Origin of the sequence: Streptosporangium sp. NPDC049644 (genome assembly GCF_040675205.1) — a bacterium.
Lineage (GTDB): Bacteria > Actinomycetota > Actinomycetes > Streptosporangiales > Streptosporangiaceae > Streptosporangium > Streptosporangium fukuiense.
In genome coordinates this window covers 1-57,474 of the sequence record NZ_JBFAOJ010000038.1, presented here as the reverse complement: position 1 = coordinate 57,474, position 57,474 = coordinate 1, and the positions used below count along the sequence as shown (strand labels likewise).

Sequence of the window (57,474 nt, the reverse complement as noted above, 5' to 3'; positions counted from 1 at the left end):
TGAGCGCGGCGTTGCGGGTCGAGGCCGTATCGGTCTCCTTCGGGGGCGTCCACGCGCTCACCGACGTCTCCTTCGAGGTGCCGGCGGGCCAGGTCTGCGGGGTGATCGGGCCCAACGGGGCGGGTAAGACCACGCTGTTCGACGTGATCTCCGGACTGCGCCGGCCGACCTCGGGTTCCGTCTCGGTGATGGGCCGCGAGAGCACGGGGACTTCGGCGGTGCGGCGGGCGCGTGCCGGGCTGCGCCGTACCTTCCAGCGGACCCAGGTGTTCGGCCGGCTGACCGTGGCGGACAACGTGCTGGCCGCGATGGAGTGGAGAGGCGGGGGAGGCGGGCTCCCGGCCGACCTGGTCGGCTGGCGGGGACGCCGGAGGCTGGAGCGGGCACGCGGGGAGCGGGTGGACGAGGTGCTGGAGCTCTGCGGGCTGAACGGGCTGCGCGACGCCTACGCGGCGGCACTGCCCGCCGGGGCGCGACGCCTGGTCGAGCTGGCCCGTGCCCTCGCGGACGCGCCGTCCCTGCTGCTGCTCGACGAGCCCACGTCCGGTCTCGACGCCGACCAGACCGCTCGTATCGAGGAGGTCATCGGGGCGTTGGAGACGACGATCCTGCTGGTCGAACATGACATGGGATTCGTGATGGGCACCTGCGACCGTCTCGTCGTCCTCGACCTCGGCCACGTCATCGCCTCGGGCGCCCCCGCCGAGATCCGCGAGGATCCCGTGGTCCGTGCCGCCTACCTCGGCTGACGGTGAGGATGTGGATGAACGTCCGACCGAGCGCCGGCCTCGGCCGGGAGGTGTTCGTCCGTACTCGCCGGGCGCGGCGCGGGTGGGATTCCGGGGCGATCGGGGGCCGCGCGCCGCATACGGATTCGGCACTCGCCGTTGTGGGCATATACTCACCCATACCTTGATCGCTTACCGGCGCGGGGCCGTCCCGCCCCTTTGCGCGCCGGGAGGTTTCCAGCACGTCGTCGGACGTTTTCGGCGATCTACCAGTGGCTTCCAAGTACTCCCCAAGTGCTCCCCGTCATGCTCTCGCCTCGGGAAGCAAGTTTTGGGGAGAGTACGAAGATGTGGGGAAGAATCAGCGCCGTCGCGGGCCTGGTGCTGGCGAGCACGCTGGCACTGCCGGGTACAGCGGTGGCCAAACCCAAAGAGGTCGACGTCCCCGTCGGGACGTGGCTGGCCGCCAGGACGCACCCGTCCGTCCAGCTGACCTCGGTGTCCTACACGGCGGACGTGGCCGTGCCGACGCCCGAGGCGAACCTGGAGGCGATCAGGACCCTGACCCAGCAGGGGATCAACGCCGTGCAGAGCGGCAAGATCTCCTCCGACGAGAACAGCATCTACCGCTGGGTCGTGCAGCAGATGGCCAAGGACCCGGGCCGCTACTTCTCGCCCGGCGGGCAGGAGCGGGTCGTCGAGGCGACGGCGGGCGGGCTGTGCACCGGCTGGTGGGTCACGCCGGACGGCTACATGGTGACCGCGGCGCACTGTGTCGGCCAGGAGGACGCCGAGCTGGCCCAGACCTTCGCGGCCCAGGCGCTCACGAAGATCAATGAGAAGGACGCCGCGGACCTGGTCGCCAGCCTCGGCGACATCGCCTCCGACGAGGAGATCCTCCGGACCGCGACGAAGATCTTCCAGATCTGGAACGCGGACAACATCAAGATCCGCAATGTCCAGAGCTCGCTCTCGCTGCTGCAGAGCCTGCCGGGCGGCGGCGTCGACAAGACCACCAAGACGGTGCCGATCGAGCTGGTCGCCAAGGGCACGGTCTACCCGGGCAAGGACGTCGCGATCCTCAAGGCCAACGGGCAGAACAACCTGCCGACCGTGCCGCTGGGCGAGGACTCGGACGTGCGCGTCGGCGACACCCTCTACATCAGCGGGTTCCCCGGCACCGTGACGCAGACCTCGATCTTCAACCTTGAGTCCAAGCTCGACCCGGCGTTCACCGAGGGCCCCTACAACGCCAGCCGCCAGACCCCCGAGGGGGTGCCGTACATCCAGACCCAGGCGCCCTCCTACCCGGGCAACTCCGGCGGTCCGGTGTTCAGCAAGGACGGTAAGGTCATCGGCATCCTGGTCGGCGGCCTGATCCAGCAGGACGGCGGTTCCACCGAGGGTGAGAGCTTCGTGCTGCCGGTCAGCATCGTCAAGGAGAAGCTGAACGAGAAGAACATCAAGCCGGCCGAGTCGACGACCACGAAGGCCTACAACGAGGCGCTCGACCTGTTCTTCCAGAACAAGTACTCCGACGCGCTGCCCAAGTTCCGCGAGGTGCAGGCACTGCAGCCGAACCACCCGTACGTCGCCAAGTACATCAGCGACTCCCAGCAGGCCATCACCGCGGGCAAGGACGAGAGCGGCACCCCGATCCTGCCGTGGCTGCTCTGGGGCGGCGGTGGCCTGGTCGCCGCGTTCGTGATCGGCACGATCGTCGCGGTCGCCAGGGGCAAGCGCCGTAGCGGGGGACCGGCCTCCTTCCCGCCCGCTCCGTACGGGGGGCAGCCCGGCTACCCGGCGCAGTTGCCGGGCGGCCAGCCGCAGTACGGCCAGCCGCAGTACGGCCAGCAGGGGCAGCCGTACGGTGCGCCGCAGCAGTACCAGCAGCGGCCGCCCTACCCGCTCCCGGCGGGGCAGGGAGAGACCCGGGCGGTCCGCCCGCAGTCGCCGTACGGCCAGCCACAGCCCCAGCAGGGGGCTCAGGGACCCGGGGCGAACACCCGGATCGCGGGTCTGGAGGCGGAGCTGGAGCAGCTGCGCCGGAACATGGGGCAGCGCCCGCCCGAGCAGCGCTGAGCACGTCCGCCCGGGTGGAGCCGCATCCCTGGGGGGTGCCGGCGGCGCTCGCCCGGGCGGAATCGGTGTCACCTGCCCGAACGCGCCGGACGGTCGTCCGGACAACGGCGTCCGGACAACGGCGTCCAGGCGGCGTTCGGACGGGTGACGCCGGGCGATCACTCGAACACAGCCCTTCGGGCGAGGGGCGGAGTTCGGGTGCCGAGGCCCGGAGCGGACCACCGCTCCGGGCCTTTCGCGGTACGGCCCGCTGTACGCCTACCCAAGCGTGCGCTAGGTTGGTGTAGTGGATCTGGACTTCACCCCCGCGGAGCGGGAATTCCGGGCCGAGGTGCGGGACTGGCTGGCCAGGCATGTCCCGGCAGCCCCGCTGCCCTCGATGGACACGAGGGAGGGCTTCGAGGCGCATCGCGAGTGGGAGCGCCTGCTCGCGGCCGACAGGCTGTCGGTGGTCTCCTGGCCCGTCGAGTACGGCGGGCGGGGGGCGAGCCTGGTCGAGTGGCTGATCTTCGAGGAGGAGTACTGGGCGGCGGGCGCCCCCGGCAGGGTCGGCCAGAACGGCATCTTCCTGCTGGCCCCCACGATCTTCTCGTACGGCACGGCGGAGCAGCGGGAGCGTTTCCTGCCCCCGATGGCCAGGGCCGACGAGGTCTGGGCGCAGGCCTGGTCCGAGCCCGAGGCGGGCAGTGACCTGGCCGCCCTGCGGTCCCGCGCGGAGCGGGTGGAGGGCGGCTGGCGGCTGTACGGGCAGAAGACCTGGAGCTCCCGGGCCTGCTACGCGGGCTGGGGCTTCGGCCTGTTCCGGACCGACCCCGCCTCGGCCAGGCACCGGGGCCTGACCTACTTCATGTTCCCGCTGGCCGACGTCACCGTACGGCCCATCGCCCAGCTCGACGGCGAGCACGGGTTCGCCGAACTGTTCTTCGACGGCGTCGAGGTCCCCGACGACCTGGTGCTCGGCGCCCCCGGTGAGGGCTGGCGGATCGCGATGGCGACCACCTCCTCGGAGCGGGGCCTCACCCTGCGCAGCCCCGGCCGGTTCACGGCCACGGCCGACCGGCTGGTCCGGCTGGCCCGCTCGGGTGGCGTCGATCCCGCCCTGGCCGATCAGGTCGCCCGCGCCTGGCTGGACGCCGAGGCCTACCGCCTGCACACCTTCGGCACCGCCCGCCGTCTGGCGGCCGGGGAGGAGATCGGCTCCGCCTCCAGCATGGGCAAGGTCTTCTGGTCCGAACTGGACGTGCGCATGCACACCCTCGCCCTGCGGCTACTCGGCGAGCGCGGCCTTCTGGACGGCGCCGCCCCCGAGGCCGAGGACGGCGGGCGCTGGCTGGACGGCTTCCTGTTCTCCCTGGCCGGACCGATCTACGCGGGCACCAACGAGATCCAGCGCAACATCATCGCCGAACGCGTCCTGGGGCTTCCACGATGAACTTCGCCTTCACCGATGACCAGCTCGCACTGGCCGCCACGGTCAGGGAGGTACTCGCCGCGCACTGCCCGGCTCGGGCCGCGCGGACGGAGCGGACCCCCGCCTGGTCACGGCTCGCCGAGATCGGACTGTTCGGGCTGCTGGTCCCCGAGGAACACGACGGCCTCGGGCTGGGACTCCTCGACGCGGTGCTCGCCTTCGAGGAGACGGGCAGGGTCGCGCTCCCCGGCCCGGTGGCCGAGACGGCGGTGGCGGCCCCCGTGCTGCTGGCCGGCGACCCGGTGCTGGGCAAGCTCGCCGCGGGCTCGCTGCGGGTGAGCGTGCGCATCGGCGACCAGGTCTACTCTCCCGACGCGGACCTGGCGGACCTGCTGGTCGTCGAGCGCGACGGTGTTCCGTACGCGGTGACGCCGGGGCGGGCGCGGCTCACGCCCCAGCCGGGGGTCGATCGGAGCAGAAGGCTGTTCGCGGTGGACTTCGACGCGGAATCCGGTGTGGGGTCCGACGGTGTGACCCGGCTCACGGCCCCGGTGGCCCCCGCGGTCCGCGCGGTCACCGTGGCGGTCGCCGCCCAGCTGGTCGGGGCGGCCAGGCATCTGCTGGAGACGAGCGTCGGCCACGCGCTGACCCGCAGGCAGTTCGGTGTCCGGATCGGGGCCTTCCAGGCGGTCAAGCACCTGCTCGCCGACGTGGCGGTGGCCGTCGAGTTCGCCGCGCCGCTGGTCTACGCCGCGGCCTTCGCGGTGGACAGGGAGTTGCCGACCGCCGGCCGGGACGTCGCCGCGGCCAAGGCCGCCGCGGGAGAGGCCGCCGAACTGGCCGCCAGGACCGCGCTTCAGGTACACGGCGCGATCGGCTACACCGAGGAGCTCGACCTGCACCTGTGGCTCGCCCGGGTGTGGTCCCTCTCCGCCGCCTACGGCGGCACCGCCCTGCACCGGTCCCGGCTGAGAGCCGAGATCCTCGGTTCCGCCGGACCGGTGAGGTGGCCGTGAGCCGGGAGGTCCCGGCCGGTCATGGGCGGGGCCGGCCGCCGTGGGAGGCGTCGTGAGGTTCGGGGTCCCGCTGGGGCTGATCCATCCGGACGCGTGGCGGGACGTCGCGGTCGCCGCCGACGAACTGGGGTTCGAGTCGGTCTGGCTGCCCGAGCACCTGGTGTTCACCACCGACCTGTCGCTGGCCGTCTATCCGGGAACCGACAGGCCGGGCATCTCCCCGGCCACCCCGCTCTTCGACGCCCCCGCCTACCTGTGCTGGCTGGCCGGGCTGACCTCGCGGGTACGGCTCGGCACCGCCGTGCACCTCTACGCGCTGCGGCATCCCTTCGCCTCCGCCCGCGCCTTCGCCACCCTGGACAGGGTCTCGGGAGGGCGGGCGATCTGCGGGGTCGGCGCCGGTTGGTACGAGGGGGAGTGGCTGGCGGCCGGGGTGGACTTCGCGACCCGGGGCCCGCGCCTGGACGAGGCGATCGAGGTGACCCGGCGGCTCTGGTCCGAGCCGGTCGTCGCGCACTCGGGACGCTTCTACCACTTCCCCGAGGTCGCGTTCGAGCCCAAACCGGTCCAGGAGCGGCTGCCGATCCTCGCCGGGGGCGAGTCGGGCGCGGCCCTGCGGCGGGCCGCCCGGCTCTGCGACGGCTGGATCAGCATGCCGCACTCCCTGGAGACGATCCGCCCGCAGCTCGACAGGCTCGCCGCGCTCCGCGACGACCGCCCCTTCTCGGTCACCGCGCACGCCTACGAGCTCGGCGGTCCCGCCGAGATCCCGCGCTGGGAGAGGCTCGGCGTGGACCGCATGATCGTCCGCCCCTGGCGACGCAGCCGCGACGCCGTGGCCGCGCTGGCCGCCTTCGCCGCCGACCATTTCTAGACCCGTCGGGTCCCTAGGCCGGCACCCCTGTCCTGCGGCGGCGTCCCCGGTAGCCGCTGTGCACCAGGACGTCGCCTGGTTCGGCGGGTGAGGTGAGGGGACCGGCCAGGGTGGCGGGACCGCTCTGGCCGGTCCGGGCGCCTCGGGTCACGGGGAGGGAGGCGGAGACGGTGGCCGTTCTCGGGCCGGTGGCCAGGTGCGCGGGCATGGTGGAGCGGGCGGGACGGGCGGAGTGGGCCGGGGTGGCCGGGATGGTGGTGGTGATCACGGAGTCGGCCCGGCGGTGGCGGCGGCCCCGCAGCGGGGCGTCCTGCACGAAGGTGGACGACTCCACCACGGGCCGCTCGCGCGACCGACGCCTGCCCCGGTAGGGCGCGCTGGAACGGCCGGCGGTGCCGGTCCGGGCGGGGGTACCGGTCCGCCCCGAGGCGCGGCGGCGGCCCGGAGCCCTGCGGGACGGGGTGACCGGCGCGGTGCGCCCGGCGGCAGGCGCGAGCCGTACCCTCGACTGCTTGGCCCTGGCGTGCGCGATGATCGCCGCCGCGGCGAGCAGCACCGGCGCGAGCACGGCGGGGCTGCCGAGCTCCGGGGGATGCACGGTGAGGTCACGGACGGTGGCGGTCGGCGAGACGGCGAGCGCGCTGGTGTCGGCGGTGGCGGGCTTGGCGTGCTTGCCCGGCGAGGTACGGGGCCGGGCCTGACCGGGCGTTCCGGCGGCCGCCCGGTCACCGTCCGAGGTGTTCGCGGTGCCGCTCTGCCGCGACGCGGCGGCCCCGTCGCCGTTCCCCGAGACGGTCCTGCCGTCGTTTCCCGAGGCGGTCTCGCCGCGGCTCCCCGAGGTGGACTCCCGGCCGTTTCCGGCGATCGGCCCGGTGGCGTGCCCGGGGGTCTGCCCGGTCTTGCCGGGGCCCGCGGACGCCGGGGTCTTTCTCGCGGGGACGGGGGCGGGGACCAGGTCGAGCAGGTCGGGCCCCGGATCGATCGCCACCAGGTTTCCCCCGCCCCCGCCGCTCGCGGTGGCGGCGGCGGCGGCGGGATCGAGAACCATCTGCTTCTCGGTGGCCTCCCGGTCCAGCCGGGCCTTGATCTTCTCCGGGTACCCGTAGCCGACGACCTTGCCGGTGTCGCGCTCCTTGCGCTTGGCGATCCCACCGTCGATGTTGCCCTCGATCGTGTGGATCCTGTTCCCCTCGACCCGGGTGACGATCCCCACGTGGTCGATGCCGTCGATCCTCTTCGAACCGTTCCAGTCGAAGAAGACGATGGCTCCGGGCTTGGGAGTGGTGCCCCAGGCGTCCTGCTGGCGGAACCACCGGGCGTGGTAGACGGTGTAGGCGAACTGGCCGATCCACTCCTCGTAGCCCAGCTTGGCGGCCGCCCAGGAGAGGTACATGTCGCACCAGGGGGCGGCGGTGTAGTCGGCGTCGAACTCGACGGTCCTGCCGTACCAGTCGCCGAACTTGGTGTAGCCGCCGCTCTTCTCGGAGTATCCGAGCTGGCTCTCCAGCAGCTTGATGAACTTCTGCATCTCAGGGGTCATATGAGGTTTCAGGGGCCCCCGGCGGCCATGCGGGCATGGTCGCTCCGCCTTGCGACCTGGCTGCCGGGAGACGGGGTTGAGCGACGGCGTGTTCACGCGAGCCTCCCGAGGGACGGGCGAGACGCGTGCGGCGGCACCACTGGCCGGTTGTCTTCCGTGACGAGGGAGGTTACCCGGCCCCAAGGATAGGTCACGACAGTCCAAAGCGCGTGCAAAGTCACTCGACGTCGTATACCTAGACAAAGAGCGACGTCGGGGGGCTTTCATGCGATCTTTCGCGGGTAGACCATCTGGCGAAAAGATCTACAGGGCGTCCGCAACCGGCGCTGGGAGCGCCTGTCTCCGTGCGGATCGACCCTGTTGACCATCCTCCCTGCCGAGGGCCGACCTCTTTACCATCGGCGAAATGGGTATGGATATGGGTATTTATCCCGATATGACGGGATTGGTGCTGAGGGATGCTCGTCACATCGAAGGCTCAACTGCAACCAATGAAGGATCAAAGGTACGAGCCATGTGTCAGCATCAGCCGCGATGTCCTCTCGCAAGCGCCCCCGATCACGAAGCCGCGTCCCTCGTGGCCTTCCACCCCGAGCAGGGGTGGGGTCTGCTCTGCAACGGCGTCGTGGTCTTCGATGACACCGGGGCGCTCCTGCCGGACGGGCGGAGCACCCCCGTCCACGACATGCCCGCTCACCGCGTTCCGATGAGGCAGGCGGCATGAGTCCGGTCCGCGTTCCCACCGGCCAGGGACCGGGGACGCCACTCCAGCAGGTCACCCAGCCGTGGCCGGTCGCCTTCGGCGACGACCACGTGTGCGGGCCGCACCCGGTCGAGGTGGCGCCCATGGCCCCCCTCCCCGAGGGGCCGGACGCGAAGGAGACGTCGTTCTCCTTCACGCCCGAGTCGTCGTCCGTGCCCCGGGCACGCCGGATGACCCGCGCCTGCCTGGCGGACTGGGGCCTGCGGGAGGAGCACAGCACGGTCGCCGAGCTGCTCGTCAGCGAGCTGGTCACCAACGCGTTGCACCACTCGCGGGGGACCATCAGGCTCGCCCTCTCCTTCGAGGACGGCCTGCTGCGCTGCGAGGTCGAGGACGCGGACACGGACCCCTCCCCGATCCGGGTGTACCAGGCGCGCGAGGACGACGAGCGGGGCCGCGGGCTGTACCTGATCGACCTGCTCTCCTGCTGCTGGGGTAGCGACCGCACCTGTGACGGCAAGGCCGTCTGGTTCGAGCTCCCCGCGCACGCCGCCGAGCGCTGACCGCGCCCGCCATACGCGCCGGTCGCCCCCGCCGGGAGCCGAACCCACGTACCACCTCCGAAGAGCGGAGGCCGAGTCCCCCGACTCGCCCTCCGCCCTCCGCCGGAGCCGACGAGATCGCCGCACTCGTCGGCTCCGGCGTCCCCCTCCGCCCGTCAGGTGCCGGGGGGATGGCTTCCGTCCGTGTCGCGGTTGCGCTCGCCGATCCAGACGGCGATCTGGGCCCGGGAGTGGAAGCCCAGTTTGGTCATGATGTGTTCGATGTGCCCCTCCGCGGTGCGCTGGGCGATCGTCAACGAGGCCGCGATCTCCTTGTTGCTCAGTCCCCGGGCGACGAGCTGGGCGATCTCGGTCTCCCTGCGGGTCAGCGGGGACGGCGACGGCGACGGCTCGGCCCTGCCGGGATGCCTGCCGGGGCGGTTGCCCTCGTCCAGGGCGAAGGCCAGCGCCTCGTCGCAGGGCAGCTTCGCGCCCCGCCTGACGGTCGTGTCGAAGGCGGCTTTCCCGAGGGCCTCACGCGTACGTGCCTCGCACTCGTCGTGGTAGTGCATGAGGTGTCCGAACCCGGACATCGGTGCCCCGACCGCCTGCCAGATCGGCTCCAGGATCCCCAGCAGTACGGCCGCCCGCCGGTGGTCTCCCTCCGCGGCGGCGATCCAGGCCAGCACCTCCAGGTTGACGCCGATGCCCAGCAGATCGTCGAGCGAGCGGTTGAACCTCAGGCTCTCCTTCTCCAGCTCGATCGCGCGCCGGGCGTCGCCCCGGGACCAGACCCCGATGCCGAGCGCCATCATCGCGTAGGCCCGGTGCCAGCCCTCCCCGTGGGCTTCGCAGAGCGCGAGGCACTCCTCGCCCGCGGAGACGGAACTCTCCCAGTCGCCCAGGAAGGAGTGGGCGAGGCAGAGCCGGATGAGCGTCAGGGCCAGGCCCGTCGGGTCGTCGTCGGCCCGGTGACGCGCCGCCGCCTCCCGGTAGAGCTCGATCGCGGCGCCGATGTCCCCCCGGGACATGGCGATCATCCCCGAGTAGAGCGCGACATAGCCCAGGATCGGCTCGTGTCCGGGCCGGTCTCCCAGCGCCCGGGCCTCCTCCAGCATCGCCGCAGCGGCGGTGACGTCGGCCTGGATGATGGCCAGCCAGCTGTCGGACCACAGCGCCCGGCCCCGGATCTCGTCGGGCCCGGTGACGGCCGGCAGGCTCCGGTCCAGCCAGTGGCGTCCCTCGCTGAGATAGTGGCTCGTGATCCAGTGGTAGAGCAGGTCGGTGGCCATGCCCAGGGCGGTGTGGATCCCCTCGGGGTCGGTGAAGCAGTACTCCAGCGCGGTGCGCAGGTTGGCGTGTTCGAGGTTCAACCTGCCGAACCAGGCCACCTGGAACGGGCCGAACCGCTGCGCGTACGCCTCCGCGGACAGCCGCCGGTAGTGGTCGCGGTGCAGCCGCCGGAGCGCGGTCTCCTGTCCCAGGTCCACGAGCCGCTCCCGGCCGTACTGCCGGATCGTCTCCAGCAGCCGGTAGCGGGTCACCGACGGGGTGGCGGGGGAATCCTCCTTGATCAGGACGGACTTGCCCACCAGCCCGATCACCAGGTCGATCACCTCCTCGCGATCGATGCCGTCCCCCGAGCAGACCGCCTCGGCCGCCTCGAGGTCCAGGCCGTCGGCGAACACCGAGACGCGCGCCCACAGCAGCTGCTCCTTCTCCGTGCAGAGGGCGTAGCTCCAGTCGATCAGCGCGCGCAGTGTCTGCTGGCGGGGCAGCGTGGTGGGCGAACCACCGGTGAGCAGCCGGAACCGGTCGTCCAGCCTGGCCAGCAACTCCTCGGGAGAGAGCGCGCGCAACCGCGCGGCCGCCAGCTCGATCGCCAGCGGGATGCCGTCCAGCCTGCGGCAGATCTGCTCCACGGCGGGCCGGTTGGTCTCGGTGACCGTGAAATCCGGTAGGACGGCGCAGGCCCGCTCGGCGAACAGCCGTACCGCCTCGGACTGCGTGGCGGGCTCGGCGGGCAGTCTCGGACGGTCGGAGTCGGGTGCCGGCGGCGGCAACGGCAGCGTCGGCACGGCCAGTGTCTGCTCGGCGGCGATGCCCAGCGCCTGCCGGCTGGTGGTGAGGATCCGCAGGGCGGGGGCCGAGTGCACCAGGATCTCCACCAGCACGGCGCAGTCCCGCAGGAGGTGCTCGCAGTTGTCGAGGATCAGCAGCGCGTGCTTCTTCCTGAGGTGCTCGACGACCATCTCCACCGGAGGGCGGGGCGAGGTGTCCCTGATCGACAGGGCCTCGCCCACCGACGTGCCGAGCAGTTCGGGGTCCTTCAGCCCGGCGAGCTCGACCAGCCACACCCCGTCGGGAAAGGCCCGCTGGACGTCGGCCGCGACGCGCAGGGCCAGCCGGGTCTTGCCGACGCCGCCGGGGCCGGTGAGGGTCACCACGCGGGCTCTGGACAGCAGGCGCTTGACCTCGGCCACCTCATGCCGACGTCCTACGAAACTGGTCACCTCGGGTGGCAGCCCCGGTGTCCGCCACCGTTTCGGGGTGGCCGGTGCCACCTCATCCATCAGCGCCTCACGCCGGCCTCGGCAGGTGAACCGTCACAGGTTCGGGTCCGGCCGGCACCATCCACATTATGCGCAGGGGGGTTCGCCCCTGTACGCGCCGTGACCGTGGCCGGGTGGGCGCCGGTGGATCAGTAGCCCGCGCCGGTCAGCAGGCCGCCGTCCACCGTGAACTCGCTACCGGTGCAGTAGCTCGCCCGGTCCGAGGAGAGGAAGGCCACCACGTGGGACACCTCGACAGGCTTGGCGAAACGCTTGATGACCATGGACTTCATGAACGCCTCCGCGTCCACCCTGGCGATGATCTCCGGATCCAGCACCATGGAGGTGTTGATCGCGCCCGGGTGCACGGAGTTCACCCGGATCTTGAACTGGGCGAGCTCGCGGGCCGCGGCCTTGGTCACCCCGCGTACGCCGAACTTGGAGGCGGAGTAGGCGGACATGCCCTCGGCGCCGATGAAGCCCTCGACCGAGGAGATGTTCACGATCGAGCCCCGGCCGGCGGCCCTCATCGGCTCGATGACGGACTTGATCCCGAGCCAGGTGCCCTTGAGGTTGACGTCGAGGACGCGCTCGAACTCCTCCAGCGCCATATCCTCGATCCGACGAAATTTCAGGATTCCGGCATTGTTGACCAGGACATCGAGTTTGCCGTAGGTGTCGACGGCGGCGCCGACCGCGCGCTCCCAGTCCTCGGGGCTGGTCACGTCCTGGTGGACGAAGAGCGCCCCGGTCTCCTCCGCGAGCGCCTTGCCCTCCTCGTCGAGCACGTCGCCGAAGACGACCCGCGCCCCCTCCTGCAGGAACAGCCGTACATGGGATTCGCCCATGCCCCTGGCGCCACCGGTGACCAGCGCGACCTTGCCGTCCAGAAGACCCATGTCAAGCTCCTCGGATGAAACGTGCGGCGGCGGCGACGGCCACGGCGGCCGCCTCCATCGAGCGGTAGACGGGGATTCCCGCGCCGGCGGCGATCGCGCGGACCTCGTCCTCGACCCCGGGCGGCGCGCACTCGCCGTTCCTGGTGACCAGGGTGATCCTGGTTCCCGGCAGGTCCCGCTGCGCCCGGGCGAGGTTGTGCGCGTACGCGTGGAGCGGGTCGGCGGAGGTTCCGAAGGTGAAGAAGCTCTGCACGTTCACGTGCGCCACGACGTCGGGGTACGGCCGGCGCGCCACGATCGCCCCGATGACCTCCCTGACCAGTTCCGGCCGGCCTCGCGGACCCACCGGGACCTCCAGCGGATTGGCCGGAGAGGTGCCGGCGGCCCCCGCGCCCAGGGCCTTCAGCACCTCCCGCGTCTCGTCGGGCAGCGCCGCCAGCGCCAGCCCCGCCGCGTCGAGGACGTCCGCCGCCAGCACGCTCGCCCCGCCGCTCGGGCCGATCACCAGGACGGCGGGAAGGCCGTCCCCGTCGCGGCCCGTCCGCGGCCCCCGCGCGGCCCCCGGAGGGGGCGGCCCCGCGCCGGGGGGGATGATCCTGGAGGCGTGGGACTGGAAGAAGGACAGGGCGCCGATCAGGTCGTCCTGGCTGCCGACCAGGACGGCGCCGGTCTGGTCGGCCAGGGCCCGCCAGACGCGGCCGTCACCGACCATGCCGCCGGTGTGCGAGGCGGCCGCCCTGCGCCCCTGGCCGCTCCGGCCGCCCACCAGCAGGACGACCGGGAGCCGTCCGCGTACGGCCATCAGGGCCTCGAAGAGGGCGTGGCCGTCCCGGGGGTCCTCCAGGTACATGCCGACGACCGAGGTGTGCTCGTCACCGCCGAGCCAGCCGAGCAACTCGGCGGGGGTCACGTCGGCGGAGTTGCCGACCGTGGCCACGCGGCTGAACGCCAGCCCGCGCCGCTCGCCCACCCTGACCACCTCTCCGGCCAGGCCGCCGCTCTGCGAGATCAGCGCCACGTGACCCGGAGGTCCCGGCTCGCCGCCGATGAAGGTCTGCCCGCCGCGCGGGCTGTAGACGCCCATGCAGTTCGGCCCGAGCAGCCGGGCCCCCGCCTCCCGTGCCGCCCTGACCAGGTCGGTCTCCAGCCCGGCGGCTCCGGCCTCGCCGAACCCGCCGCTCATCACCTGGACGAACGAGACGCCCTTCGCATGGCGTACGACCTCCGCGCAGCGGTCGGCCGGTACGGCGACCAGCGCGTAGTCGGCGTCCGCCTCCGCGAGGGACGGCACCGTGGGCACACCGTTGATCTCGTCCGCCTCCGGGTGTACCGCGACCAGCGGCACGCCGGTGGCCTTGTAGAACTCCAGGAACATGTTCCCGAAGTTCGGCCTGCTCGCGGACGCGCCCACCACGGCCACCGCCCTGGGCTCGAACAGCGCGGTGAAGTCCTGCCCGGACCCGTTCCGTCCCGGGGTTCCCGGCCCCGGCCCGGTGGGCTCCGCCGTGCCGGGAAGGTAGCGCGCGTCCACCGCGACCACGCCCTCCTCGGTGGCGATCACCGGGTTGAGTTCGAACTCGCCGAGATCCAGCCGTTCCCACAGCCCTCCGGACCCGCCGATCGCGAGCAGCAGCCCGACCAGGGCCTCCGAGTCCACGGCGGGCCGGCCGCGGTGGCCGTGCAGCAGCGGCGCGCCGCGCAGCGAGGCGAGCATCCGCCGGGCGTCGGCCTCGGAGGCGGGGCAGAGGCAGAGCGCGGTGTCGCGCATGACCTCGGTCCACACGCCACCGAGCCCGGCGAGCAGGACGGGGCCGAAACCCGGGTCGCGCACCACGCCGACGATCAGCTCGACCCCGGGCGCGGCCTGCTCCTCCACCAGGAACCCGTCGGGCGTGATGCCTCGCGAGACGAGTCCGGCCAGCATCTCGCCGGCGGCGGACTCCGCCTCGGCCGGTCCGGACAGCCCCAGCCGTACCGCCCCCGCGTCCGACTTGTGCACCAGGCCGGGGCCGTGGGCCTTGAGCACCAGGGGCGGCGTCAGTCCCCGGGCCGCCGTGGCGACCTCGGCGGGGGAGGTGGCCGTGGCGCCTCGGGGCACCGCCACCCCCCACTCCCGCAGCAGGGCCTTGACCTCGTGCTCCGCGAACCGCGCCGGGGCGGGCTCCGTGGATACCGCGGGTACGCCGGACATCTCGGGCGGCCCGCCGGTGGCTGCGGTCACGCCTCGTCCATCCGGCTCTGGTACCTCTCCCGGATCTCCCGCCTCAGCAGCTTGCCGGGTCCGCCGGAGGCGTCCTGGAAGTGCGGGAGTTCGGCGGCGACGACGACGTGGTCGGGGCGCTGGTGCGCGGGCAGTGTCTCGGCCAGGGCGAGGGCGATCTTGGCCGGGTCGGCCGGATGGCCCGCCCTGGCCACCACGGCGAGCAGGACCCGCTGCTCGACCGCCTCCTGTCCCTCGGCCTGGGCGGGCACGCCGACCGCCCCGGCCTCCGCCACGCCGTCCAGCGCGACCGCGGCCTCCTCGATCACCGAGGGCTGGGACCAGACGCCGCCCTTGAACACGGACTCCTCGCGGCGGCCGAGCACCGTGAGGTTTCCGTCCTCCGACAGGACGCCCAGGTCGCCGCCGACGTACCACTCGCCGCGCAGCACCTCGGCGGTCTTCTCCGGCAGGCCGTCGTACCCGGTCATCCGGTGCGGCCCGGCGAGGTTGATCTCACCGACCTCGCCGGCCGGCCGGGCGCCCGAGGGGCCGGTGATCCGCACGGCGTTGCCGGTCCGCGCCCTGCCCGAGGAGCCGAGCGGCGTGCTGCCGTCGTCGACCCGGCCGAAGCAGGTGTAGGGGGCCTCCGTCTGGCCGTAGTAGCAGTAGACGCCGGTGTCGGGCAGCCGCTCTTTCATCCTGGCCAGCAGGGCCGCGGGGAGCGGCTCGCCGCCCAGCATGATGACCCGCAGGGACGACAGATCGGCGCCCGCGTGGTCGTCGGAGCCCAGCAGCGCCGCGTAGAAGGAGGGGATCTGCGAGACGTGGGTGACCTTCTCCCGGGGGACCACCCTCAGGAAGTTCGCCGGTCCCCAGTCCTGTTCGAGCACCAGCCGCATGCCCGCGTAGAGCGCCGGGCCGACGAGGGCGGGGAAGCCGATGCCCCAGATGATCGCCCCGGTGCCGAGCACCGAGTCCTCGGTGCGCGGCACGTCGAGCCAGATCTGCGCGGTGGCCAGCGACGAGGCGTGCGTGTGGACCACCGCCTTGGGCAGCCCCGTCGTCCCGGAGGTGTAGTAGAGCGCCAGCGGATCGTCCCAGCAGCCGCCGAGGGCGGGCTCGTCCTCGGCGGCGTCCGAGGTGAGCGCGTCCAGGTCCACGGCGTTCTCGCCGGGGCCGCCGACCCTGATCCAGCGGGTGATCTCCGGCAGCCGGGGGCGGATCTCCGCGACGGCTGCCTCCACCGTGGAGTCGTACACGAACGCGGTGGCGCCGGAGTGCGCGACGACCGCGGCCAGGGTGTCGGCGGGCCAGTACGGGTTGAGCGCCGCGGTGACGGCGCCGAGCTTCGCCGCGGCCAGGTAGACCTCGGCCACGTGCAGGGTCTCGTTGAGCAGCGCGGCCACCCGCTGCCCGGGGGCGACTCCGGCCTCCGCCAGCGCGTGGGCGCGCCTGTTGACGAGCCGGTCGAGTTCCGCGTAGGTGAAGCTCTGCTCACCGCAGTAGGTCAGCGCGACCCGGTCGGGGGTGCGCATGGCGTTGGCGGTGAGGATGGCGTGGGCGTAGTTGCCGTACGGGGTGCCTGCCGGGGTCGGGCGCGCCATCTCTGGCCTCCGTTCGGAGCGAGGGATCAGTGTGAGGAGTAGAGGACGAAGACGTTTCCTGACGGGTCGCGCAGTACGGCTCTGATCTCGTGCGGCCCGGCCTCCGGCTCCCGTACGAGCTCGGCCCCGGCCCCCGTCAGCTCGCCGGCGGTCCGTGCGACGTCGTCCACCCGGTACGAGGGCGCGGTGACCTCGCCCGCCACCCGCTCCTCGGCCGCGACCAGCGCGACCGTGGCGCCCCCGCCGTCCAGGGCGGCGAACCGGTCGCCGTCGCGGAACCTGACCGCCAGCCCGAGCGTCCCCGAGTAGAAGGCGATCGCCGTCTCCAGGTCGTCCACGGGGATCAGGACGTTGCCGAGCTTGCTCACGCGGGCCTCCACTGGGGCAGGTCGTCGACGAAGGTCACGCGCACCGGCATGCCGATCCGCACCAGGTCCGGCGGGCACTCCACGACCTGTCCGAACGCCCGTACCCCTTCGGGAAGGTCGATCCAGGCCAGCACGTACGGCTCCCGCCCCCGGAACTCGGGCACGAACGAGCGGTGCACGACCGTGAAGGTGTGCACCGTGCCGTCGCCGGAGACGGGTTCGTAGGGAAGGTCGGTGCCGCCGCAGCCGGGGCACTCGGGGGCGGGCAGGTGCACCCGCCGGGCGCAGGCGGCGCAGCGTTGGACGACCAGCTCGCCGCGACGGCAGGCGTCCCAGTAGGCGAGCGTGTCGCCGGTCATCGATCCGGTCATCGATCGCCAAGCTAGCGCACGCTTGGTTACCTCACAAGATGCCGTCCACGCCGGTTCGCTCGGGGCCGGGCCCGTCCACGGTGGGCCGCTCGGAGTCCTGCGGTCTCTCCGGGGCAGGGTCCGGGGTCGCGCTGGAGGTGGGAGCACAGGAGGGCAGATCGATCCGGACGGTCCGGGAGGGCATGTCGCCCGCGGGGACCGTAGCGACCGTCACCAGCCGGGTGACGCGCTCCCCGCAGCGGGGCAGCTCGGCGAACTCCCCCCTCACCTCCCGCGTGTACTCGGTGGCGCCGGACAGCTCCAGTTCCCGGGTGCCGCTGGTCACCGCGCCGTCGAGCCGCTGGGCGAACCCGAGCCGCACGGTCACCGGCGCGGTGCCCGAGGTCCTGACCAGGAAGCCGACGGTGGTGCCGTCGAAGGCGGTGATGGAGACCGAGGGCGGCGAACACGGCTCGCCGTGGACCTCCTGGGTGCGGACGGCGGTCCCGCCCGAGGAGCGGGGCGAGGTTTCGGCCGTGACCCGGCGGTAGAGGGTCTGCCCGCAGGCCGGAACCGCGAAGGCGTGCGGGACGGTGTGCGAGTAGGCGGCGGACCCGCCGAGGACGGAGGTGCGCGGGGGCGCCTGGACGAGCCGGTCGCGCTCCGGCCCCTCGGCGAACGTGACGGTCACCGCGACGTCCGCCGCGGTGGAGGCGCGGAAGGCGACCGTGGTGCCGTTCGCGTCGATTCCCGCGATCCGCAGCCCGCTGACCGTGTGCGCGGGCTCCGGCGGCGTCACCGTCACGGTCGGCGCGGGTGTCGGGGGGCGCGTGGCGGTGGGCGTCGGCGGCCTCGGCGTGGGTGTCGGTGTGGGGGCCGGTGTGGCTTTCGGTGTGTGCTTCGGTGTGGGTTTCGGCCGGGAGGTGGAGGGCGCGGGGTCCGTGGTCCGGCTCGGCATCGGCGAGGGGAATGTGACGGGGGCCGTGTTCTCCGCGGGGGGCACGGGCCGCCCGACGGCGGCGCTTCGCGAGGGGCTCGGCCCGACGGACGGCTCCGGCGGCTCCGGCGCCCTGCTCCGTCCCGCCGAGGTCTCCTCGGTGACCACCGAACTGGGCGGCGGGGTGAAGATCGTGTCGGCGGAGAGCCGGTCATGCGGCCGGTTGGCCGCGACCACACCGGCGGCCATCGCCACGGTGACCACCCCGAGCCCGGCCAGCGTCCTGGGACCCAGCCGGGGACGGCGCACCCGCCCCATCCGGCCGAGCACGGTCCGGGCCACCGAGGAACTCGCCCCCGGCGCGGGCTTGGCCAGCGGGAACGCCAGTGCCAGCAGCGTGGCGAGTTCGGCCAGGTGCCGCCGTCCGCGCTGCTCCCACTCCGGCCCGTACGCCGACAGCGCCGCGGCCTCCAGCTCCTCCAGGAACGCCCGCGCGCTCTGCGGCCGGTCGTCCGGGTTCTTGGCCATGCCCCGCATGACCAGGGCGCGGACCGAGCCGGGCACCTCCGTCACCGGGATCGGCGCGGTCAGGTGCCCGTGCATCAGCGCCGCGCGGTGATCCGCCAGGTACGGCCTGCGCCCGGTGAGGCACTCGAAGAAGACGCAGGTGGCCGCGTAGACGTCGGTCGCGGCACTCGCCGCGGCCCCCTCCCACTGCTCGGGAGCCATGTAGGCGGGGGTGCCGGCGGTGATGCCGGTCTCCCCGACATGGGCGGCGATGCCGAAGTCCGCCAGCTTGCTGCCGCCGTCGGCCTGGACCAGCACGTTCTCCGGCTTGTAGTCGCGGTGCACGACCCCGGCCGCGTGCGCGAAGGCCAGGCCGAGCAGCGAGCCCTTGAGCACGGTCAGCGCCGCCTCCGGGCTGGTGCTGCCGTGCTCGGCCAGGATCCGCCTGAGCGCGACCCCGTCGACCAACTCCATCACGATCGCGGCTTCGAGCACGTCCTCGTAGTACTCGTACAGCTGGACCACGTTCGGGTCCTGCAGCTCCACCATGACGCGCGCCTCCGCACGGAAGCGCGCCAGGAAGCGGTGGTCGTCCTTGAGCGTCGCGTTGAGATATTTGATGGCCACGTAGGCGCCGGTGGCGGCGTACGTGGCCAGCACCACGCGCCCGCCCCCGCCGACGCCGAGTTCCCGAATCTCGCGGTATCCCGGAACCATCCAGCTCCCTTCCGAGTGCCGTCGACTTGTTCGACGGTCTCACCCATGGGGTTGGTTGTCACGGTTGGTCAACTTTTGCGAAGGGTAACGATCGGGATCGTGCTCGGTGGTCGATCCGGTCGCGTGTTAGGCTCCGATCGTTAACCAAGCAAGCGCTCGGGTTAGTGGAGGTCGCATGGCCGTCGATCTGGGCGCGCTCGCCGCGCCGGACCGCAGCGCGGTGCTGGTGATGGAGATGCAGCGCGGCGTCGCCGGAGATCTCGCGAGGTTCCCGGACCTGGTGGAGGTGTGCGCCCGGCGCGACGTGGTGGCCAACGCCGCCGCGGTCCTGGCCGCGGCCCGCGCGGCCGGGGTACCGGTGATCCACTGCACCGCGGCCTTCCGTGCCGACCGCGCCGGGTCGCACACCGCGAACAGCCCCTTCATCGCGGCCCTGCTCAAGGACCCCGCGCACATGCTGGAGGGCAGCGGGGCTGTCGAGGTGCTGCCCGGCCTGCGCGACCCCGGCGACCTGGAGTCGCGCCGCCACCACGGTTTCTCGCCCTTCACCGGGACGTCGCTGGACATGACCCTGCGCTCGCTCGGCGTCTCGACGGTCGTCGCCGTGGGGTTCTCCCTCAACCTCGGCATCCCCGGGCTCGCCCTGGAGGCGGTCAACCTCGGCTACCGGGTGGCGGTGGTGACCGACGCCGTGGCGGGAGTCCCCGACGACTACGCGCAGGCGGTGCTGAGGCATACCGTGAGCCTGCTCGCCGCGCGGGTGCGGGCCGCCGACATCGTGGAGGTCTGGAAGTGATCGACGGCCTGAGGCTGGACGGACGCACGGCGGTGGTGACCGGGGGAGCCGGGGCGATCGGCGCCGCGGTCTGCCGCGACCTCGCCGCGCTCGGGGCCGGGGTCGTGGTGGCCGACGTGGACGAGTCCGGCGCCGCGGCGGTCGCCGACGAGCTGAACAGCGAGTCGATCGGCCTGGGCCCCGGGGCCGGGGTGCCGAGGGGGCCGAGGGCCCCGGCCACGGCCCTGCGGGTCGACCTGGCGGACCCGGCGTCCATCGAGGACTTCTGCGGGCGGGCCGGGCCGGTGGACATCCTGGTCAACAACGCCGGGGTGTCGATCGTCGAGCCGTTCGTCACCGGCGACCCCGAAGGCTGGGAGCTGATGTGGCGGGTCAACCTGCGCGCCCCGATGCTGCTCACTCGCCTCCTGCTGCCCGGGATGATCGAGCGCGGCTGGGGCCGCCTGGTCTTCGTCTCCTCGGACGGGGCGCGGGCCGGCTCCGGCGGCGAGGGCGCGTACGCCGCGACCAAGGCGGGACTGTTCGGCCTGGCCAAGACCATGGCGAGGGAGGCGGCCCGGGGGAACGTCACCTCCAACGTGGTCTGCCCGGGGCCCACCGACACCCCGATGCTCCGCCGCGTGGACGCGGAGAGGCCGGGACTGGTCGACAGGATCGCCAGGGGCATCCCGCTGCGCCGTCTGGGCGCCCCCGAGGACGTCGCCGGGATGGTCGCCTACCTCTGCACCGACAGGGCCGCCTACGTCACGGGCCAGACCCTGTCGGTCAGCGGTGGCGTCACGATGCATTGACACCCCGGACGAGGGGCCGGCGACGGCATCCGGGAACCGGTCCCGCCGACCGGCGGGGACGTCGCGACCCGGCCCTCCCGCCGGGGGCGCCGGAGTCCTCCCCGGTGGCGTCCCCGCGGGGTTCAGCGCGTGGGGCGCCCCTGGGGGAGCGACTCGTAGACGGCCTCGGCCAGGCGGTAGGCGCGGAGGCTGCCGGAGACGGCGCCCGCCATCCTGTTCATCGTGTACGCCATGCCCAGGCCGTGCTCGGCGTCGCCGAGGCCCAGCGACCCGCCGAGACCGGTGTGGCCGAAGGCGGTCTCCGCGCCGCCGGCGGGGGTGAGGAAGGTCATCGCCGGACGCATGTAGCCCAGCCCGAAGGAGCTGTCGATGAACATCACCCTGTCCGGGCCGTGCACCCTCCTGCGCGTCGCGTCGCGCAGGGTCTCCGGGCCCACGATCCGCCCGGCCACCAGGTCGCGGTAGAACCCGGCCAGTCCCCGGGCGCTGGTGACGGCGCCCATCGCGGGCCAGCCGGCCCGCAGGACGACCGGATTGTTGGCGCCGCCGGGCAGCCGGTGGATCGGCGGGTTGCCCAGCGCCCGGTTCATCAGGCTGTTCCTGTCGAGCGAGGCCCTGGCCATCTCGTAGACCGGGTCCCCGGGTCCGTGTCCCGGCAGTTCCGCCGCCGTGGAGACCGTCGCGGGACCGCCTGCCGCACCGTCACCGGCCCGCCCGTCCGCCGAGGCCCGCGCGGTGCCGGTGACCTGTCCGGCCTGATCCGCCGCGCCCGCCGGCGCGGATTCGGCGGATGCCGGGGTGGAGGGCCTCGCGCGCTCCCGGGCGGACAGCCGGGCCGCCCGTTCGACCGCGTCGTCATCGGCGCCAACCTGGAGCTCCAGATCGAGCGGCCCGGAGATCTCCGCGGCCACCAGCTCGCCCACGGAGCCGCCCGACACCCTGCGGACCACCTCGCCGACCAGGAACCCGTACGTCAGCGCGTGGTAGCCGTGCGCGGTGCCCGGCTCCCAGATCGGCGCCTGGCCGGCCAACCGGTCGGCGATGGCGGCCTGGTCGCCGAACTCCTCCACCGGGACCTGCTCCTCGATCACGGGCAGCCCCGCCTGGTGGGTGAGCAGGTGCTCGACGGTGACGCGCTCCTTGCCGTGCCGCGCGAACTCCGGCCAGACGTCCGCGACCGGGGCGGCGAGGTCGAGCAGCCCGCGCTCGGCCAGCAGCAGCGCGACCGTCGCGGTCACCGCCTTGGTGCACGAGTACGCCAGCACGGGGGTGTCACGCTCCCAGGGCCGCCCGCTGTGGCGGTCGGCGACCCCGCCCCACAGGTCCACGACGGGTTCGCCGTCCAGGAAGACCGCGAACGCCGCGCCCAGTTCCTCGCCGCCGGCGAAGTGCGCGTCGAACACCTCCCGCACCCGGGAGAACCGGGGATCGCAGTGCCCGTACGTGTCCGCCCGACCTTCGATCACACCGTCCGCAGTCATCGTCCGTCCCCGCATCTTTAGAAAGTGAGCACTTGCTTGGTAGCCGAGCCTAACAACTGGGGCCGATTCGGCCCAGGAGACCAGCGTGGCACCCTCAACCTACTGACCCCCGGCACGGTCCTGGCCGCCCTCGCCTCCGCCGTCACCGGCCAGGTGATCAGCCTGGCCATGCCCATCAGGGGCGCCACCTCCTCGCCCGCCCCCACGACGGTCCCGCACCTGCGGGGCCGCCCGCTGCCGCAGCACTTCATGTCCGTGGACGGCGGCGACTACGCGGCCGGCACCCGCCCGATCGGGGCCGGGCTGCGGATGGCCGACGACGCCCTGATGGTCACCCAGCACGGCACCACGACCCATATGGACGCACTCTGCCACATGTGGGCGGGGGAGGAGCTCTACAACGGGCACCCCGCCGCCAGGGTCAGGTCCTACGGGGCCACCCGCTGCGGCATCGAGACCGCGGGCGGGGTCGTCGCCCGGGGGGTGCTCTTCGACGTCCCCCGCCATCTCGGCCTTGACCACCTGCCGGTGGACTTCCGCGTCTCCGGCGACCTGCTGGCGGAGATCCACGACGATGTGCGCCCCGGCGACGTGGCAGTGGTCCGCACCGGATGGCCATTGGTCTGGGAGGGCTCGCCGCAGGACTACTGGGCGGGCCAGCCGGGCCTGTCCGCGGACGGCGGCAGGTGGCTCGCCGCCCGCGACGTCGCCGTGGTCGCCTCGGACAACGCCGCCATCGGGGGCCTCAACGCCCGCCAGCTCGCCGACGAGGACCTGGCGGACGATCTGCACCTGATCCTGCTCTGGCGGCACGGCATCCACCTGGCCGAGATGCTCTCGCTGGAGGAACTGGGTGCGGCCTGCGCCGGCCGCGGCGGCGGGGAGTTCGTCTTCGTCGCGGCCCCGCTGAGGATCGAGGGGGGCACGGGAAGCCCGATCAACCCGCTGGCGATCCTCTGAGAGGGCCGTTTCCCGGGCGCCGGGACATTTGTCGTCGAGCATTCCGTACTGATGGATCTGCCCGGTCCGGCCGGCCCTTGACAGCGTGGAGGGCATGACAGGAAAACTGACGGCCGCCCTGGTGGCGGCGGTCCTGCTCTCGGCGTGCGGGGGCGCACCGAGGGCGGGGACGCCGGAGAAGGACGGCGGGAACGGCGGGAACGGCGGGAACGGCGGGAACACGGTACGGACCGATGCCGGAGCCGTGCGGGGTACGGTGACCGCCGAACACCGGATCTTCCAGGGCATCCCCTACGCGGCCCCGCCGGTCGGCGAACTGAGGTGGAGCTCTCCACGGCCGGTCGCCCCCTGGCCGGGAACCAGGGACGCCACCCGGCCGGGCGGCAGGTGCCCCCAGGTCGGGAGCGACTACGCGAAGGTCGCCGGCTCCGACGAGGACTGCCTGTTCCTCAACGTGACGGCGCCGCGCACCCCGGCCGCCTCGGGCGAGGGCAGGCCGGTCATGGTGTGGATCCACGGGGACGGGGCCCTGGGCTCGGGAGACCTCACCGACGTGCGGGCCATGGTCACCAGGGGGGACGTGGTGGTCGTCACGATCAACTACCGGCTCGGGGTGTTCGGCGGGTTCGGCTACCCGGGGCTCGCGGGTTCCGGCACCTACGGGCTGCAGGACCAGCAGGCGGCCCTGCGCTGGGTACGCCGCAACGCCGCCGCGTTCGGCGGGGACCCGGGGAACGTGACGGTGTTCGGCGTCTCGTGGGGCGCGCTGAGCATCGGCGGGCACCTGACCTCGCCGGGGGCCGAGGGACTGTTCGACCGGGCCGTCCTGCAGAGCGGCGAGGGGATGATGGACATGCTCGCCGGGAGCATGGGCGAGGGCGTGCCCGGCTACCCGGCCTATGCCTGGCGCACCGCCGGAGAGGTCGAGGAGATGGGCGGGTACGTGGCCCCGATGCTCGGCTGCGAGGACCTCCGGTGTCTGCGCGCCCTGCCGGTGGAGCGGATCCTCAAGGTCCCGCAGATCATGAACATGTTCCAGAGCTACGCGTACGGGAACGAGACGCTGCCCCAGTTGCCGTCCGCGGAACTGCGGGCGGGCCGCGGGCACCCAGTCCCGGTGATCTCCGGGGCGACCCGCGACGAGCATCGGCTCTTCGTCGGCATGCGGTACGACCTGGCGGGCAGGCCGATCACCGCCAGGGGCTACGGCAGGTTGCTGCGCACCGCCTTCGGCGCGGACGCGGCGCGGGTGGCCGCGGAGTACCCGCCCGCCGGGTACGGCTCGCCGTCGCTGGCCTGGGCCGCCGTGATCACCGACAGGATGTGGGCTCGCGCGACCTTCGAGCAGAACAGGCTGCTCAGCCGGAAGGCCCCCCTCTACGCCTACCGGTTCGCCGACCGGCGGGCCCCGATGTTCCTGCCGCTGAGGACGGACTTCCCCTTCGGCGCCTTTCACGCGGCCGACCTGCCGTACCTGTTCACCGAGCGGAACGTCACGCTGACCCCGGCGCAGCGGGGGCTGTCCGGCCAGATGATCTCCTACTGGACCAACTTCGCCCGCACCGGTGATCCCAACGGCGCGGGACTGCCCCGCTGGGAGCGTTTCGACGGCGCCGCGCGCGTCCCGTACACCCAGTCACTGGAGCCGGGCGCGGTGCGGCCCGTCGACTACGCCGCCGGCCACAACCTCGCCTTCTGGCCGTCACCGTCCTGGCCGGATCAGGCCGGGAGGGCGGCGGGCGGAGCGGTGTCTTCGGGACGGTTCCACGGGTCCGTGCCGGACGTGGCGATTCCCCGTGCGACCTGGGAAACTCTCCTCGCGCCCGGCGCGGGTGCGGCGCGCCCCCGCCGGGCAGGAGTGTGCTCGATGGGCATTGTCCGCGAGTGGCTAGAGTAGTAGTTGTACTAACATTTGAAATTACTTCCCCGGGGGAGAAGCATGAGCCGTCCACAGCGGGGGACCCTCCGTGATGTGCGGAAGGGCAACCGGTCCGTGGTCCTGTGGACGTTGTATTTCGCCAACGAGCTGAGCAGGCACGACCTGGCCCAGGCCACCGGTCTCAGCGCCGCGACGGTCAGCAACGTGATCGGCGGCCTCATCGCGGACGGCATCGTGGTCGAGACCGGTTCCGTCGACTCCGACGGCGGGCGGCCGCGGATCATGCTCAGGGTCGACCCCTCGTACGGGTACGTGGTCGGGGTGGGGGTCGGGGAGACCCGCGTCCGCGTCGAGCTGTACGACCTGGCGATGCGGGAGCGGGCGAGGAAGGAGTTCGCCCTCGACCCGGGCCACCACGAGCCCGCCGTGGTGGCCCGTCACATCCTCGACGGGCTGGAGGCGGTCCTGTCGGAGGCGGGGGCGGACGAGTCCGAGGTGCTCGGCATGGGGCTGGGCGTCCCGGGTGTCGCCGAGCAGGGGCCGGACCTGCTCATCCACGCCCGCGCGTTCGGCTGGGACGGCGTACCGCTGGGCGCGCTGCTGCGCGAGGGCACCTCGATCCCGGTCTTCGCCGACAACGGGGTCAAGACCACCGGCCAGGCCGAGCTCTGGTTCGGGGCGGGCAAGGGCGCCCAGCACCTGGTCATGACCTTCATCGGCACCGGCGCCGGGGCGAGCGTCATCAACGGCGGCGTCACCTACCGGGGAACGGCGAACGGCGCGGGGGAGTGGGGCCATACGAAGATCGTCCTCGATGGGCGCCCCTGCCGCTGCGGCAGCCGGGGCTGCCTGGAGGCGTACGTCGGCGCCGAGGCGATCCTCGCCGGCGCGGGCAGGGAGCTGGGGGACGACGACGAGGAGAGCGTCTTCGCCGCGCTTCTCGCCGACCCGCTGGCCAGGCCCGCGTTCGAGGAGGCCGTCCGCTGTCTCGGGGCGGGGCTGGCCGACCTCATCAACCTGTTCAATCCCGAGCGCGTCATCCTCGGCGGCTGGGCCGGGTCCCTGCTCGGGCGGGAGTTCCTCGCCGAGATCCGTGCCGCCGCCGCCAGGTACGCCCTGCCCCTGCCCTTCTCGCAGGCGTCGATCGAGCTGGGCCGGCTCGGCCCCGAGGCGGTCGCCCTGGGCGCGGCCACCCTGGTCGTCGAGGACTTCCTGCTGCGCAGCCACGCGGTGCGTCCCGCGGGGCGGGACGAGACCCCGGCGCGGGCGGCCGGGCCCGCGCACGGCTGACCGGTCTCCGCGCCGGGTGCCGCGACCGTCGCCCCCGCCCCGCCCGGTACTCTTCCGGCGGCGATCACCGGTCCGCGGACCTGCGGCACCCACCGGGTGCGAGCCCGCCCGGCGACCGCCGCCCGGCGCGGTGTCCCCGGGGTTCCCCGGGCCTTTCCCGGGGACGGAGGCGCGGGGAACCCCGGGGACACCGCCTCAGATCCCGTTCCTGCCGATGACACCGCTGTACCACAGGGCGCTGTCCTTGGGGATGCGGCGTTGGGTGTCGTAGTCGACGCGGACCAGCCCGAACCGCTTCTCGTAGCCGTACGCCCACTCGAAGTTGTCCATCAGCGACCAGGCCAGGTAACCGCGCAGATCGGCTCCCTCGCCGATCGCCCGGTGGGCGGCGAGCAGATGGGTGCGCAGGTAGTCGACGCGCTCGGCGTCGGCCACCCGGCCGTCCTCGGCGGAGTCGTGGTAGGCCGCCCCGTTCTCGGTGATCATCAGCGGGGTGGCGGGATAGTCCCGCGCCAGCCGCACGAGGAGCTTGCGCAGGCCGTCGGCCTCGACGGGCCAGCCCATGGCGGTCACCGGCAGGCCGGGGTCGAGGTGTTCGACGCCCTCGGTGCCGGGGAAGCGGTCCGAGGAGGGCGTGCCCACCTTCGCCGCGACGAGGGTCGGCGCGTAGTAGTTGACTCCCAGCAGGTCGATCGGGGCGCCGATCAGCTCCTCGTCGCCGTCGGCGATGTGCTCCAGAGTGGTGAAGCGGGTCATGTGCTCCAGCATGTCGGCGGGGTAGCGGCCGTTGAGGATCGGGTCGAGGAAGATCCGGTTGTGCAGGCCGTCGACGAGCCCGGCCGCCGCGACATCGTGCCGGTCCTGCGGGTCGCGGGGGGACACCGGGGTGAGGTTGACCGTGATCGAGACCTCTCGGGCTCCCGCCGCGCGCAGGGCGCGGGCCGCCAGACCGTGACCGAGCAGCAGGTGGTGCGCCGCGTGGAAGGCCGCGTCCGGCTCGGTCCTGCCGGGCGCCTGATCGCCGGTGGCGTACCCGAGGAAGGCCGAGCACCACGGCTCGTTGAGCGTGGTCCAGGTCCTGACCCGGTCTCCGAGCCGGTCGTACACCGCTCCGGCGTACTCGGCGAAGTGGTGGGCGGTCTCCCGCACGGTCCAGCCACCCCGGTCCTCCAGGCACTGTGGCAGGTCCCAGTGGTACAGGGTGGTCATGGGCGCGATGCCGGCGGCCAGCAGGGTGTCCGTCAGCCGGTCGTAGAAGTCGAGGCCGAGGGGGTTGACCGGCCCCGTGCCGTCGGGCCTGATCCGGGGCCAGGAGACGGAGAAGCGGTAGGTGTCGATGCCGAGGTCCCGCATGAGGGCCACGTCGTCGGCGTAGCGGTGGTAGTGGTCGCAGGCGATGTCGCCGGTCTGCCCGAGGTGCACCCGGCCGGGGGTCCTGGCGAAGGTGTCCCAGATGGAGGGGGTGCGGCCGTCCTCCGCGGCGGCGCCCTCGATCTGGTAGGCCGCGGTGGCGACCCCCCAGCGGAAACCCGGGGGGAACAGGGCCAGGCCGGTGCCGGTCCGGTCGTCGGTCTGGGTCATCCTCTGACTGCTCCTTGCGTGGTCACGCGGATGGGGCGCCTGTCGGGCGGCGTCGGGTCGGCGGTCGACGGCAGGGGCGCCGTTCCACCCTCCCGTGCTCCGTGGGCACCCGAGGGGAGTGGCGGCCGCTCGACTTCGAGTCTTAATTCATAATGAAATTTAAGTGGAAAAGCTCCGTTCGCGTCAAGCTGGAGTCGCCGAGTCGTGCCGGAACGGCCGATGAGAGCCGGCTCCGGGGAGCCGGCTCTCGTCGCGGACCGCGCGGGACCGTCAGGTGCCGGGGTAGCCGCCCCCGCCGTGGGCGGCGTCGAGGGCGTCGTAGTCGGGGGTGAAGCCCTTCTTGGGAATGGCCGCCACGAAGTCCACCTGCCGTGGCTTCTTGTACGAGGCGAGGCCGCCCCGCGCATGCTCGACGAGCTCCTCGGCGGAGGCGGTGGCCCCGTCCCGGAGGACCACGACGGCCTTCACCGCCTGCCGCCACCGCTCGTCGGGGACGCCGATGACCGCGGCGTCGGCGACGGCGGGATGGGTTCTCAGCACCCGCTCGACCTCGGCCGGGTAGATGTTCTCGTTGCCGGACTTGATCATGCGGAGCCGGGGGCCGATGAAGGTGATCGTGCCGTCGGCCTCGCGGCGGCCGAGGTCGCCGGTGTGGTGCCAGCCCCCGCGGCTCTTCGCCTCGTTGAGTTCAGGTCTGTTGAAATATCCGGAAAAAAGGGACTTGCCGCGGGCGCAGATCTCGCCCACCTCTCCCGCGGGCACCTCGTCGCCGTCAGGGGCGAGGATGCGCACCTGGACCAGCGGTGACGGTCGTCCGGCGAACCCCGCGGCACCCGGGGCGAGACCCAGGAAGGTCAGCATCCCGGCCACCTCCGTCTGCCCGTAGCCGCCCATCTTCGACCGGCACCAGGGGGAGTCGTCCACGCTCGTCATGGCGTCCCACTCGGCCGAGTGGGAGACGAAGCGGAGCGACGTCAGGTCGTACTTGCCGCCCTCGTTGGCCTTCACCACCGCGTCGATCATCTGTCCGAACAGGAACGCCTGGGTGACCTTCTCCGCGTCGACGAGGCGGCAGACCTCCTCGGCGTCGAAAGCCGGCGTGAACACGTTCGTCCCGCCGATCTGGAGGGTGGCCAGGCAGAACATCATCGTGCCCACGTGGAACAGCGGGCCGCTGTTCAGGAAGGTGAAGCCCGGCTCCATCTGCCGCACCACCAGCAGCGAGGTGCTGTGCGCGACCAGGGCGGCGCTGCTGAGCAGCGCCGCGTTGGGGCGGCCGTCGAAGGCGGCGGTGTAGAGCGCGAGCACCGGCGCAGTGTCGTCGTCGGCGCCGCCGGCGAACCCGTCCGGCACGGCGTCCGGGGACCCACCGGCCAGGAACGCCTCGTAGCCCGCCCCCGCGAGGATCCAGTCCTCGCCGCTCAGCGGGGCGGCGACCTCGGACTCCTCCCAGACGACGACCTTCGGAGCGAGGTCGGAAAGGATGAAGGAGAGCTCTTCGGCCGACTGCCGCCAGTTGGCCGGACAGAGGATCGCGCCGAGCCTGGACGAGGCGAGCAGCAGTTCGAGCACCGCGTGGTCGTTCCTGCCCAGCCAGAGCACCCGCTCCCCGGCCGTCACGCCCCGCGCGGCCAGCGCGCCCGCCAGGCGGGTGACCCGCGCGTCCAGTTCGGGATAGGTGAGCCGCAGCTCGCCGTCCACCACCGCGGTCACCCCGGGGCGGCTGCGGGCGTGTTCGGCGAGGACGTCGGACAGGGTCAACTGGTGGATCATCGCGCCTCCTGGTGGGGGTGGCGTACGGCCCGCGACCTCCCGCCTCGGCCGGTGCGAGCCGTACGGGGACGGATCATTCGAAGGCCGGCATGACCTCGGCGGCGAAGAACCGCATGACCTTCTTCATCTTCTCCAGCGGCATCGGCCTGGTGCTGCCGAAGTCGCAGAGCAGGTTGGCGAATCCGGCGTCCCGCAGCAGCCGGATCTGGCCGATCACCCGCTCGGGGTCGCCGATGACCTCCAGCTGCTCCCAGCGGAAGTCGTTGGAGACCGAGCCGCCCTTGAGGTAGCGGTCCTGGTAGTACTCGAAGCCCTGTGCGGCCTTGCCGGTCCTGGGGTCGATCGGGGCGCTCTTCTCGTTGAAGATCCGGCTCCGGTCGAACCCCGCCTCGAACCTGGCCTGGTCCTCGCGGGCCGCCTCCGCCGTGGCGGCGACGTAGACGCTGCGCGCGACCACCAGCTCGTGCCCGGTCACGTCGTGCCCGGCCAGTTCCGCGGTCGTCCGCCAGGTCTCCGCCGCCTTGACCACCTTGCGGAACGGCGCCGCCGGGTCGGCCAGGATGGGCAGGCCGCGCTCGGCGTACATGGTCACGGTCTCCGGGGACACGGCGGCCACATGGATCGGCGGGGACGGGGTCTGGAGCGGCCGGGGGACGAGTTCGACCTCGGTGCCGGTCCGGTAGAACTTGCCCTCGTGCCGGAAGGCGGGGCTGCCCCAGAGGCCGAGGACGACCTCCAGCGCCTCGTTGAACCGGTCGCGGGCCTCGGCCAGGTCGATGCCGAAGCCCTCGAACTCGAAGCTCTGGTAGCCGCGCCCGATGCCCAGCTCCAGCCGCCCGCCGGAGAGCACGTCCACCATGGCCGCCTCCTCGGCGACGTGGATCGGGTTGTGCAGCGGCAGCACCACGATGCCGGTGCCCAGCCGGAGCCGCTCGGTGCGCGCGGCCATGTTGGCCAGCATGGTGAACAGGTTCGGGACCACTCCGTAGTCGCGGAAGTGGTGCTCGGCCAGCCGTACGCCGTGGAAGCCCAGCTCCTCGGCCAGCTCGACCAGTTCGAGATGGTAGTCGTAGACATCCTTGAAGCTCTGGCCGTCGAACCGGTGGAAGAGATGGAAGGTCGAGAACTTCATCGGCTTGTCCCCTGGCGGTCGTCTCCGTCTGTCCCGTTCCGCGGTCTCGGTCGCGGCAGGCCGCGCGAAACCAAGCGCTCGCTTGGGAAGCGTACCAGTTCTCCGCCTCCGGGGAAGTGCCGCGCCCGTCAGGAAACGACGGCCACGGGGTCGGGTAGTTTTCCGGGGTGACTGTCCTTCTGCCCGGTGTGGCGCTCACCGACCACGTGTTCACCGTTCCCCTCGACCACGCCGACCCCGGCGGCGAGACGATCGAGGTCTTCGCCCGGGAGGCGGTGGACCCGGCCAGACGGCGGGAGGACCTGCCGTGGCTGCTCTTCCTGCAGGGCGGTCCCGGCGGCAAGTCGCCGCGCCCGACCGCCGCGGAGGGGTGGCTGGGGCAGGCGCTGAAAACCCACCGCGTCCTCCTGCTCGACCAGCGGGGGACCGGCCGCAGCACCCCCGTCACCGCGAAGACGGTGCGCGGCACGGACGCCGAGCTCGCCGCCCGCCTCGGGCACTTCCGCGCCGACTCGATCGTGGCCGACGCCGAGCTGATCCGGCGCGAGCTCGCCGGTGACCGGCCGTGGGAGACCCTCGGCCAGAGCTACGGCGGCTTCATCACGCTGACCTACCTCTCGCTGGCCCCCGAGGGCCTGGCGACCTGCTACGTGACCGGCGGCCTGGCCGGGCTCGACGCCACCGCCGACGACGTCTACTCCCGCACCTACCCGCGGGTCCTGGACAAGGTGCGCCGCTACTTCGCCCGTTACCCGCAGGACTCGGGCCGCCTGGACGCGATAGCCGCCCACCTGCGCCTGCACGAGGTCTCGCTCCCCGACGGCGACGTGCTGACCGTACGCCGCCTGCAGACCCTCGGCATGTGCCTGGGGATGAGCGACGGCGCCGAATACCTGCACTGGTTGCTGGAGGAGGCCTGGACCGGCGGCAGGCTCTCCGACCTCTTCCGGTACGAGGTCATGATGGCCACCGGTTTCGTCGGCAACCCGCTCTACGCGGTCCTGCACGAGTCGATCTACGCCCAGGGCGCCGCCACGGACTGGGCCGCGCACCGGCTGCTGCCTGAGGAGTTCCACGAGGACGCGGGACCGACGCTTCCCACCGGGGAGATGATCTACCCCTGGATGTTCGACGAGATCGCCGCGCTCCGCCCCTTCAGGGGCGCCGCCGAGATCCTCGCCACCGTCTCCGGCTGGCCCGCCCTCTACGACCCGGCCCGGCTGGCCGCCAACCGGGTCCCGGTGGTCGCCGCCGTCTACTACGACGACATGTACGTCGACGAGGGGCTGTCCATGCGCACCGCGCGCGCGGTGGGAAACGTGCGGACCTGGGTGACCAACGAGTGGGAGCACGACGGCGTCCGGGTCTCCGGCGGCAAGGTCCTCGCCCGCCTGATGGACATCGCGGGCGGCGTCCACGGCTCCTGAAGCCCGGCGACCCCGGCGCCCGGCGGCGCCGGATCAGACCGGGACGGACGTCTCGGTGACGGGGAGGCGCACCTGGAAGCGGGTGTCGCCGGGCTTCGACTCCACGCGCAGGTCGCCGCCGTGACGACCGGCGACGATGCGGAAGGAGATGTCCAGGCCGAGCCCGGTGCCCTCGCCCACCGACTTCGTGGTGAAGAACGGCTCGAAGATCCGTTCGCGCAGGGCCTCGGGGACGCCGGGGCCGGTGTCGCAGATCTCGATCAGCGCGATCGTGTCGTGTTCGAGGCGGGTGCGGACGGTCAGGACACCGCTGCCGGTCATCGCGTCCAGCGCGTTGTGGATCAGGTTGGTCCACACCTGGTTGAGTTCCCCCGCGTAGGCGGGGATGGGCGGCAGCCCGGGGTCGTAGTCGGTGGCGATGGTGATCCCCGGCGGGATCTTGCCGCGGAACATGGTGAGGGTGCTGTCGAGCAGCTCCCGCACGTCCACCGTCTGGTACGGCGCCCGGTCCATCTGGGAGTACTGCTTGGCGGAGGCGATCAGCGAGGAGATCCGCTCGGTCGCGTCCGTCACCTCGTTCAGCATCTGGGAGATCTCGGTGGCCTCCGACAGCCAGTGCATCGCCGCGTCCAGGTGCCGGTCGCCGATCGCCTCGCGGACGGCGTCGAGCCTGCCGACCTCGAACCCGGCCGCCACCAGCGCCGGCGCGATCTCCCAGGCGTCCGAGACCCCGGCCTCCTCCAGGGCCTCGGACAGCTCGTCCTCGGCGTCGGAGGTCTCCAGCGGCGAGCGGGGCGGCGCCTTCGAGGTGCTGTCGGCGCACGCCTCCTGCAGGTCGACCAACTCGCGCAGCCGCTCGGGCTCGATGCCCTCCTCCGCCAGTGCGGCCAGCCGCCTGCGCGAACTCCGTACCTTTACCCGCAGGTCGTCCACGGCCCGTACCGCCGCCGCGGCCGGGTTGTTGAGCTCGTGGGTGAGCCCGGCGGTGATCGTGCCGAGCGCGGTCAGCCGCTGCCGCCGGTCGATCAGCTCCCGCTGCGCCAGCCCGCCCAGGCGGGCCCCGTCCAGCAGATGCACCGCCATCGGGAACCACTCGGCCATGATCATGCCGTACTTCCTGGCCGGGAGCATGAACATGCGGGTCGGTTTGGTGGCGCGCAGCGAGTGGGCGTAGGTGGCCGGGGCGCGGTCGCCCAGGTAGGCCAGGACCGCGCCGGCGTAGACGCCGGGCTGCGAGGTCGGGGTCATCGTGACCGGTCCGGCGGGGGTCTCGGTGATCATCATCACCTCGCCGTCGATGAGCACGGCGAAGCAGTCGGCCGGATCACCCTGCCTGACGATCGGCTCGCCCGCCCCGTACTCCTCCTCGGTCCCGTGTTCGGCGAGCCAGCGGAGCTTGTCCTCGTCGAGCCTCTCGAAGAGGAACAGCCCGCGGAGCACATCCGTGTCGATCATGTGACCTCCTTGCCGATCAGGTCTTCTCCAGGTAGCGGTGGACGAGGGCCACGGCCATCGCGCCCTCGCCGACCGCGGAGGCGACCCGCTTGATCGAGTCGGCCCGGACGTCGCCGGCGGCGAACACCCCGGGAACGTTCGTCTCCAGGTGGTACGGCTCCCGCCGGAGCGGCCAGTTGCGCGGCCTGCTCTCGTCGGCGGTCAGGTCGGGGCCGGTCAGCACGAAGCCCCTGGCGTCGCGCTCGACGGTCTCGCCGAGCCAGTCGGTGAACGGCTCGGCGCCGATGAAGACGAACAGCCACTCGGCCCCGACCGTGCGCTCGCCGTCCGGGCCCTTCAGCGTGATCCGCTCCAGGTGCCCCTCGCCCTCGGCGCCGACCACCTCGGTCTCGGTGAGCACCTCGATGTTCGGGATCTGCGAGATCTGCTCGATCAGGTAGTGCGACATGGTCCGTTCCAGCCCGTCGCCCCTGACGACCAGGTGGACCTTGCTGGCGTACCCCGACAGGTAGACCGCGCCCTGCCCGGCGGAGTTGGCGGCGCCGACGATGTAGACCTCGCGGTCGGCGCACTCGGGTGCCTCGGTCACGGCCGCGCCGTAGTAGCAGCCGGAGCCGATGAAGTCGTCGAGGCCGGGGGCGTCGAGCCGCCGGTAGGAGACGCCGGTGGCCAGGATGACGGTGTGCGCCGCGATCGTGCCGCCGTCGGCGAAGCCGACCACCCGGGCCCGTCCCTTGACCTCAAGGCTGGTGACCGTGCGGGCGGTGAGCAGCTCGGCGCCGAATTTCAGGGCCTGGCGCCTGGCCCGGTCGGCGAGTTGCGCGCCGGAGACGCCGTCGGGAAAGCCCAGGTAGTTCTCGATCCTGGAGCTCTGGCCCGCCTGCCCGCCCGAGGCGTGCTGCTCGACCATCACCGTGCGCAGTCCCTCGGAGGCGCCGTAGACCGCGGCGCCCAGCCCGCCGGGGCCGCCCCCGATCACGATCAGGTCGTAGAAGTCGGTGGCCGGCGCGGTGGACAGCCCGACGGCCTGGGCCAGCTCGGACAGGCTCGGCGCGCTGAGTTTCGCGCCGTCGCCGGTGACGACCAGCGGCACCCTGGCCGGACCCGTGCCGGCCTTCTCCCCGGCCGCCGCGAGCAACTCGGCGCCCTCGGGGGAGTCGTCCAGCATCCAGCGGTAGGGCACCTGGTTGCGCGACAGGAAGTCCCTGACCTCGTACGAGGGAGCCGACCAGCGCGCGCCCACCACCCGCAGGTCGTCGGACTCGCGCCGGTCGGTGCGCTGCCAGGCGTCGAGTTGGGCGTCCAGCACCGGGTAGAACTTCTCCTCCGGCGGATCCCACGGCTTGAGCAGGTAGTGGTCGAGGTCGACCACGTTGATCGCCTGGATCGCGGCCTCGGTGTCGGCGTAGGCGGTCAGCAGCACGCGGCGGGCGTACGGATACAGGTCCATGGCCTGTTCCAGGAACTCCACGCCGTTCATCTGGGGCATCCGGTAGTCGGCGAGAATCGCCGCGACGTCGTCGCCGCGGAGTCGAAGTTCGCGGACGCTCTCGATGCCCTGGGCAGCGGTGTCGGCCCGGACGATCCGGTAGGAATGGCCATAGCGGCGCCGCAGGTCGCGCGCGACGGAGCGGGATACCCCCGGATCGTCGTCGACCGTCATGATGACCGGTTTATCCATCTGCTGTCTTCCCCCAAGATAGCGGCCCTCGATATGGGGATAATCCCTCCGAAGGATGTCATATTCGTGTTAAAGCAACCGTCCATCGGGCGTGGAATCGGGAGCGCCGGGCATCCCGGCGGCGTGTAGCAGCGCGGTGGCGCAGCCGTGTCCGGTGAGGAAGCGCCTGAGCTCGGGGTCGCCGGCACAGAGCTCGCGCATGTTCTCGTGACCGATCCGGTCGGCGATGATCTGCAGGGCGATGTCCTGCCTGACGTACTGGACGGCCATCGCGACGACGGCCGGGTCCTCGGTGTAGACGCCCCACACGGTGCCGCCGGAGAAGCCGCCGACCAGGGTCTCCCGCCGGTCGCCGGTGACGACCAGCAGCCGGTGGTCCTGGCCGGCCTGCCCCTCCTGCTCCTCGGCGGTCGCGCACGGGGAGGGGAAACGGTGCTCGTAGAAGCCGCCGACCGGTTTCCGCGCCGATCCGAAGTGCACCACCGCGGTCTCGACCCCGCGCTCGACGGCCCGCCCGACCAGCGGGGAGAGCCGCGCCATCTCCTCGGGCCAGATCGACAGGAACAGGTCGGTGCGCGCCTCGGCCACCACGTCCTCGGCCCGCGCGAGCAGTGCCTCCGAGCCTTTGAGGCTGTGGATCAGGTGGGCCCTGGGGGACGCCACGATCACGGGCAGCGAGACCTCCAGCGACTCGATCGAGTCGTCGAACTCCCGGCGCATGCGTTCCAGCAGGGAGCGCGGCGGCAGCGGCAGGTAGTCGACGGTGTCGTCGGCGCCGCGCAACTCGTAGGCCGCGCTCTTGGCCACCAGCTTGCCCAGGGTCGCGTAGACCATGCTGCGTGGCACGCCTGAGCGCTTGGCGACCTCGTAGCCGTTGAGAGGCTTGCCGGCACCGACCAGGGTGACGTATGCCTTGGCCTCGTAGCCCGACATCCCCAAACGCTGTAATTGCTCCACTACGTCCTGCATCGCAGTTATGGTACGGCGCAAGCTACCCCTTTAGCGCTGTCCTAAAGCAGCTGTTTCGTGGGATTTTCGTCACGCACCCGGGTTGGCGGCCATCGGGTTTACCCGGCCGGTGAATCGCCTCCCCGTTTGTGGTTCCCGCGTTCGAGACGGTCACGGGTCTCGGCAGGGCGGGACGAGAGGCCGTTTCCGCCGGGCGTGGGGGTGCGGAGCCGGGGGACAGGCCGACCCGAGGGGCGGTATGCCGACATTTTGCTTTTATTTGGGGTTTGATATTTCGGTCCACCGGCGCCGGCCACCGTGCGGTCGCCGCCGGGGAAAGCGGAAGGCCGCGGACGCCCCCGGCAGGACGTTCGCGGCCTTCGCGTTCTTCGGTCGGGATCAGACCTGCTCGGCCTTCTCCAGAGCGGAACAGCATGTGTTCACGATGAGGCGGGTCACCAGGTAAGGGTCGACGTTGGCGTTCGGACGCCGGTCCTCGATGTAGCCCTTCTTCTCCACCTCGACCTGCCAGGGGATGCGGACCGAGGCGCCGCGGTCGGAGACGCCGTAGCTGAACTCGTTCCAGGGGGCGGTCTCGTGGAGGCCGGTGAGCCGGTCCTCGATGCCGGCGCCGTAGTACTTGACGTGCTCCAGGGCGTTCGCCGCGAGGGCCTCGCAGGCGGTGATGATCGGGTCGTAGCCCTCGCGCATTGCCTTGGTGGAGAAGTTGGTGTGCGCGCCCGCGCCGTTCCAGTCACCCTTCACCGGCTTGGCGTCCAAGGTGGCGGCGATGTTGAAGTCCTCGGCGGTGCGGTAGAGCAGCCAGCGGGCGATCCACATGTGGTCGGAGACCTCCAGGGGGCCGGCCGGGCCGATCTGGAACTCCCACTGTCCGGGCATGACCTCGGCGTTGATGCCGGAGATGGCCAGGCCCGCCTCGATGCAGTAGTCGAGGTGCTTCTCGACGATCTCGCGGCCGAAGACCTCGTCGGCGCCGACGCCGCAGTAGTAACCACCCTGCGGAGCGGGGAAACCGCCGAGCGGGAAGCCGAGCGGACGACCCTCCTTGAAGAAGGTGTACTCCTGCTCGATACCGAACCACGACTCCTGGGCGGCGTACCTCTCCGCGACCTCGGCGAGGGCCGCGCGGGTGTTGCTGGCGTGCGGGGTCATGTCGGGGTTGAGCACCTCGCACAGCACCAGCACGTTGCCGCCGCCGCGGATCGGGTCCGGGCAGGTGAACACCGGCTTGAGCACGCGGTCCGAGGAGGAGCCGTCGGCCTGGTTGGTGCTGGATCCGTCGAAGCCCCAGATCGGGAGTTCGGCACCGTCCGCCATGACCTTGGTCTTTGAGCGGAGCTTGGCGGTCGGCTCGGTACCGTCGATCCAGATGTATTCGGCCTTGAAGGTCATCGGCGGAGTCCTTGAGGGTGGAGGTGTCTGCTGCCACCAAAGACTCGCAAGTCGCGATTTCGCAGCTGTTGCCCGTATGTGAACAGGGTGTTACCCGGCTTCATCCGGGCAGGCAGCGGCCGCCCCGAAAACCGCACATGCCGGTCTCTGCCCCTGTGAGCTGCCCTTTTGCCGGACGATCGGCGCGATGTGGCCGTCCACCGCGCGGGAGACGGCGTGCCGCGGAACGGCGGGCGGAGGTCGAGGGCGGCCGGTCCTTCGCCCCCCCGGCCGGTCCGTCGCCCGGTTAACCGAGCAAGCGCTTGCCTAAGAGCGGGGGCCGCGTTACCGTGACGGGCGATGGCCGAGATCCGCCCGCGTCCACGACGTCCCGGCGGTCCACGGACGTCGTCCGCCGGGACGGATCGCGCCCCGTCTCGGCGGGCGACCCGATCTGTCAGGAGTCGGATGCGAGGTAGGGCGGCCGTCGCGGGCCTCGGGATGACGGCCCTGACGCGGGCCTCGGGCAGGACCGAGCTGGAACTCGCCGTCGAGGCGTCCCGCGCCGCGCTGGCCGACGCCGGCCTGGCGGCCGGGCAGGTCGACGCGGTCCTCAGCTACCACATGAACGACTCGGTCCCCGTGGTCGGTGTCGCGAGGGCACTGGGGATCGAAAGGCTGGGCTGGCACAACGACATCTCCGGCGGCGGCACCCAGGCGGCGTCCATCCTCGGCGACGCGGCGATGCTCATCGCCTGCGGCGTCGCGAGCAGCGTGCTGGTCTACCGGGCGCTGAACGGCCGTTCGGGCAGGCGCATGAACACCGTCTCCACCGGCCCGCAGGAGCGCTTCACGATCCCGTACGGCATGGCGGGGCCGATCCCGATGTTCGCCCTGGCGGCGCAGCGCTATCTGCACGAGACCGGCCTGGGAGAGGAGCATCTGCACGCGGTCGTCGCCCAGTCGCGCGACAACGCCGCGGCCAACCCGCGTGCCCTGCGGCGCGATCCGCTCTCACTGGAGGAGTACCTGGCCAGGCCGTACGTCTGCGCACCGCTGCGGACCGTCGACTGCTGCCAGGAGACGGACGGCGCCTGCGCGCTGGTGATCCGCGACGCGCGGCTCGCCCCCGAGGCTCCCCGGATCCACGCCGTGGTCAGAGGAGGAGGGCCGGGCTGCTCGTCCATGGACCGTTCGCCCGACGTCACCGCGGTCTTCTCCGCCCATGTCGCGGCTCCCCTGTGGGAGACGTCGGGCATGCGACCCCGGGACGTGGACGTCGCCCTGCTCTACGACGCCTACTCCTGGCTGGTGCCCCGGCAACTGGAGGACTTCGGCCTGGCCCGCCGGGCCGAGCTGGGCGAGTTCCTCCTCGCCCGGCGCCACGCCCGGGTCAATCCGCACGGCGGCCTGCTGTCGGAGGGGTACGTGCATGGGCTGAACAACGTGGCGCAGGCGGTGAGGGAGCTCAGGGCGGGTCGCGAGACCGCGCTGGTGACCGGGTTCGGCGGCAGCTACGGCAGCGCGGCCCTGCTGGTCCGTCCCGGCTGAGGTCACGTCGGGTCGACCACTCGGCGGAACATGGCGGGCGCGGGGCCGGACGGGCTCAGCTGGACTCGTCCCAGTCGTCCTCCCGAGACCTGGCGAGCTCGGCCTCCATCTCCTCCAGATCCCGCATGAACCCCTGGAACCCCCTCGGGCCCAGGCGGCGCCAGACGAGCAGCTGCAGGGAGCGCGTCTCCTCGTCCAGCGTCGGCTCCTCGTGGCGCGGCGCCCACGTCTCCTGGGCCTGCCGGTCCGTGGCCTGGAGCTCCTCGACCGTGAAGCGGACTCCGTGCTCGCGTTCGAGCAGCCGGAGGTGCGGGTCGTTGCGCAGTCTCTGGTCCCGGGCGCGCCGGGCGCGCCGGGCGGCCAGCTCGTCGTGGACGTGCGCACCGGAAACCTGATGCGGCGTGTCGGCCGGACGTGGAGTCATCGTGGGGTTCGCCTCCGTCGGGCGGCTCCTTTTCTGGAACCTCTGCCATGAACGACGCTCGAAAGGCGGCGGAGGTTGTCGGAACTTCTCCACGGGCTCCGGAGCCACCGGTGTCACGCCCTCCACTATGCCCCCGATGGTCTTGACGTGGCCCCGAGTTGAGAATAATTTTCACCCAGATGATTCTTGATGAAAGGAATGCTTGTGGCCGCAGGTGCGCTCGGACGCATCCAGACCGAGACGCCCGCGCTGCCGGAGGCGCTGCGCCGGGTGGGTGAGGCGATCCTGGCCGACCCCGCGGAGGCGGCACGATCCACGATCATCACGCTGGCCGAGCGGAGCGGCAGCTCGCCCGCCACGGTCACCCGTTTCTGCAGGGTGTTCGGTTTCGCGGGGTACGCCGGGCTACGGGTCGCGCTGGCCACCGAGACCGGCCGCGCGGCGCAGGCCAACTGGGACATGGGGGTGGGCCACGAGATCGGCCCCACCGACCCGCTCGACGCGGCGATCGGCGTGATGGCCGCCGCCGACTCGCGGCTCATCCAGGAGACCGCGGCCCAACTCGACGCGGGCACCGTCGCCAAGGTCGCCGAGGCCATCGTCGCGGCCCGCCGCGTCCTCATCTTCGGGGTCTCCACCAGCGGGGCGGTGGCCGGGATGATGGGCGGGCGGTTGCGCCGCATCCGGGTCCCGTGCTGGAGCCACGCCGACGCGCACGAGGCGCTCGCCGACGCGGCGCTGCTCGGCGAGGGCGACGTCGCCATCGGCATCTCCCACCAGGGCCGCACCCGCGAGGTGCTGGAGTCCCTCGGCGAGGCCGGGGACCGGGGCGCGCTGACCGTCGCGGTCACCTCCTTCGCCCGTTCCCCGCTGGCGGAGTTGTCGGAGCTGGTGCTGACCACCGCCAGCCGCGAGACCACCTTCCGGCTGGGCGGCCTGGCCGCCGTCCACTCCCAGCTCTTCGTCCTCGACACCGTCTACGTCGCGGTCGCGCAGCGCACCTACGAGCAGACCAACGAGGCGTTCGAGCTGACGATCCGGGCTCTGGAGAGCCACCGCGTGGAGAGGAACTGAGTGTGGACATCAATATCGGGGCCGCCGAGTACGTCCATGAGGTGAAGGCCCTGGTGGACGAGGTCTCCCGGAGCCAGGAGAGCGCGGTACGGGACGCGGCCGCGTTGATGGTCACCTCCCTGCTCGACGACGGAGTGATCCAGGCGTTCGGCTCCGGGCACTCCGAGGCGATCGCCATGGAGATCGCCGGGCGCGCGGGCGGCCTGGTGCCCAGCAACCGTCTGGCCCTGCGTGACGTCGTCCTGTACGGGGACGCCCCGGTCGGCACCCTCCTCGGCGCTCCCGGCGAGCTGGAGCGAGACCCGTCGGTCGCCCGGCGGATCTACGACCTGGCGCCCGTCCGGCCGCAGGACGTGTTCGTGCTGATCTCCAGCTCCGGGGTGAACGGCTCGGTGGTCGAGCTGGCCTCGATCGTCAAGGAGCGGGGGCACGGCCTGATCGCCCTGACCTCCGTACGGCACAGCACCGAGATGACCTCGCGCCACCCCTCGGGCCGCAAGCTGCTCGACCTCGCCGACGTGGTGCTCGACAACCGCGCCCCGTACGGCGACGCGGTACTCCCGCTCCCGGACGGCGGCACGTTCGGGGCGGTCTCCACGATCACCTCGGCGCTGCTGGCCCAGATGGTCGTGGCCGAGGTGGTGCGCACGCTCATCGAGGCGGGCCACACTCCGCCGATCTACCGCTCCGCCAACGTGACCGGCGGAGACGAGCACAACCGTGTTCTCGAGAACCGCTACGCCGGAAGGATCCGGCGAGGTGCCTGACCACTGCCTGCCACTTCCAGGCCACCCCCAGGAGGAAGCATGACCCAGCTATCCAGGCGCGAGCTCCTGCGCAGCGCGGCCCTGGCCGGCCTCGCCCTGCCCGCCCTGTCCGCGTGCGCCACCCCCGCGGGCAACGGCGGCGCCGCGTCCTCGGCACCCGCCCCCGGGGCCACCAGCGCGGCCAACCCGCTCGGCTTCGCCGAGGACAGGCCCCTGGAGATCTGGATCTTCGACGGCGGTTTCGGCGACGGCTACGCCAAGGACGTCCACGAGAAGCTGCTCCAGGCCAAGCACCCCAAACTGGAGATCAAGCACAACGCGACCAAGGAGATCGCCAAGACCCTCCAGCCGCGTTTCGCCGGCGGGAACCCGCCGGAGTTCATCAACAACTCCGGCGCCAACGCGATGGACTTCGGCGCCCTGGTCCAGGACGGTCAGCTCGCCGACCTCACGCCGCTGTACGACGCGCCCAGCTGGGACGACCCCGCGGTCAAGGTGCGCGACACGATCGACCCGAACGCGATCGAGCTGGGCAGCTACGACGGCAAGCCCTACGTCCTCAACTACGCCAACACCGTCTGGGGCATCTGGTACTCGCAGAAGCTCTTCGAGGCCGAGGGCTGGCAGGTCCCCAAGACCTGGGCCGACTTCCTGGCCCTGTGCGAGACCATCAAGAAGGCGGGCAAGATCGCGCCCTTCACCTACGCCGGCAAGCACCCCTTCTACATCTACGAGACCATCCTCACGCTCGCCGCGAAGATCGGCGGCAAGGACGTGCTGAAGAACATCGACAACCTCGAGGACGGCGCCTGGAAGGCCGAGCCGGTCAAGCAGGCCGCGGCGGCCTTCGCCGAGCTCGGGTCGAAGTACCTGCTCCAGGGCACCGCGGGACTCGACCACGTGCAGACCCAGACGGCGCACAACAAGGGCCAGGTCGCCATGTTGCCCTGCGGCTCCTGGCTGGAGAACGAGCAGAAGGACTCCACCCCGGCCGACTTCGGCTACGCGATGTTCCCGCTGCCCGACTTCGGCTCCTCGGACGCCCTGCCGTACGGCACCCTGCACGCCCAGCCCGGCGAGGAGTACGTCGTCTCGGCGAAGTCGGCCAACCCCAACGCGGGCCTGGAGTACATGCGCGCCATGCTCTCCAAGGAGGGCGCGGGCAAGTTCATGGAGCTGGTCTCCACGCTCACCGTCGTCAAGGGCGCGGGGGAGGGCAACACGCTCAAGCCCGGCCTCAAGAGCGCCGCGGCCGCGCTGAACGCGGCCGGCGACAACGCCGTCTGGTTCCTGTTCCGCAAGTGGTACGTCGAGCTGCACGACGAGGTGGCCGCCGCGACCGGGCAGCTCATGGCCGGCAAGCTGACCGTCGACGCGTGGGCGGACCGGGCGCAGCGGAAGGCCGACGCGATCAAGAAGGACACCTCGGTGAAGAAGTTCAGCCGCTGACGTCCGCCCCCGTCCGACAGCGGGGGACGCCGGCACCGACCACCCCCTAGGCAGGAGATCGCGTTGAGGTCCACGGTTCACCGGCCCGCCCGGCGGCGCGCCGATCACCGAACGGCGAGTCGCTCATGAACCACGGCCGGACACGGTTCGTCGCGGGATTCCTGGTGATCCCGGTGGCCCTCTACGTGATCTACGTGATCGCGCCCTACGCGCAGGCCTTCTACATCGCGTTCACCGACTGGCGCGGGGTGAACGCGAGCCCGCGGCTGGTGGGCCTGGAGAACTTCCAGCGCCTCGGAGCCGACAACGTGTTCTGGAAGGCCGTCAGCCACAACCTCATCCTGCTGGTCCTGATGCCGATCCTGACCCTGGGGATCGCGCTCTTCTTCGCCTTCCTGCTCAACGCGGGCGGGCGGGGCGGCACCGGGGGCATCTGGGGGTCGAAGTTCTACCGGGTGGTGTTCTTCTTCCCCCAGGTGCTGGCCGTCGCCGTGGTCGCCGTACTGTTCCAGCAGGTCTTCAGGCCCGACCGCAGCGGGATGCTCAACGCGCCGCTCATCGCCCTGGGGTTCGAGCCGATCGGTTTCCTCTCCAGCACCGGGGTCGCGTTCTGGTCGATCCTCGCCGTGCTGGTCTGGCAGGCCGTCGGCTTCTACGTCGTGCTCTTCTCCGCCGGCATCTCCTCCATCCCCCGCGACCTGTTCGAGGCGGCGGCGATCGACGGCGCGGGAGGGATACAGCTGTTCCTGCGGGTCACGCTGCCGCTGCTCTGGGACACCATCCAGGTCGGCTGGGTCTATCTCGGCATCGCCGCGCTGGACGTCTTCGCCATCGTGTGGGTGATGACGGCGGAGCACGGCGGTCCTGACCACTCCACGACCGTGATGGCGGCGGAGATCTACCGCACCGCCTTCCAGTACTTCAAGTTCGGCTACGCCTCCGCGATGGGCGTGGTGCTGTTCTTCTTCACCATCGGGTTCGCGACACTGGCCCTGCGCCTGTCGCGACGTGAGCGGATCGAGTTCTAGTGGCGGACGCCGTGATTCCCCGGAGCCGGGCCTGGGCCCGCGAGGAGCGCAGGAGGCGGCTCGGCCCCCTGTCGGCCCTGACGCACATCGCACTGCTGGTCTGGACGGTCCTGGTCGTCGTGCCGATCGTGTGGACCTTCCTCGCCTCGGTGAAGAGCGAGGACGAGATCTTCGGCGACGCCTGGTCGTTGCCGGCCTCCCTCCGCTTCGACAACTGGGCTCGTGCCTGGGAGCAGGCGCACATCGGCCAGTACATGATCAACAGCATCGTGGTGGTGGCCTTCGGCACCTTCGGCACCATGCTGTTCGGCTCGATGGCCGCGTACGTGCTGGCCCGCTACCGCTTTCGCGGCAACCGGGCGATCTATCTGCTGTTCGTCTCCGGCCTGGCCTTCCCGGTCTACCTGGCGCTGACCCCGCTGTTCTTCGTCGTGCAGAACATGGGGACGGTCCCGGTGATCGGCCCCTTCATCGGCCTGAACACGCACGGCGGGCTGGTGCTGGTGTACATCGCCTACTCGCTGCCCTTCACGGTCTTCTTCCTCGCCGCGTTCTTCAGGACGCTGCCGGGCGCGGTGGCCGAGGCGGCCTTCGTGGACGGGGCCTCGCACGCCCGGGTCTTCTTCCGGATCATGCTCCCGATGGCCAAGCCGGGCATCGTCAGCGTGACCATCTTCAACGTGCTCGGCCAGTGGAACCAGTACCAGCTGCCCCTGGTGCTGCTCACCTCGGACAGGGACAAATGGGTGCTCACCCAGGGCATCGCCGACATCTCCACGGCGGCCGGCTACGACGCCGACTGGTCGGCCCTGTTCGCCGCGCTGAGCATGGCCATCCTGCCGATGATGATCGTCTACACGCTCTTCCAGAGCCAGATCCAGAAGGGCCTCACCGCGGGCGCCCTCAAGTAGGGGGCGACGAGCCTGGTTGTCTCAGAGCCTTGCCGGGCTATCCCCGGCGTGGGTCAGGACGCGGGCATCCGAGCCGATCCTAGGAGCGGTGGATCATGAAGGTTGTGCACTCTCCGCCGGACGTTTCGACCTGGCCGCTGATCTGGTCGGGACGACTCCCGTTCACCTGGGCGCTCAGGTCGATCATCTGATACCCGAGCGGCTGTTTCACCCAATGGTCGCCTTTAAGGGTCAGGACGCCGTTTGTTATGGCACCGCGCATCATGAACGTGCCCTTCGGAACGGAAGGACCGCCCGGAGCCGTCCCGAAATCCGTCCGCGCCACCAAAGAGCGCTGGTCCGGTGCCCGGCTTACGCGCAACCGTATCGACGTCAGGCCTTGGGGGCAGGTGTAGGTTCCTTGCCAGATGCCGATCAGGCCGGAGGGGTCATCCGGCACGACAGGCGACTCCACCGTCGGAGCCGGCCGCCGACTGCTCGCCGGACACGGCGGGTCGTAGGGAATCGACTCGCCCACGTGGATCCGCCACTGAGCGGGGGTGAGAAGATCAGCCGTGAGCGCGCAGACACGATCCACCACGTCACGCGTCCGCAGGCTCCAGAGGAAGATCACGTTGTCACTGCCCGCAGTCGCCATGTTCGTCCCATCGGGACTGAACGCGACCGTCTCCACGCTGCGACCGTGCCCGAGTATGGCCTGTCCACGCATGACTGGACGGCTCCGGTCCGTCAGGTCCCAGAGCCGGATCGACCGGTCCTGGCTGACCGAGGCCATCGTCCGACCGTCAGGGGTGAAGGCCAGCGCTGACACGGTGTCCTTGTGGCCTTCGAGCGGAGCGCCGAGCGACCGCAACGACGCCGGATCGGAGAAATCCCAGAAGCGGACCGACTTGTCGCCGCTCACGCCGGCGACCGTACGCCCGTCCGGGCTGAAGACCACGGTGAAGAGGTAAGACCCACTGCCCTGTTCCTGCCCGGTCTGCCGTAGCCCGTTCCCCGCGTCGGCCTTCCATCGCCGCAGAACTCCATCGCCGTACGCCGCGGCGATAGTGGCGCCGTCAGGGCTGAAGGCCATGTCGACGAGAGGGTGCGACTGCGGGGCACTCCTGATGATCAGCTTGGGGACAGCGGGAACCGACACGTCCCACAAGGAGATCCGGCCGTCGGCATCCCCCGTCGCCAACAGCTTGCCGTCGGGCGCGATTATGGCGGCCGTGACGGTCAGCGTGTCGATCGAAAGCGGCTCCCCTTGAGGAACCGGCTTGGCGGGCACCGACACATCCCAGATCTGGACCTTGTTCAGGCCCTTGACGCCGACCATGAAGGCCCCGTCGGCGGTGGTGGACAGGTGGGGCAACAGGATCGTCTTGATACCGTTCAGCGGCACTCCCAGAGGAGGAACACGGCCTGGCCAGGAGGTGTCCCAGAGGCGTACGGTCCCGTCTCCGGCGACGCTAGCAAGCGCCTTCCCTCGCGACGTGAAGCGAAGCGACGTGATGCCCCCGGTCTGGCCGAGCACTCTGGTTCTGGGCAAGGTCCACATGCGGATGACGTCTTCGGCAGCGGACGTGGCGAGGCTGGCGCCGTCGGGGCTGAAGGCGAGCGCGTTGAGGCTGTTGCCGTGGCCGGTCATCGGCTGGCCTATGGCGGTGATGTCGGCGGGGTTACCGACGTTCCATAGCTGAACGGTTTGGTCGTTGCTCGCAGTGGCGAGGACAGGTGCCGTAGGGCTGAACGCGACGCTGGAAATGGTGTTCGTGTGGCTCGTTTGAACGAAACCGAGCGACTGAGGCTTCGCGCGATCCACCAGGCTCCACAGGCGGACGATCGCGTTCTCCCAGGTCGTCGCGAGCAGCAGCCCATCGAAGCTGATGTCCACTGCTGAGGAGTCCGCCTTAATGGGTTCACCCAGCGCGGTCGGCGTCCTACGATCGGACATGTCCCAGAGCTGGACCTTCTCGTCAGTGCCGCTGGTGACCAGCGTGCGACTGTCCGGGCTGAACTTCATGTGGTAGGCGGCGCTTGTGTGTGCCGTCACCGGCCTGGCCAGTATCGCGGGGCGCTCCGGATCGCTCACATCCCAGATGTGGAGGCGTCCGCTCGCCAGTGCGACGAGCGTACGACCGTCCGGGCTCCAGGCCAGCGCATTGGCGATCTCCCAGGAGCCTTCCAAGGGCTTCCCAAGCTGTGTGGCCTGGGCCGGATCCGACACGTTCCACAGCCTGACCCCTTTACCGAAGCCCCCGCTCGCCAAGGTCCGCCCATCAGGACTGAACGCCACAGAGGTCACCTTGTCGGGCTCGGAGAGAGGGCGTCCCAGGGGGGCCGGGCGTGTGGGATCGGTGACGTCCCACAGACGGACCGTGTTGTCGTGGCCGGCACTGGCCAGGACGCGCCCGTCGGATCTCCACGCCAGCCCCTCCACATCATCCGTATGCCCGGCCAGGGGGTGGCCGAGGGCGGCGTTCTGGGTGGCCAGCAACCGGGTGTAGGTCTCGTCGCTGGGCCGCATCCGGTGGGCGGCCAGACTGAGCTGCGCGGATAGGGAGACATCGATCGGCTGGAGACGGTCGGCCTCGGCGAGAAGCCGGGCGTACACGGCGAGATTGCGTTCAGTGACGGCCTCGCGCTGCTTCAGGAACGCAAAACCGGCCGCGCCGACGGAGAGCACGGTGAGTAACACGAGCGTGGTCGCGAGTATGGTGCGCAGCCGCCGGGCCCGCCGGTGCTGCCGGATCGAGGACGTGAGGAACCGGTGGGCACCGGGGCTGAGTTGAGGGGCCGCAGTACGGCTTGCCCAGGATTCGGCCATCGTCAGACGCGCACCCCGGTACAGCAAGCTGGCGTCCTCATCCTTGATCCATGCCGCAGCGGCGTCCTCCAGTCCCTGCTGTACGAGCCGGTCATCACGATCGCCATTGATCCAGTTGCGCAGGGCGGGCCAGCTGTACAGCAGCGCGTCATGAGTGATCTCGACGGTGTCCTGATCGGTGCTGAGCAGGCGGGCCCCGGTGAAAGCGCTGATCACGATGTCGACGGCATGCGGATCGGAGCTCAGCGCCCGAAGTTCCGCTGCGGGGAGCCGTCTGCGAGTGTCCTGGCTCTCGTCGCTGATCTTGACAAGCCGGACAAAGACCTGCGCCGCGATGGCCCGGCCTTCCGGCGTCAGACCGGCGAGGGTGTGATCCGCACTGATTTCGATCGCCCGCGCGATTCCGCCCGTTGCCTCGTACCCTTCAATGGTCAGTCGGCTTCCGCTCTTACGCTGCCAGGCCGCGCGAAGCGCGTGCGCCAGCAGCGGCAGCTTTCCCGCCTCGTAATCGCGTACGCCGTTGGACCCCGGGCGGGATGTCGTCCCAAGGTCGCGCAGCAGGATCTCGGGAAGGCCGGATTCGATCTCCAGGAGGGCACTTTCAGCTGGAAATATGATCGCTTCGCGAAGTTCGTCCTCCGACATCGCACCGACCAGAAGCGGAGTGTCCTCAAGCGCGCGGCGCAGCACGGGGTAGTCGTTGCAGGCCGCGAAGTAGTCGGCCCTGATGCCGAGCACGACGAGCGCGATCGCCTCGCCCTCCGAGTTTCGTTCGGCGAGCGTGGCCAACGCCTGGATGAAGAGCGTTCGCTCGGTCTCATCCGCGCCCTGAGTGAAGAGTTCCTCGAACTGATCGACCACGATGACGACCCGGCTCGTCGGCCGGACCGTTCGAATGATCGCGGCGGCGGTAGCGGGCGCGGCTCGAACCTCGGACGCGACATCTCCGGTTTCCCGCCCCGCCAGACCGGCGATCTCCGTAGCGAGAACGCCCAGAGGGTCGGCGCCTGGGGTGATGAGCATCATCGACCATTGGAGCGATCCAGGTAGTGCGGACGCCTTCAACTCCGCGACGAGACCCGCCTGCAGGAGTGACGACTTGCCCGCACCGGAAGGTCCAATGACGATCTGCAGACCTCCGGTGCGCAGGCGCAGGTCCATCCGACCGATGAGATCGGCGATCAGGTAGTCGCGACCGAAGAACCATTCGGCTCTGTCCGGAGTGAACGCGGCCAGGCCAGGGTAAGGACAGCCCACTGCCGTGGGATCGGCGACGACTCGCCGACGATTCCGGGTTCCGGAGCGATAGTAGAGGTGAATGTCTCGACCGGCTTGATTGACTTGGGCTGAGCCGGATGCCTGCGCGTCGAAATGGAGGTGTTGTTCGTCGCGCGGATCCTGAGCGCCGTTCACTGCTTTTTACTTCTCGTTGATGGTCATATCGCGAGCCGACTGATAAACGCGCGCGTTGTCGCTCGCATTCGCCCGCATGACGATCGAGCCCACCCGCGAACGCTCCTCGGGTTCGAGAACCGGAAGGAGCTCGTCGTTCAGAACTCGGCGCAACTCCTCGGCAAGCGCCGGATCGGTACGGACGAGCTCCCGGAAACGGAGTTGCCAGATCGCGGTGACGGCGTTGGCGGCTTCGGAGTCATCCTCCTCGTGAGCCGCGACGACGATCTCCTGGGCCGCGTCGAGTTCTCGTCCGATTGCCTCCGACTCGGTTGCATCGTGGCGGCTCCATAACTTCACTACCAGGTCTTTGGTGCGCTGCCACCCATCCGTGGCCATCGCCGAAACAACTGCGGTTGCCGCTGCTAAAACCAAGGGATCCACTTATGTACACCTCCGGCCGCTACTCCGAATTACAGCATGGAGGCGATTAATACGCAATCGGAGGAAGTTATGGAGTCATGTAGCGGTTCGCTGTGAATTGCGAACCGTCGAGCATTTCGGTGAACAGACCATCCATATGTCCGACCTGGCCGGTTCCTGCGCGAGCGGGGGTCGGTGTACAGGGTCGCCGACCGATCTGGACCCGGCGATCGAACTCGGATATGTGGCGCTGGAAGAGGTGCCGGATAGGCATTTTATCTGCCATATTCACCTTAAGCATCGATTTAAGCCTATTTGGGTGATTTATCCACTCTGGCTTGGAGGCGGGTTCGGCTCTGGGACCATGCGCTAGCGCGGTCGGCCCGGCCCAGGTCCACCCGAACATCATCGACTTCTGTGAGCGCCTCGTACCGCGACTCGAACTTTTCCCATAGGAGCCGCCCCACGGCCAGTGATCATTGAAATCACCGTTTGCCGCGAGACCGGCATGTCCGAGTCCGGATGATAGGGGCACGACCTCCCCGGGAGAGCACGACAGCGCGGAACCGGGTCAGCGCACCGGGAGGTTCTTCAGGGCCTCGCGGCGGCTCAGGCCGCTGATGCCGGTGTGGTCGACATAGCGGACGACCTCGTCGGGGTTGGTCTTGGCGTACTCGCGCAGGGCCCAGCCGATCGCCTTACGGGCGAAGAAGTCGTTGTCCGACAGGCTCGGCTCGATGCAGGCGTACAGCAGGCCGGTGTCGGTGGCGGCCTTGAAGCGGTTCTGGGAGAGGATGGCCGTCCGGCGCTTCCACAGGTCGGTGCCGCGGGCCCAGCGGAGCACGAGGGGGCGCATGGTGTCGGGGAAGGCCGCGAGCAGGCCGCCGACGCGGTGGACGGCGAGGTCGTCGACGTAATCCCACCAGGCTCCGGTGACGATCATCTCCTCGTACATCGGCAGCGCGTCGAGCGTCTGGAAGCCCCGGTAGAGACGGAAGCCGGTCAGTTCGATCGCCGCGTAGCGCTCCTCGCGGTACTCGGCCCCGTGCCACAGGGCCAGTGTCGCCTCCCGCCAGGCGGGCGCCGTCTCCATGTAGTACTCGGTGAACACCCGCTTCAGCGCCGCGCGGCGAGGTGCGGCCTGCACCCCGAGGAAGGGCATCTCCGACTTCATGTAGGCCCGCATGACCGGGGCCTTGGCGGAGTCGGCCACCTCGGTGAGTGCCATGCGCACGGCCTTCTGCAGTATCTCCACGCTCGCCCACCACTTCCGTTCGCTTCGCGGACGGCTTGATTCTCACAGGCCGGGTCGCTCTTCGCGCGGGGTTCCGCTCACGGGCGTCAAGCCTTCTGGCTGCTCCGCTCGCCGGTCGCCAGGCCGTCGAACAGGACGGTGATGTAGTGCTCGGCGAGACCCGCGGTGTTGAGGCGTCCTCCCGGGCGGAACCAGCGCACCGCCACCCAGATGGTGTCGCGGATCATGCGGTAGGTGAGCTTGGGGTCGACGTCGGCGCGGAACAGGCCGGCGGCCTGGCCGAGCTTGATCTGCCCGACCCACATCCGCTCGACCTCGTCCTCGGCCTTGACCAGGTAGTCGAAGCGGTCACCGGGGAGCGACTGCAGGTAGTTCCAGTCGTTCTGCATGACGGTGATCGCCGCGCGGTGGGGCTCCAGGGTGCTGAACCCGATGCGCACCATCTCTGAGAGAATCGTGCGGGCGTCGCCGTCCTGCTCCAGGGCGGCGCGGTAGCGGCCGACGAGGTCGTCGAGGAAGGTGGTCAGCACCTCGTCGACGATCGTCTCCTTGGAGTCGAAGTGGTGGTAGAGGCTTCCGGAGAGGATGCCGGCCTCTTCGGCGATCTCCCGGACGGTGGTCGCCTGGAAGCCCTTGCGGGCGAAGAGTTCGGCGGCGAGTTTGACGAGATGGTCGCGGCGCTCTGACGCGGGGCCGGATGCGGCCGCGCGCTTGGTCCCGCCCTGGCGCTTGACCGGGGTCGTGGTCGCGCCGCCGGAGTTCTTTCGCGTGTTCACCCCACCATTATGAGCCCTTGCGCAATCGCTTGTTCACCGAAACGCGCCAGCTCATCCCGGCCCCTGTTTGTAACCAAGCGCTTGCTACCATTGTCGTCAGGTGAAGACCGAAGGGATCAGGCAATGACCGAGGCATACATCGTCGGCGCGGTCCGTACCCCGGTGGGCCGCAGGAACGGCGGTCTCGCCGACGCGCACCCAGCCGACCTGGGCGCCCACGCCATCCGCGAACTCGTCGGGCGCACCGGCGTGGACCCCGAGGCCGTGGACGACGTCGTGTTCGGGTGCGTCGACACCGTCGGCCCGCAGGCCGGCGACATCGCCCGCACCTGCTGGCTGGCCGCCGGGCTGCCCGAGGGGGTGCCCGGCGTCACCGTCGACCGCCAGTGCGGCTCCTCCCAGCAGGCGCTCCACTTCGCCGCCCAGGCGGTGCTGTCGGGTACCGCCGACCTGATCGTCGCCGGCGGCGTGCAGAACATGAGCCGGGTCCCGATCGGCTATGCCATGACCGCCGGGCAGGCGCTCGGTTTCGACAGCCCGTTCGCGGGCTCCAAGGGCTGGCAGGCCCGGTACGGCGGACAGGAGGTGTCGCAGTTCCGAGGCGCCGAAATGATCGCCGAAAAATGGGATATATCGCGACTTGAGATGGAGGAGTTCGCGTACGAGTCCCACCGGCGGGCACTCGGTGCGATCGACGAGGGCCGCTTCTCCGCCGAGATCGTCCCTTACGAGGGCGTCTCCGTCGACGAGGGCCCGCGCCGTGACACCAGTCTGGAGCGGATGGCCGGGCTCAAGACCCTGGTCGAGGGGGGAAGGCTCACCGCCGCGCTCTCCTCGCAGATCTCCGACGGCGCGGCCGCGCTTCTCCTCGCCTCCGAGCGGGCGGTCAAGGCCCATGGGCTGACCCCGCGCGCCCGGATCCACCACATCTCCGCCCGCGGCGACGACCCCGTCATGATGCTCTCGGCGCCGATCCCCGCCACCGCGTACGCCCTGCGCAGGGCGGGTATGACGATCGGCGACATCGACGCCGTCGAGATCAACGAGGCGTTCGCCCCAGTCGTGCTGGCCTGGCTGAAGGAGACCGGCGCCGACCCCGGCCGGGTCAATCCCAACGGCGGTGCCATCGCCCTCGGTCACCCGCTCGGCGCGACCGGCGCCCGGCTGATGACTTCGCTCCTGCACGAGCTGGAGCGGACCGGCGGCCGGTACGGGCTGCAGACGATGTGCGAGGGCGGCGGCCAGGCCAACGTCACGATCATCGAAAGGCTCTAGAGCCGGCGGTTCGTCAAGGCGGGGGTAGAGGTCGAGGGGCCGCTGCGGTGCTGCGGAACAAGCGGTCACGCATGGAGTTCGCCGCTCGCCGGGGCAGTGGAGACGAGGGCGTGGAGCGCGGCCGAGTCGGCGGCGCCGAGCACGCGGTCGCCGATCGCGAGCACACCCTTCACCACCTCCGGCGGAGCCGTGGCGGCCATCCGCCGGACGAGCCCGGTCCGGGTCGGTCGGTCGAGGGACGGCAACATCAGTTCCAGGCTGATCATCTGGATCTCCGGCGTCGTCTCGGCCATGAACGCCGCCCGTGCCGCCGCGATCTCCTCGTCGGTGCAGCGGGCCCAGATGCGTGGCATCACCACGGTCTCCTCCTCGTGCAGGTGCGGGAGGTAGGCCGCGGTGAATCTGGCCAGGTCGCGGTAGAAGGCGAGGCCGGCCACCGGATCGGGCTTGACGACGAGCGCGTCGAAGCCCTCAGCCAGGTACTGCTCCAGCTCCTCCAGGTCCGTGTGCTGCTCGGCGATCGCGTCGGTGGCCTGGTGCTCGTACGGGTCCAGGACGCGCAGGATGTGCCGGTCCTCGTGTTCGGTGTGCGAACGCAGCAGCGCCAGCAGGGGCTGCCAGCGCGCCGCCAACTGCTCGACGTCGTCGTCGTCGGCCCAGTCGGTGGCGCCCGCCAGCATCGTGACCTCGAACAGGCCCCGGCGCAGTGCCTTGTGAATGTGGGTGAACAGGTCGTCCCGTTCCATGTTCGGCTCCTTCAGATCGAATGCTGAAAAGGCTAGGAAGGGGCAGCCGGGGAGCGGTATCCCATAAACATGGGGGTGGTGAGGAGGCCACGTACGGGCGATCCTTTGAACATGGACCTGCACGAAGGGCTGCGCCGGATCGCGGTACGGGGGGGTGACCTCACCGAGGTGCGCACGGAACTCGACCGGTTGCTGCGCCGGGTCATCGGGTACGATATCGCGGCGATCTCGACGGTCGACCCGGCCACCCTGCTGTGGACGAGCTGCTTCGTCACCGGGATCGGGCACGAAGGCGGCGCGGACCGCGAGCGCATCATCTTCGATCTCGAGTTCCGTGACGCGGACCTCAACGGCTATACCCGGCTGGCCAACGCCGCCGTGCCCGTCGCGGGGTTGCACCAGGCCACCGGCGGCCGGATCTCCGAGGCGGCGCGATATGAACCGCTGCTGCGTGAGCTCGGGATTTGCGACGAGGCCCGCGTGATGTTGCGGTCCCGCAACGGCTGCTGGGGGTCGCTGACGCTCTACCGGTGCACGCCGTCGCCGCCGTTCGGGGCGGCCGAGCTCGCGGCGTTGACCGGGGCGGTCTCCCTCATCGCGGACCTGTTCCGGCTGACCCTGCTCCGTGCCGCCTTGGACGTCGCCGAGGGCATCGAAGATCCTCCGGGGATGTTGCTCGTACGCTCCGGTGGCGAGGTCGAGACGCTCAGCACCCAGGCGCGCACGTGGCTGGAGGCCATCGACGATCGGGGCCGCATACCGAGTGTGGTCAGGTCCGTCGTGGCCGCCGCCCAGGCCGGGAACGGCCCGGCCACTGCCGCCCTGCCGGCCCGGGGCGGACGGTGGGTGGTGCTGCACGGCTCGCCGATCGAGGGGTCGGCGGACCGGGTGGCCCTCATCGTCGAGGGCGCCCGTCCCGCCGTGCTCGGTCAGATCATCGCCAGGGCCTACGACCTGACCTCGCGCGAGCGTGAGGTGACGGCGTTGGCCGCGCAGGGGCGCAGCACCCGCCAGATGGCCGCCGTGCTCGGCATCTCGCCGTTCACGGTGCAGGACCATCTGAAGGCGGTCTTCGCCAAGACGGGAACTCACAGCCGGGGTGAGCTGGTGGCCTCACTACATACCCAGCACTACGCTCCGCGCGTGGCGGCGGGGGCGGCTCCGAGCCCGTACGGCTGGTACCTCGATGACGAATGTTCCGTCTAGTAGGACTTGGTTACTTCGGGTAGGAGACGGGCCGAACACCACGCGTCCGACGTCGCCGACGACCCCGGGGCCGTCGGCGAATCCGCGTTCCCCGCGCGGGCTCTCGGCGCACCGTCCCGGGTGAGTGGTTCCGGACCCTCGATTCGCTTCCCGTGCCACGCTCCTCACTCCTGGTTCCGACCCGCGAGCCTTTACTCGAAGACCAATGGTCAGCCCACTAGCAATTAGGAAACTTTCCTATTAGATTTGCGCCAAGCCGCCGTGGGAGCGCTTTCCCCGGAGGTTCTGGACAACGTGGGGTCTGCGCGCCTTCGGCATGGGACGCCGGCCGGTCGTCAGGCGAGGAGTGGTGAATGAAGCGCGGCCCAGAGCTGCTCCGTCTGGCGGAGACCGTCGTCCTTCCCGGTTTCGAGGGCAAGACCCCGCCCGACTGGGTGCGGCGCCGGCTCGGCGAAGGGCTGGCCGGGGTGGTGCTCTTCTCCAGGAACATCGCCACCCCCACCCAGGTCGCCGACCTCACCGCCGCGCTCCGCGAGGAGAACCCCCAGGTCCTCGTCGGCATCGACGAGGAGTCGGGCGAGGTCACCCGCCTGGAGGCGGCCGGCGGGAGCACCCGGCCGGGCAACTTCGCCCTCGGCGTGGTCGACGACACCGGCCTCACCGAGGAGATCGCCGCCGACCTCGGCCGTGACCTGGCCCTGGCGGGCGTCAACCTCAACTTCGCCCCCTCGGCGGATGTGAACTCCAACCCCGACAACCCGGTCATCGGCCTGCGCTCCTTCGGCGCGGACCCCGATCTCGTCGCCAGGCACACCGCGGCCTGGATCCGGGGCATGCAGTCGGCGGGCGTGGCGGCCTGCGCCAAGCACTTCCCCGGCCACGGCGACACCTCGGTCGACTCCCACCACGGCGTGCCGCTGGTCGCCGCCACCGGGGGGGAACTGCGCGACGTGGCGCTGCGGCCCTTCCGCGCGGCCGTCGAGCAGGGGGTGCGCACGGTCATGACCGGCCACCTGCTCGTCTCCGCCCTGGACCCCGTGATGGCCGCCACGCTCAGCCGCCGGGTCCTGCACGACCTGCTCAGGGTCGAGCTGGGCTTCGAAGGCGTCATCGTCACCGACGGCATCGAGATGACCGCGGTCTCCGGCCCGTACGGCATCGGCGGCGCCTCCGCCCTCGCCGTCGCCGCGGGCGCCGACGCGGTCTGCGTGGGCGGCGAGCACGCAGGAGAGGAGACCGCGATCGCGATCAGGGACGCGATCGCGGACGCCGTGATCGAGGGCAGGCTCCCCGAGGAACGGCTGGCCGACGCCGCCCGCCGCGTCCGCGAGCTCGCCCTCTGGACCGCGACCGCCCACCGGGACACGCCCGCGCGCGCCGCCTCCGGCGGCTCCGGCGACGCGTCGATCGGCCTGGCCGCGGCCCGGCGCGCACTGCGGGTCACCCGCCGCTCCGCGACCGCGTCCTTCCCCCTGTCCGCCCCGCCGCACGTCGCCGAACTCGCCCCCGAGATGAACCTCGCCATCGAGAAGGACACCCCCTGGGGCGTCGGCGAGCCGCTCGGCAAGCTCCTCCCCGGCACCACGGTGACCCGGCTGGACGCCTCCACCGCCACCGGAAGCGCCATCGAGGCCGTACTCGCCACCGCGGCCGGACGCCCCCTGGTCATCGTCGTCCGCGACGCGCACCGCCACCCCTGGCAGACCGACGCGCTCCGGCACCTGCTGGCCGCCCGCTCCGACGCCGTCGTGGTGGAGATGGGCCTGCCCGGACGCTCCGACCTCGGCGCCGTGCACGTCGCCACCCACGGATCCGCCCGCGTCTGCGGCCAGGCGGCCGCCGAACTCCTCGCCGGGGACGAGAGCGCGACCTGACCGGCGGCGCGTCCCCGGCGTCGACGTACGGGGCGGGCGGCGCGGTGATTCTGTCGGGGCGGGCTGCTTGAATCGCCGGATGGATGTGGCACGGTTGCTGGCGGACCAGCGGGAGATCAACGGGTTCGATCTGGCGAAGCTCTCGCTCGGCGATCATCTGACCGGCGAGGGGCCCTACGTCTTCAAGGAGTGCGACCTCACCGGCGCCGACTTCAGCGGGGCGTCGCTCGTGGGGGCCTCGTTCGAGGGATGCGCCCTGGAGCGGGCCGACTTCCGCCGTACGGATCTGGACGGGGCGCGTTTCTCCGGCGGCGGGGGAGCGGGGCTCAGGTTCGCGAACGCCGAGCTCGTCGACGCGGCCTTCACCGACGTCGACCTGTCGGGTGCGAACTTCGGGCGGGCACTGCTCACCGACGTCGTCTTCACCGGCTGCCGCATGATCGGCGCGGTGCTGACCGGTTGCCGGGGCATCGGCTACCGGTTCGACGGCTCCAACCTGATGCTGGCCGACCTGATCGGCTGCTCGTTCCGGGGAGCCCACCTGCGGGGCACCCGCCTCGACGAGGCCAACCTGTCGAGTTGCGACTTCACCAACGCCGTGTTCGAGGACTGCCGCATGATCGGCGCCCGCACCGTCGACACGGTCTTCACCATGGCCGACCTGCGCGGCCTGGACCTCGGCGAGGTCGACGACACCCGGCTCCGCTCGCTGCGCGGAGCGATCATCAGCCCGTCCCAGGCCGCCCTGATCCTCGCCTCCCGAGGGCTGACCGTCAACGACCCCCTCCTGAAGGAGGGGGCTTGAGGCGCAGCGATGCGCTTGACAAGCCCCGCGTTGACCAGCCCTGGCCGTCAGCTCAAGGAGGTGCGTTGTGATGGCCACGTTGAACAT

The 57,474-nt window shown here is 71.2% G+C and carries 45 protein-coding genes (1 of these 45 only partly in view); 23 read left to right on the top strand and 22 right to left on the bottom strand.

The features are described from left to right. The 5 genes from AB0J58_RS21965 to AB0J58_RS21945 form a co-directional block, all read left to right on the top strand. Positions 1 to 749, top strand: partial view of an ABC transporter ATP-binding protein gene (locus tag AB0J58_RS21965; protein ID WP_364218221.1) — the 3' portion only. It extends 19 nt beyond the left edge of the window; only the last 749 of its 768 coding nucleotides appear in the window; its start codon lies off the left edge, out of view; its stop codon occupies positions 747 to 749. Between the two features lie 327 nt (positions 750 to 1,076). Further along, positions 1,077 to 2,810, top strand: a complete 1,734-nt coding sequence (locus tag AB0J58_RS21960) for a serine protease (protein ID WP_364218220.1) — start codon at positions 1,077 to 1,079, stop codon at positions 2,808 to 2,810. Between the two features lie 286 nt (positions 2,811 to 3,096). After that, positions 3,097 to 4,242, top strand: a complete 1,146-nt coding sequence (locus AB0J58_RS21955; RefSeq protein WP_364218218.1) for an acyl-CoA dehydrogenase family protein — start codon at positions 3,097 to 3,099, stop codon at positions 4,240 to 4,242. Further along, a complete protein-coding gene (locus AB0J58_RS21950; protein WP_364218217.1) occupies positions 4,239 to 5,237 on the top strand; it encodes an acyl-CoA dehydrogenase family protein in 999 nt (332 codons plus the stop codon). The genes AB0J58_RS21955 and AB0J58_RS21950 overlap by 4 nt, the downstream gene beginning before the upstream one ends. Before the next feature lie 52 nt (positions 5,238 to 5,289). After that, a complete protein-coding gene (locus AB0J58_RS21945; RefSeq protein WP_364218215.1) occupies positions 5,290 to 6,111 on the top strand; it encodes a TIGR03619 family F420-dependent LLM class oxidoreductase in 822 nt (273 codons plus the stop codon). 13 nt (positions 6,112 to 6,124) lie between these two features. Here AB0J58_RS21945 and AB0J58_RS21940 read toward each other — a convergent pair whose 3' ends face one another. Next, the gene (locus AB0J58_RS21940) at positions 6,125 to 7,639 is read right to left on the bottom strand and encodes a CHAP domain-containing protein (RefSeq protein WP_364218213.1); all 1,515 of its coding nucleotides are present in this window, start codon (positions 7,637 to 7,639) and stop codon (positions 6,125 to 6,127) included. Positions 7,640 to 8,165: 526 nt separating this feature from the next. On the opposite strand from AB0J58_RS21940, the gene AB0J58_RS21935 reads away from it, so the two are divergent. Next, entirely contained in the window at positions 8,166 to 8,375 is a 210-nt protein-coding gene (locus AB0J58_RS21935; protein ID WP_343966462.1) for a DUF5999 family protein, read from the top strand. After that, positions 8,372 to 8,917 carry an ATP-binding protein gene (locus AB0J58_RS21930; protein ID WP_364218211.1) on the top strand — a complete coding sequence of 182 codons (546 nt, stop codon included), beginning with the start codon at positions 8,372 to 8,374 and terminating at the stop codon, positions 8,915 to 8,917. Before AB0J58_RS21935 ends, AB0J58_RS21930 begins: the two co-directional genes overlap by 4 nt. Positions 8,918 to 9,072: 155 nt before the next feature. Here AB0J58_RS21930 and AB0J58_RS21925 read toward each other — a convergent pair whose 3' ends face one another. The 7 genes from AB0J58_RS21925 to AB0J58_RS21895 all read right to left on the bottom strand — a co-directional run bounded on the left by AB0J58_RS21925 (position 9,073) and on the right by AB0J58_RS21895 (position 19,033). Beyond that, positions 9,073 to 11,469, bottom strand: coding sequence for a LuxR C-terminal-related transcriptional regulator (locus AB0J58_RS21925; protein ID WP_364218209.1), 2,397 nt, complete (start codon positions 11,467 to 11,469; stop codon positions 9,073 to 9,075). 128 nt (positions 11,470 to 11,597) lie between these two features. Next, on the bottom strand, positions 11,598 to 12,347 hold the full coding sequence (locus AB0J58_RS21920) for a glucose 1-dehydrogenase (RefSeq protein WP_364218207.1): 750 nt from the start codon (positions 12,345 to 12,347) through the stop codon (positions 11,598 to 11,600). Between the two features lies 1 nt (position 12,348). Beyond that, positions 12,349 to 14,538 (bottom strand): acetate--CoA ligase family protein, encoded by a 2,190-nt coding sequence (locus AB0J58_RS21915; RefSeq protein ID WP_364218251.1) that lies wholly within the window; start codon positions 14,536 to 14,538, stop codon positions 12,349 to 12,351. Between the two features lie 26 nt (positions 14,539 to 14,564). Then, positions 14,565 to 16,154, bottom strand: a complete 1,590-nt coding sequence (locus tag AB0J58_RS21910; RefSeq protein ID WP_364218205.1) for a class I adenylate-forming enzyme family protein — start codon at positions 16,152 to 16,154, stop codon at positions 14,565 to 14,567. Between the two features lie 26 nt (positions 16,155 to 16,180). After that, a complete protein-coding gene (locus tag AB0J58_RS21905; RefSeq protein WP_343966449.1) occupies positions 16,181 to 16,522 on the bottom strand; it encodes a VOC family protein in 342 nt (113 codons plus the stop codon). Continuing rightward, on the bottom strand, positions 16,519 to 16,893 hold the full coding sequence (locus AB0J58_RS21900; RefSeq protein WP_030904339.1) for a Zn-ribbon domain-containing OB-fold protein: 375 nt from the start codon (positions 16,891 to 16,893) through the stop codon (positions 16,519 to 16,521). Before AB0J58_RS21900 ends, AB0J58_RS21905 begins: the two co-directional genes overlap by 4 nt. Before the next feature lie 31 nt (positions 16,894 to 16,924). Beyond that, on the bottom strand, positions 16,925 to 19,033 hold the full coding sequence (locus AB0J58_RS21895) for a protein kinase (RefSeq protein ID WP_364218204.1): 2,109 nt from the start codon (positions 19,031 to 19,033) through the stop codon (positions 16,925 to 16,927). 175 nt (positions 19,034 to 19,208) lie between these two features. Here AB0J58_RS21895 and AB0J58_RS21890 point away from each other — a divergent pair, with 175 nt between their 5' ends. Together AB0J58_RS21890 and AB0J58_RS21885 are read left to right on the top strand one after the other, a co-directional pair. After that, on the top strand, positions 19,209 to 19,829 hold the full coding sequence (locus AB0J58_RS21890; protein WP_343966442.1) for an isochorismatase family protein: 621 nt from the start codon (positions 19,209 to 19,211) through the stop codon (positions 19,827 to 19,829). Further along, positions 19,829 to 20,620, top strand: coding sequence for an SDR family NAD(P)-dependent oxidoreductase (locus AB0J58_RS21885; protein ID WP_364218249.1), 792 nt, complete (start codon positions 19,829 to 19,831; stop codon positions 20,618 to 20,620). Before AB0J58_RS21890 ends, AB0J58_RS21885 begins: the two co-directional genes overlap by 1 nt. A gap of 122 nt (positions 20,621 to 20,742) precedes the next feature. Here the strand turns inward: AB0J58_RS21885 and AB0J58_RS21880 are convergent, their stop codons facing one another. Continuing rightward, positions 20,743 to 22,101, bottom strand: coding sequence for a serine hydrolase domain-containing protein (locus AB0J58_RS21880; RefSeq protein ID WP_364218202.1), 1,359 nt, complete (start codon positions 22,099 to 22,101; stop codon positions 20,743 to 20,745). A 36-nt stretch (positions 22,102 to 22,137) separates the two neighbouring features. On the opposite strand from AB0J58_RS21880, the gene AB0J58_RS21875 reads away from it, so the two are divergent. The 3 genes from AB0J58_RS21875 to AB0J58_RS21865 all read left to right on the top strand — a co-directional run bounded on the left by AB0J58_RS21875 (position 22,138) and on the right by AB0J58_RS21865 (position 26,230). Next, entirely contained in the window at positions 22,138 to 23,061 is a 924-nt protein-coding gene (locus AB0J58_RS21875) for a cyclase family protein (RefSeq protein WP_343980426.1), read from the top strand. Positions 23,062 to 23,155: 94 nt separating this feature from the next. Further along, positions 23,156 to 24,958: a carboxylesterase family protein gene (locus AB0J58_RS21870; RefSeq protein WP_364218200.1), complete on the top strand. Its 1,803-nt coding sequence runs from the start codon at positions 23,156 to 23,158 to the stop codon at positions 24,956 to 24,958. A 42-nt stretch (positions 24,959 to 25,000) separates the two neighbouring features. After that, positions 25,001 to 26,230 (top strand): ROK family transcriptional regulator, encoded by a 1,230-nt coding sequence (locus AB0J58_RS21865; RefSeq protein WP_364218198.1) that lies wholly within the window; start codon positions 25,001 to 25,003, stop codon positions 26,228 to 26,230. 195 nt (positions 26,231 to 26,425) lie between these two features. Here the strand turns inward: AB0J58_RS21865 and AB0J58_RS21860 are convergent, their stop codons facing one another. The 3 genes from AB0J58_RS21860 to AB0J58_RS21850 form a co-directional block, all read right to left on the bottom strand. After that, positions 26,426 to 27,811, bottom strand: coding sequence for a GH1 family beta-glucosidase (locus tag AB0J58_RS21860; protein WP_364218196.1), 1,386 nt, complete (start codon positions 27,809 to 27,811; stop codon positions 26,426 to 26,428). Between the two features lie 270 nt (positions 27,812 to 28,081). Continuing rightward, positions 28,082 to 29,584, bottom strand: coding sequence for an AMP-binding protein (locus tag AB0J58_RS21855; protein WP_364218194.1), 1,503 nt, complete (start codon positions 29,582 to 29,584; stop codon positions 28,082 to 28,084). A gap of 73 nt (positions 29,585 to 29,657) precedes the next feature. Beyond that, complete coding sequence (locus AB0J58_RS21850) at positions 29,658 to 30,716, bottom strand: LLM class flavin-dependent oxidoreductase (protein ID WP_364218192.1); 1,059 nt, start codon at positions 30,714 to 30,716, stop codon at positions 29,658 to 29,660. Positions 30,717 to 30,883: 167 nt separating this feature from the next. On the opposite strand from AB0J58_RS21850, the gene AB0J58_RS21845 reads away from it, so the two are divergent. After that, on the top strand, positions 30,884 to 32,143 hold the full coding sequence (locus AB0J58_RS21845; protein WP_364218190.1) for an alpha/beta fold hydrolase: 1,260 nt from the start codon (positions 30,884 to 30,886) through the stop codon (positions 32,141 to 32,143). A 33-nt stretch (positions 32,144 to 32,176) separates the two neighbouring features. Here the strand turns inward: AB0J58_RS21845 and AB0J58_RS21840 are convergent, their stop codons facing one another. The 4 genes from AB0J58_RS21840 to glnII all read right to left on the bottom strand — a co-directional run bounded on the left by AB0J58_RS21840 (position 32,177) and on the right by glnII (position 37,640). Further along, positions 32,177 to 33,598 (bottom strand): ATP-binding protein, encoded by a 1,422-nt coding sequence (locus tag AB0J58_RS21840; RefSeq protein WP_364218188.1) that lies wholly within the window; start codon positions 33,596 to 33,598, stop codon positions 32,177 to 32,179. A 16-nt stretch (positions 33,599 to 33,614) separates the two neighbouring features. Further along, on the bottom strand, positions 33,615 to 35,261 hold the full coding sequence (locus AB0J58_RS21835; RefSeq protein WP_364218186.1) for an FAD-dependent oxidoreductase: 1,647 nt from the start codon (positions 35,259 to 35,261) through the stop codon (positions 33,615 to 33,617). 87 nt (positions 35,262 to 35,348) lie between these two features. After that, positions 35,349 to 36,248: a helix-turn-helix domain-containing protein gene (locus tag AB0J58_RS21830; RefSeq protein WP_364218184.1), complete on the bottom strand. Its 900-nt coding sequence runs from the start codon at positions 36,246 to 36,248 to the stop codon at positions 35,349 to 35,351. A 378-nt stretch (positions 36,249 to 36,626) separates the two neighbouring features. Next, positions 36,627 to 37,640, bottom strand: a complete 1,014-nt coding sequence (gene glnII, locus AB0J58_RS21825; RefSeq protein WP_343980458.1) for a glutamine synthetase — start codon at positions 37,638 to 37,640, stop codon at positions 36,627 to 36,629. Positions 37,641 to 38,087: 447 nt separating this feature from the next. Here glnII and AB0J58_RS21820 point away from each other — a divergent pair, with 447 nt between their 5' ends. Beyond that, on the top strand, positions 38,088 to 39,170 hold the full coding sequence (locus AB0J58_RS21820; protein ID WP_364149342.1) for an acetyl-CoA acetyltransferase: 1,083 nt from the start codon (positions 38,088 to 38,090) through the stop codon (positions 39,168 to 39,170). A gap of 55 nt (positions 39,171 to 39,225) precedes the next feature. On the opposite strand, the gene AB0J58_RS21815 is transcribed toward AB0J58_RS21820, so the two are convergent. Continuing rightward, positions 39,226 to 39,594, bottom strand: coding sequence for a hypothetical protein (locus AB0J58_RS21815; protein ID WP_364218182.1), 369 nt, complete (start codon positions 39,592 to 39,594; stop codon positions 39,226 to 39,228). Positions 39,595 to 39,783: 189 nt separating this feature from the next. Here AB0J58_RS21815 and AB0J58_RS21810 point away from each other — a divergent pair, with 189 nt between their 5' ends. From AB0J58_RS21810 to AB0J58_RS21790, 5 genes are all read left to right on the top strand, one after another. Beyond that, a complete protein-coding gene (locus tag AB0J58_RS21810; protein WP_343980466.1) occupies positions 39,784 to 40,668 on the top strand; it encodes a MurR/RpiR family transcriptional regulator in 885 nt (294 codons plus the stop codon). A 2-nt stretch (positions 40,669 to 40,670) separates the two neighbouring features. Further along, positions 40,671 to 41,435 carry an SIS domain-containing protein gene (locus AB0J58_RS21805; RefSeq protein ID WP_364218180.1) on the top strand — a complete coding sequence of 255 codons (765 nt, stop codon included), beginning with the start codon at positions 40,671 to 40,673 and terminating at the stop codon, positions 41,433 to 41,435. Positions 41,436 to 41,474: 39 nt separating this feature from the next. Then, positions 41,475 to 42,884 (top strand): N-acetylglucosamine/diacetylchitobiose ABC transporter substrate-binding protein, encoded by a 1,410-nt coding sequence (gene ngcE, locus AB0J58_RS21800; protein ID WP_364218178.1) that lies wholly within the window; start codon positions 41,475 to 41,477, stop codon positions 42,882 to 42,884. Between the two features lie 125 nt (positions 42,885 to 43,009). Then, the gene (locus tag AB0J58_RS21795; RefSeq protein ID WP_364218176.1) at positions 43,010 to 43,912 is read left to right on the top strand and encodes a sugar ABC transporter permease; all 903 of its coding nucleotides are present in this window, start codon (positions 43,010 to 43,012) and stop codon (positions 43,910 to 43,912) included. 11 nt (positions 43,913 to 43,923) lie between these two features. Further along, positions 43,924 to 44,823 carry a carbohydrate ABC transporter permease gene (locus AB0J58_RS21790; RefSeq protein WP_364218174.1) on the top strand — a complete coding sequence of 300 codons (900 nt, stop codon included), beginning with the start codon at positions 43,924 to 43,926 and terminating at the stop codon, positions 44,821 to 44,823. 79 nt (positions 44,824 to 44,902) lie between these two features. Here the strand turns inward: AB0J58_RS21790 and AB0J58_RS21785 are convergent, their stop codons facing one another. The 4 genes from AB0J58_RS21785 to AB0J58_RS21770 all read right to left on the bottom strand — a co-directional run bounded on the left by AB0J58_RS21785 (position 44,903) and on the right by AB0J58_RS21770 (position 51,481). Beyond that, positions 44,903 to 49,048 (bottom strand): NACHT and WD repeat domain-containing protein, encoded by a 4,146-nt coding sequence (locus AB0J58_RS21785; protein ID WP_364218172.1) that lies wholly within the window; start codon positions 49,046 to 49,048, stop codon positions 44,903 to 44,905. 6 nt (positions 49,049 to 49,054) lie between these two features. After that, positions 49,055 to 49,471 carry a hypothetical protein gene (locus tag AB0J58_RS21780; RefSeq protein WP_364218170.1) on the bottom strand — a complete coding sequence of 139 codons (417 nt, stop codon included), beginning with the start codon at positions 49,469 to 49,471 and terminating at the stop codon, positions 49,055 to 49,057. A 550-nt stretch (positions 49,472 to 50,021) separates the two neighbouring features. Next, positions 50,022 to 50,705, bottom strand: a complete 684-nt coding sequence (locus AB0J58_RS21775) for a DNA alkylation repair protein (protein WP_343980481.1) — start codon at positions 50,703 to 50,705, stop codon at positions 50,022 to 50,024. An 86-nt stretch (positions 50,706 to 50,791) separates the two neighbouring features. Then, entirely contained in the window at positions 50,792 to 51,481 is a 690-nt protein-coding gene (locus AB0J58_RS21770; RefSeq protein ID WP_343980484.1) for a TetR/AcrR family transcriptional regulator, read from the bottom strand. Positions 51,482 to 51,604: 123 nt separating this feature from the next. On the opposite strand from AB0J58_RS21770, the gene AB0J58_RS21765 reads away from it, so the two are divergent. After that, on the top strand, positions 51,605 to 52,756 hold the full coding sequence (locus AB0J58_RS21765) for an acetyl-CoA C-acetyltransferase (protein WP_364218168.1): 1,152 nt from the start codon (positions 51,605 to 51,607) through the stop codon (positions 52,754 to 52,756). A 65-nt stretch (positions 52,757 to 52,821) separates the two neighbouring features. Here AB0J58_RS21765 and AB0J58_RS21760 read toward each other — a convergent pair whose 3' ends face one another. Next, on the bottom strand, positions 52,822 to 53,502 hold the full coding sequence (locus tag AB0J58_RS21760; RefSeq protein ID WP_364218166.1) for a hemerythrin domain-containing protein: 681 nt from the start codon (positions 53,500 to 53,502) through the stop codon (positions 52,822 to 52,824). A 111-nt stretch (positions 53,503 to 53,613) separates the two neighbouring features. Here AB0J58_RS21760 and AB0J58_RS21755 point away from each other — a divergent pair, with 111 nt between their 5' ends. The 3 genes from AB0J58_RS21755 (at position 53,614) to AB0J58_RS21745 (ending at position 57,387) form a co-directional block, all read left to right on the top strand. Then, the gene (locus AB0J58_RS21755) at positions 53,614 to 54,708 is read left to right on the top strand and encodes a helix-turn-helix transcriptional regulator (protein WP_364218164.1); all 1,095 of its coding nucleotides are present in this window, start codon (positions 53,614 to 53,616) and stop codon (positions 54,706 to 54,708) included. Positions 54,709 to 55,061: 353 nt separating this feature from the next. Then, the gene (locus AB0J58_RS21750; RefSeq protein ID WP_364218162.1) at positions 55,062 to 56,582 is read left to right on the top strand and encodes a glycoside hydrolase family 3 N-terminal domain-containing protein; all 1,521 of its coding nucleotides are present in this window, start codon (positions 55,062 to 55,064) and stop codon (positions 56,580 to 56,582) included. Positions 56,583 to 56,661: 79 nt separating this feature from the next. Then, positions 56,662 to 57,387, top strand: a complete 726-nt coding sequence (locus AB0J58_RS21745) for a pentapeptide repeat-containing protein (protein ID WP_364218160.1) — start codon at positions 56,662 to 56,664, stop codon at positions 57,385 to 57,387. The last annotated feature ends 87 nt before the right edge of the window (positions 57,388 to 57,474 follow it).

Excerpts from the sequence above, each read along its gene's own strand:
- AB0J58_RS21960 (WP_364218220.1), top strand. The coding sequence starts at position 1,077 with ATGTGGGGAAGAATCAGCGCCGTCGCGGGCCTGGTGCTGGCGAGCACG.
- AB0J58_RS21950 (WP_364218217.1), top strand. The coding sequence starts at position 4,239 with ATGAACTTCGCCTTCACCGATGACCAGCTCGCACTGGCCGCCACGGTC.
- AB0J58_RS21940 (WP_364218213.1), bottom strand. The coding sequence starts at position 7,639 with ATGCAGAAGTTCATCAAGCTGCTGGAGAGCCAGCTCGGATACTCCGAG.
- AB0J58_RS21935 (WP_343966462.1), top strand. The coding sequence starts at position 8,166 with ATGTGTCAGCATCAGCCGCGATGTCCTCTCGCAAGCGCCCCCGATCAC.
- AB0J58_RS21930 (WP_364218211.1), top strand. The coding sequence starts at position 8,372 with ATGAGTCCGGTCCGCGTTCCCACCGGCCAGGGACCGGGGACGCCACTC.
- AB0J58_RS21925 (WP_364218209.1), bottom strand. The coding sequence starts at position 11,469 with ATGGATGAGGTGGCACCGGCCACCCCGAAACGGTGGCGGACACCGGGG.
- AB0J58_RS21920 (WP_364218207.1), bottom strand. The coding sequence starts at position 12,347 with ATGGGTCTTCTGGACGGCAAGGTCGCGCTGGTCACCGGTGGCGCCAGG.
- AB0J58_RS21915 (WP_364218251.1), bottom strand. The coding sequence starts at position 14,538 with ATGTCCGGCGTACCCGCGGTATCCACGGAGCCCGCCCCGGCGCGGTTC.
- AB0J58_RS21910 (WP_364218205.1), bottom strand. The coding sequence starts at position 16,154 with ATGGCGCGCCCGACCCCGGCAGGCACCCCGTACGGCAACTACGCCCAC.
- AB0J58_RS21900 (WP_030904339.1), bottom strand. The coding sequence starts at position 16,893 with ATGACCGGATCGATGACCGGCGACACGCTCGCCTACTGGGACGCCTGC.
- AB0J58_RS21895 (WP_364218204.1), bottom strand. The coding sequence starts at position 19,033 with ATGGTTCCGGGATACCGCGAGATTCGGGAACTCGGCGTCGGCGGGGGC.
- AB0J58_RS21890 (WP_343966442.1), top strand. The coding sequence starts at position 19,209 with ATGGCCGTCGATCTGGGCGCGCTCGCCGCGCCGGACCGCAGCGCGGTG.
- AB0J58_RS21880 (WP_364218202.1), bottom strand. The coding sequence starts at position 22,101 with ATGACTGCGGACGGTGTGATCGAAGGTCGGGCGGACACGTACGGGCAC.
- AB0J58_RS21870 (WP_364218200.1), top strand. The coding sequence starts at position 23,156 with ATGACAGGAAAACTGACGGCCGCCCTGGTGGCGGCGGTCCTGCTCTCG.
- AB0J58_RS21865 (WP_364218198.1), top strand. The coding sequence starts at position 25,001 with ATGAGCCGTCCACAGCGGGGGACCCTCCGTGATGTGCGGAAGGGCAAC.
- AB0J58_RS21860 (WP_364218196.1), bottom strand. The coding sequence starts at position 27,811 with ATGACCCAGACCGACGACCGGACCGGCACCGGCCTGGCCCTGTTCCCC.
- AB0J58_RS21855 (WP_364218194.1), bottom strand. The coding sequence starts at position 29,584 with ATGATCCACCAGTTGACCCTGTCCGACGTCCTCGCCGAACACGCCCGC.
- AB0J58_RS21850 (WP_364218192.1), bottom strand. The coding sequence starts at position 30,716 with ATGAAGTTCTCGACCTTCCATCTCTTCCACCGGTTCGACGGCCAGAGC.
- AB0J58_RS21840 (WP_364218188.1), bottom strand. The coding sequence starts at position 33,598 with ATGATCGACACGGATGTGCTCCGCGGGCTGTTCCTCTTCGAGAGGCTC.
- AB0J58_RS21835 (WP_364218186.1), bottom strand. The coding sequence starts at position 35,261 with ATGACGGTCGACGACGATCCGGGGGTATCCCGCTCCGTCGCGCGCGAC.
- AB0J58_RS21830 (WP_364218184.1), bottom strand. The coding sequence starts at position 36,248 with ATGCAGGACGTAGTGGAGCAATTACAGCGTTTGGGGATGTCGGGCTAC.
- glnII (WP_343980458.1), bottom strand. The coding sequence starts at position 37,640 with ATGACCTTCAAGGCCGAATACATCTGGATCGACGGTACCGAGCCGACC.
- AB0J58_RS21820 (WP_364149342.1), top strand. The coding sequence starts at position 38,088 with ATGCGAGGTAGGGCGGCCGTCGCGGGCCTCGGGATGACGGCCCTGACG.
- AB0J58_RS21815 (WP_364218182.1), bottom strand. The coding sequence starts at position 39,594 with ATGACTCCACGTCCGGCCGACACGCCGCATCAGGTTTCCGGTGCGCAC.
- AB0J58_RS21810 (WP_343980466.1), top strand. The coding sequence starts at position 39,784 with ATGAAAGGAATGCTTGTGGCCGCAGGTGCGCTCGGACGCATCCAGACC.
- ngcE (WP_364218178.1), top strand. The coding sequence starts at position 41,475 with ATGACCCAGCTATCCAGGCGCGAGCTCCTGCGCAGCGCGGCCCTGGCC.
- AB0J58_RS21795 (WP_364218176.1), top strand. The coding sequence starts at position 43,010 with ATGAACCACGGCCGGACACGGTTCGTCGCGGGATTCCTGGTGATCCCG.
- AB0J58_RS21765 (WP_364218168.1), top strand. The coding sequence starts at position 51,605 with ATGACCGAGGCATACATCGTCGGCGCGGTCCGTACCCCGGTGGGCCGC.
- AB0J58_RS21760 (WP_364218166.1), bottom strand. The coding sequence starts at position 53,502 with ATGGAACGGGACGACCTGTTCACCCACATTCACAAGGCACTGCGCCGG.
- AB0J58_RS21755 (WP_364218164.1), top strand. The coding sequence starts at position 53,614 with ATGGACCTGCACGAAGGGCTGCGCCGGATCGCGGTACGGGGGGGTGAC.
- AB0J58_RS21750 (WP_364218162.1), top strand. The coding sequence starts at position 55,062 with ATGAAGCGCGGCCCAGAGCTGCTCCGTCTGGCGGAGACCGTCGTCCTT.
- AB0J58_RS21745 (WP_364218160.1), top strand. The coding sequence starts at position 56,662 with ATGGATGTGGCACGGTTGCTGGCGGACCAGCGGGAGATCAACGGGTTC.